We start from the raw sequence: 56355 nt of genomic DNA on the forward strand, positions 1-56355 counted from the left end.
TCAATATAACCTCCTTCCAGAGCCAGTTTTTCACGAGCAAAATAAGATAGTTGCTAAATCTTCGGCTAAGGATGCGACGACACTAACGGCTAAAAATGTTGATTATCTAGAAGCTGTAAATTTCTTCAGAACTTATAGTAATAACGAAAGTTTTCTGGATAAACAGTTCAAACAACGTGTTATAGCGCTCTATCTTGATGAATTTACCATGGGTTCTCAAATTCACGTCAATTGCCTGGCTTTACACCACATTGGCTTGCCAATCATAAAGTTGGATTTAATGTTCCGTTGCGTGTGCAGCATGAATGACATTATCAAGCTTAGAGATCAACTTGATGAATCACAGCAAGAAGAATTCATGACTTTAATCTTAGCTCGCCTGTGTGGTGATAAGTTCCTTGTCGGTTTAAACCGTCTGGCATACCAATTTGGAATTTTGTAATGTCAAATAAGCAAAAATCGGTCGGGTGGGATGATTTCACCTCTGCATTGAAAAGTTTCCATGTTGTGAAAGTAATGGGTGGTCAGGACATCCGCATGCGTTATAAAAGATCCAAAATGGGACCATTCTGGATTACTATTAGTATGGCGGTGATGATTACCACTATGGGGTTAGTATTCGGTAACCTATTTAAAACAAACGTCAAAGAATTTTTACCTTATTTGACGTTAGGTCTGATTACATGGACATTTATTCTTAGCTCTATCTCTGAAGGATGTGATGCCTTAATCTCGTCTGAAGGTATAATTAAGCAGTTACCAGTACCCTTACATGTGCATGTAATGCGAGTGATTTGGAAAAATTTCTTAATATTTCTTCACAACATTGTTATCTTCCCATTTGTACTACTTGCTGTGCAAAAAAGCTTGAGCTGGACTGTGCTGTTATCGATCCCGGGATTTATTTTGCTTGTAATAAATTTAACGTGGATGCTTATGGTACTTTCAATGATTTGTGCTCGCTTTCGTGATATGACTCAAATTGTAATGAGTATCATGCAAGTTATTTTCTATCTGACGCCTGTTATCTGGATGCCAAAATTGCTATCTCATAGTTCTGCTGCTGTTTTGCTGAATTTTAATCCGCTTTACCACCTCATCGATTTAGTGCGCAGCCCTCTGTTAGGTGAGGTGCCTATGACAAGCAGTTATATTATCGCAGCTGTAATGGCAATAGTTGGTTTAGCTTTTTCTATTTCAATGACTAGTAAATTTAAATATCGTGTTCCTTATTGGGTTTAATTCAATGGCAACTATCAAATTCGAAAACGTCGGCATTGATTTCCCTATTTTCGATGCGCGGGCAAGATCTATAAAAAAGAACTTCATTAATTTTGCTACAGGTGGAAAAGTTGGTCAGCATGACGGTAAAGTAGTTGTTTCCGCCTTAAATAATCTTAATTTTGAGATTAAGGATGGAGAAAGAGTCGGCTTAATTGGGCATAACGGTGCTGGTAAAACTACGTTGCTGCGTATGTTTAGTAAGGTCTATCACCCGACAAGCGGACGGGCCACGATTGTTGGAGACATCGGTTCGTTAATTTCAATTTCTCTCGGTATTAATCAGGAGTTTACAGGAAGAGAAAACATCTACATTCGTGGTGCACTGCTAGGCCTCAGAAAGAAAGAAATTGATGCGCGAATTGAAGAAATAATTAATTTTACTGATCTTGGCGATTTTATCGACATGCCCGTCAGAACATACTCATCTGGTATGCAAATGCGCCTTGGATTTAGTGTTAGTACAATTTTTACTCCAGAAATTTTGTTAATGGATGAGTGGCTATCTGTTGGTGATGAAGGCTTTAAAGAAAAAGCTGAAACAAGATTAACTAATATTATCAATTCGACCAAGATTTTAATTCTTGCCAGTCATAGTAATGAGTTGTTAAGGAAAACCTGTACCCGAATTCTGTGGCTTGAGCATGGCACCGTTAAAATGGATGGCTCGCCAGAAGAAGTGCTACCACTCTATTTCAAATCGAATATTCAAAGAGGTGATTTATTAACCAATTCCTAAACCTGCACAATTTTTGAGTGTTTGATAAGCGCACCATTCACTACCTCAAAAGCAGATAGATGGGTTAACATATTTGCCACTTCAATCACAAATCTGAGTTTGTGATGGTAACTTCAGACAGGAGTAAAAAATGTCCAAGCAACAGATCGGCGTTGTAGGTATGGCAGTGATGGGCCGCAACCTGGCCCTTAACATTGAAAGCCGCGGTTACACTGTTTCAATCTTCAACCGTTCACGCGAAAAGACTGATGAAGTCATCGCCGAGAACAAGGGCAAGAAGCTTGCTCCCTTCTACACCGTTGAAGAGTTTGTCGAATCGCTTGAAAAACCTCGTCGCATCCTGCTGATGGTTCAGGCGGGTGAAGCGACCGATAAAACTATCGCCTCGCTGACACCACATCTGGATAAAGGCGACATTCTGATCGATGGCGGTAACACCTTCTACAAAGACACCATTCGTCGTAACAAAGAGCTTTCCGAGCAGGGCTTCAATTTCATCGGTACCGGTGTTTCCGGTGGTGAAGAGGGTGCCCTGAAAGGTCCATCTATCATGCCTGGAGGGCAGAAAGAAGCTTACGAACTTGTTGCGCCAATCCTGGATAAAATTGCGGCACGTGCTGAAGATGGGGAAGCCTGTGTGGCCTACATTGGTCCAAATGGTGCAGGTCACTATGTGAAGATGGTTCACAATGGCATCGAATATGGCGACATGCAGCTGATTGCTGAAGCTTACTCCTTGCTGAAAGGCGCGCTGGGTCTTAACAACGAAGAGCTTGCTGCAACCTTCACCGACTGGAACAACGGTGAGCTAAGCAGCTACCTGATCGACATCACTAAAGATATCTTCACTAAAAAAGATGAAGAGGGAAAATACCTGGTTGATGTGATTCTGGATGAAGCGGCTAACAAAGGCACCGGTAAATGGACTAGCCAGAGTTCACTGGATCTCGGCGAACCTCTGTCACTGATCACCGAGTCTGTCTTTGCCCGTTACCTCTCCTCTCTGAAAAACCAGCGCGTGGCAGCCTCTAAAGTATTGAGCGGCCCGCAGGCTAAGGTATTTACCGGTGACAAAGCAGAGTTCATCGAAAAAGTTCGTCGTGCTCTCTACCTGGGAAAAATCGTCTCTTATGCGCAGGGTTTCTCTCAGCTGCGTGCAGCCTCAGAAGAGAACAACTGGACTCTGCACTACGGTGAAATCGCGAAGATCTTCCGTGCTGGCTGCATCATCCGCGCCCAGTTCCTGCAGAAAATCACTGATGCTTATGAAGTAGATGCGGGCATCGCTAACCTGCTGCTGGCTCCGTACTTCAAAGATATCGCCGATAAGTATCAGCAGGCGCTGCGTGATGTGGTTTCTTACGCTATTCAGAACGGCATCCCGACACCGACCTTCTCTGCAGCGATTGCTTACTACGACAGCTATCGTTCAGAAGTGCTGCCTGCTAACCTGATTCAGGCGCAGCGTGACTACTTCGGTGCGCATACCTACAAGCGCATTGATAAAGAAGGTGTATTCCATACCGAATGGCTTGATTAACATACTTAATTTTTAAGGCTTCTTTATGAAGCCTTATTTTTATTATTTAACTTTATGTTAATAATTAGTTTTCGCGAATTACAAATATTATTTTTCACTACCTTTCAATTCTCACACTTGTGAATCACAATTCATTCATGCGAAAACTAAACGTGGCTTTTAACTTCTTGATTTTATAGGCTAGCTTTGGGATTTATGGAAAAAATGAACTCATTAGAAAAAAATATTGATTCATCAATTGATGTATGCAGTGATTTGCAAATACCTACTGAAGATATAAATAAATATCCTAACTATTCACTGAATACTATATTATTCATGAATCCAGTCGAGCTCCCCCTTTCTGCTTGGCTAGAGCATATTCCATTTGCATTCTGGTTGATTAACGCTCACAGACCACGTGTGTTAGTTGAACTTGGTACACATTATGGCTCGTCGTACTTTGCTTTTTGTCAGGCGATAGACCAATTAAATCTATCGACGAAAACTTATGCAGTGGATATGTGGAAAGGGGATGAGCATGCGGGATTTTATGGGGAGAATGTTTATAGTGCGGTAGAGTCTCATAATAAACATTTGTATTCTCGTTTTTCTACGCTTATGCGTACATCTTTTGATGAAGCATCAGAGCATTTTTCTGAGGGTGAAATTGATCTACTCCATATTGATGGGTATCATTCTTATGAAGCAGTGAAGAATGATTTTGATGTCTGGCTTCCTAAATTATCTAATCGTGGCGTTGTGGTATTTCACGATAGTAATGTGCGTAAAGACAATTTTGGCGTTTACAAATTTGTATCTGAATTACGAAAAAAATATCCTTGTTTTGAATTTTCACATGGCCATGGTTTAACAATCGTAGGGGTAGGTTCAGATCAAACTGATACGATGATTCAACTTTTTTCAGCTGATAATAATGCTAATAAAGTCAGGCATATTCAAGCAATCTTCTCAAGATTGGGCAAAGCTTGTGCTGATGAGTACGAAGTAAAAAAAATTAAAGCTGAATTTGATCGTCAAAAATCAGAACTTAAAGATGCATCTGGTAAGATGAAAGATGCGCTGGATAAGATAAATCATTTAAATAAAAAAAATAGTGATTTAGAATCAAGCTTAGCAGATATCCGTCAAAGTCTGGACATCCGTCTAGATGAAAATGATTATTTAAGATTAGATCTACTCAAGTTACAAGAAAGTAACGTTAAAATACAAGAAAGGAACATTGAACTGCAAGAAATTAACGCTTTGAAGGATGGCAAACTCACCCTCAGAGAAGAAGAAATACAAGCAATATTAAGCTCTACCTCATGGCGCGTGACCAAACCGCTAAGATTTCTTAGGCGCGCCATAAATTATTTTATCAGGATAATGCGTTTTTATATTTCACAGCGTCAACATAAAATAAGTGCTAATCCACAAGCTACCAACGAGGAGGTTGTGGATTTCGACAGGAAATGGTATCTCTCTCATTATTCTGACATAACCGATTCCGGCGTTGACCCTTACACACATTATTTGGAATATGGCCGAGGTGAAGGACGTTATCCTTCCGAGCAAGCATTGAAAAAAGCCTTAGCACCTGATTTAGATGAAGAATGGTATCTCAGTACTTATGCTGATGTCAAAAGCGCAGGTCTTAGCGCATTAAATCATTATATTAAGTACGGTCGAATTGAAGGTCGATTCTCATCTTTGGCTCGGCTTTATGCGCAAGACTTTGACGAGAAATGGTATGTTGAACAGTATCCTGACGTAGCAGCTGTTGACATTGATCCATTAGAACATTTCCTTTCATATGGCTGTACTGAGGGTCGCAAACCTTGCGCCAGGCCACGCATGCTGGAGGCGCCATATTTTCGCTATGGACCTTCTGAATATGGAGCAAAAGACGCTCCGCTATTGATGGACGCTGATGTTCGTTTAAATGACAAATTCTCTAAAAGAATAGGCGTACATTTACATCTTTATTACATTGATCTTGCCGAAGAGTTTATTAAGTATCTTAATAATATCCCTGTAGAATTTGATCTTTTTATTTCAATTCCTGAAGGTAAATACGACGTCGATGACTGTGAAGGTATTTTCACTTCATCTTTGCAATTCCTCAATAATATAACTGTTAAAGAAACAAAAAATGTTGGCAGAGACATTTATCCATTTATTGTTGTGTTTGGGCAGGAACTCCTTAATTACGATCTTATTCTTCATATACATTCAAAAAAATCTCCGCAGTCTAAAACAAGAGGATGGCGTAGATTCCTCCTTCACTATACTCTTGGAAATAGAGCTTTAGTGACACAAATTCTAAATGCTTTTGATGATGATCAGCGCCTGGGTGCTTTTTTTCCAGCGTATTTTCATGCAGTGACCAGGCAACCACAGTGGGGAGGAAATGGCGCAATAGTTGAAAAGCAATTACAAAATCTTGGGTTTGAATATAATATGACTTATTGCCCAGATTATCCGGCTGGCTCATTCTTTTGGGCCAGACCAGAAGCTTATAGACCAATATTAGATGGAAAATATGACATTAATGATTTTGACGAGGAGCAAGGCCAGTTTGATGGCACCCTGGCACATGGATTTGAAAGATTGTTTGGGGTGTTACCTCTTCTGCAAAATTATACTACAAGAATAAGTTTTGTTGATAGAGACTATCGACTTTTAAACTACTTTGATAAAGAAAGATTTGCGACTTTTGAAAATAATACTCTACCTCATTTCGAAAAAGATCGCAGTGATGATATCTTAACCTATCAAAAAGAAAGAAGTGCACGATTACAAAAGAAAGCCAAAGTCGCTTTTGTTACTGCTATTATCGGCGATTTTGATGCGCTATTTTTACCAAAATATCTAGAGGGCGATGTCGATTACTATTGTTTCTCTGACACGCTATCAGATGGATATGGTGTTTTCCAAATTTATAAGCCTCCTTATATCGACGCCGATCCTCGTCGTACTGCCCGTTACATAAAAACTAATTTGCTGAAATACATTAAAGGCTATGATTATGTTGTATGGGTTGATGCAAATATTGAAGTTAACGTAATGGTTACTGAACTTGTTCAGAGAGTATCAAACTCATCACATACATTAGGAGCCATTCAACACCCAGTCAGAAATAATTTATTTGAAGAGGCTGCGGAGATTATTTCCTGGAAACTCGACGATGTAGATGTAGTAAAAGAGCAAATAGCCCGATATGAGTACATTCACAATCTTCGCTTTGAACCGCTTATAGAGAGCAATGTTTTGGTTATGGATGCCCGTGACGAAAAAATCCATAATTTCATGCGTATCTGGTGGAATGAGATCAATAATTTCAGTCGACGTGATCAACTCAGTATCGGTTATGCTTTGAAAGAAGCAAAGGTTACATGGCAACCTTTGCTGGATGAACAGCAGTCAACGCGTGATTCGCATGAATTTGCATTATTTCTCCATGGTATTAATGAATGGGGGCCTAAGCCACACATTTATTCTTCATGGTATCAATCGTCTCCAAAAAAGACTCATGATATAAATGTCATAAATTCAACCAGTGTGAATGGCGAACAACTTAATCTGGATATCGTAGTCTGTATCCATAATGCTTTAGAGGATGTTCGTGCTTGCCTTAACTCGCTCGCTGAGTTTTTATCAACGGCACATATTATTTTAGTGGACGACGCTTCTGATAACGAAACCAGACTATATTTAGAGGAGTATGCGAAGAACAATTCTGTCACTTTATTGCGACAGAATGAACGTCTCGGTTACACTAAAACATCAAATAATGGTATTCGATCAGGGAATAATCAGAACGTTCTGCTGCTCAATAGCGATACTATTGTTCCTCCAGGATCATTAAATAAACTTTGTTCCGCATTAAATAACCAGCCTAACTTAGGTGTAGTGGGACCATTATCAAATGCAGCAAGTACTCAATCAGTACCCTCAATAACCGGGTCTGAAGGGCAGACTGCAATCAATGTTTTACCCGCAGAATTATCCCCTGCTGACATTGACCTTTACTTTGAAAAAAGCTGGGATCAGGAATTGGTAAGAGTTCCGTTAGTACACGGATTCTGTTTTATGGTTAAGCGTAATGTATTCGAGCAGGTGGGTTTATTCGATGAACAGAGTTTCCCACATGGTTATGGGGAAGAAAATGACTTCTGTTTCCGCGTTTCGGATGCTGGCTTCGATTTAGCCGTTTTAACAAGTACGTATATTTATCATGCTAAGTCGAAAAGCTATGCCAGCGATGAACGTGTCCGTTTGATGGATGAAGGTATGAAAGCTCTCGTTCGTAAATATTCTGTTCATCGGATTCAGCGCTCGGTTTCAACGATGCAAAATCATCCGAAGTTAGAAGCTGTTCGGGTGCTTGCACAAAAACTCTATAATCGCTATAGTAAATAATAGTCATTAAAATCAATCGCATAAAAGCGCCTGAGTAAAAAAACTCAGGCGCTTTAAAATTACCCCACCAGCAAGTCCCCGCTCCTGACCTCATCCTCTCCCGCCAGCCTCACCACCAGCATTCCCGCCGTTGCAAACTTCGCCCAGTGTCGTGCGTAAAGCACGCCGCCAGACTCCGCCACCAGCGGCGTGACAAAGTCCGTTACCGGATCCACGACTTCAGCGACCACTTCCCCTGGACGAATATGTGCGCCCAGCTTTTTGCGATGCAAAATCAGCCCCGAAACCGGTGAATGGATATATTCACAGCCAGCAAGCGGCGTCGCCGGATGCTTCAGCGCAGGGGAGACCGCGCCTGCGCCTTCCGTGTGGCGCTGTTTGATCACGCTTAGCTCTTCTGGCACATCCACCGCTTCCAGCGCGCTGGCCGCGGCGCTGCTCTCCGCCATGCCTGCGACATCGTCCGTATCTGCGGTCACCAGCGCCAGCTCGTCACCGCCAATCACCGGCGCAGCCACCGCCACGGAGAAGGCCGGTTTTTCTGCGGTGATGTAGCCGCCTTCGCGCAGCGCAGCAATAATCGCATCCGCGTCCTGCTCCGCCTGATCGGGATCGACGTCGCGCACGCCGCGCAGCTCCAGCGTTACCGGCAGCAGGCCGCGCGGCATCGGATGTTTATCGCCAAAACGCTCCGCCAGCGTCAGCCAGGGTTCGCAGCAGGCCTCATCGAAAGGTTCGCCGCCGGAAATTTGCGCCAGCAGCTGCACTTCGCTGCCCAGCCAGCGCGCCAGGGGTTCAATCTCCGGCCAGGCATGTGGGGTGGTGTAGAGATGCGTCACCGCTTCCCAGTCGCAGTGCAGATCGATCATCAGGTCCGCCTGGCTCGCCATGCGCATCAGGGTGTAGCGCTGCGCCTCCAGTTCGTTTTTGGCGATCACGTCGCGGTAGTGGCGATCGATGGCATCGCGGATCAGCCGCTTGTTATCGCCTTCATTCGGCGTCAGCGAGCCGGCCAGCTCCTGGGCCAGCTTTTCGCCCAGGGCAGGAAAGCGGCGGTTAAAATCCTGGCCGGACTCACAGTGAAAACGACCCAGATGCGTGCCGTGCCAGTGCTGGCTCAGCGCCAGCGGGTTCGCCACCGGCACCAGCGTGAAGCCGGCGTGCAGCTTGCCTGCGGACTCCAGCGCCATAAGCTTCTGCTTGAGAAACCAGGCGACGGCCATACCGGGGATCTCGTCGCCGTGCAGCGATGCCTGGATATAAACCTGTTTGTAATGTTTTTCGCCGAAGTGAAAACTGACGATTTCACGCTGCGTGCCGAGCGAGGCGCTGATAAGAGGATGATGTTGTTGATGCATGGGGCGCTGATTGTCCTGTCATCTGGAGAGGGCGCATATTGCGCCCTGTAAATGAAGAAAAGTATAGTGCCGGATCCCTTCAGGCGACCACTCGGGTCGCGCAGGGTTACTGCTGAATAGAGATGTCTGTGGCGAAATACTGCTTCTGGATCTTATCAAAGGTGCCGTTCTTTTTGATTTCGGCGAAGGCGTTATCCAGCGCGGTTTTCAGCTCGGCGTCGCCCTTGCGCAGGCCAATCGCCGTGCCGGGACCGATAATGGGATCCTGAACAATCGGACCTGCCAGCTCGAAGTCTTTGCCCTGCGGGTGTTTCAGGAAGCCGTTCGCCGCCTGCGCCGCGTCAGTGAACACCACATCCAGACGGCCGGAAATCAGATCGCTCTCCACCTGCGCCTGATCGCCATAAGGCACCACGGTCACGCCATGCGGCTGCCATTTGGCGCGCGCATAGCGCTCCTGCACCGTGCCTTGCTCCACGCCGACGGTTTTCCCTTTCAGCGATTCGGCGGTGGGCAGCAGGCCAGAGCCTTTGCGCGCAATCAGCTGGGTGTGCGTATCATAAAGCGGCACGGTAAAGTCGATCTGTTTCAGTCGCTCTTCGGTAATGCCCATATCGGAAAGAATCGCATCAAACTTACGGGCTTTAAGCGCCGGGATCATGCCGTCAAACTGACTTTCTACCCAGACGCACTTCGCCTGCATCTGCTGGCACAGCGCATTGCCAAGGTCGATGTCAAAGCCGACCAGCTTGCCCTGCGGGGTTTTGGATTCGAAAGGAGGATAGGTCGGATCGACGGCGAAGCGAACCTGCTCGATTTTTGCCTGGGCGCCAAAAGCGCAGCTTGCCACTACGGCGGTAATCAGCGCGGTGCGCAGACGAGAGAGTGTGTGAGTTGCCATATAATCTTCTTTTATCGTGATGTTGAATAAGGCAGAGTACCTGCCTGCCACCATGATGACAATTACTGGATTATTTTCACTACGTTAGCATCGCACATCTGACGATAATCTTCGGTGTTGACGATGACCGACCTGTCGAGCAGACCCGCATTAAAGGCGATTTCCGCGTAGCGCTCGAACAGCAGCGGGTCGACCACCAGCTTCAGCTCAGGGTGAAACGAGAAGGGCGGAATCGCGCCAAATACGCAGCCGGTCAGCATAGCGACTTCTGCCGGGCTGGCGAGTGAGGCGCGTCGACCGCCAACGGCCTCGGCGACTTTCGCTAAATCCGCCTGCTGGTCGGCGGGCAGCACCGCCAGTACATGCTGTTTGATGCCGTTGCCTTTGACGTGGCACACCAGGGCCTTCGCGCCCTGGCCGATGGCCGTGCCGCGAATGGCCGCTACCGCTTCGCATTTACCGGTGGCTTCATGCGTCATCAGACGATAGCGCGCCTGATGCTAATCCAGAAGGGCAATCACTTTTTCATGGGTGGTCATAGCCGTAACCTGACGCTAAAAGAGAGGATGCCGCTCAACATCCATTTCGCATCCCGATGTTGAGCAGCACCGCGCGCCGCTATTTATGCCGTGCGCGCAGGTTATTGATCACCGTGCTGAGGTCCAGATCCTGATCCTGCAACAGCACCAGCAGGTGATAGAGCAGGTCAGAAGCTTCGTTGGTCAGTTCATGACGATCGTTGACGGTTGCCGCCAGCGCGGTTTCGACGCCTTCTTCTCCCACTTTCTGCGCGATGCGCTTGGTGCCGCTGGCGTAAAGCTTCGCAGTATAGGAGCTGGCCGGATCGGCGCTTTTACGCGAAGCCAGCAGCTGCTCCAGCTGATACAGAAAGGTCCAGTCCGGCGCGGCAGGCGAAAAGCAGCTTGAGGTGCCGCGGTGGCAGGTCGGGCCAATGGGATTAGCCAGCACCAGCAGCGTATCCTTGTCGCAGTCGGGCGTAATAGTGACGACCTGAAGAAAATGGCCGGAGGTCTCGCCTTTGGTCCAGAGACGGTTTTTTGTGCGCGAGAAGAAGGTGACGTTGCCGTCTGCCAGGGTTTTCGCCAGCGCCTCCTGATTCATATAGCCGTGCATCAACACTTCGCCAGAAACGCTGTGCTGGATGATTGCGGGCATCATGCCCTCTGTTTTGGTCCAGTCGAGGCTGGCCAGTTGCTCTTCAGTTAACACGCGCGAATCTCCACTCCATGTTCTTTCAGAAAGCCTTTCAGCTCGCCAATATTGATAATCTGCTTGTGGAACACCGAGGCGGCCAGCGCGCCGTCGACGTTCGCCTGTTCAAAGGCGTCCAGGAAGTGCTGCATGGTGCCTGCGCCGCCGGAGGCGATCAGCGGCACGTGACAAAGCTCGCGCACCTTTTTCAGCTGCGCCAGATCGTAGCCGTTGCGCACGCCATCCTGGTTCATCATGTTCAGCACGATTTCGCCTGCGCCGCGCCGCTGGACTTCCTGCACCCAGTCCAGCGTTTCCCACTGGGTCACGCGGGTGCGCGCTTCGTCGCCGGTATACTGGTTAACGTGATATTTGCCGGTTGACTCGTCGAACCAGGTATCAATCCCGACCACGATGCACTGTACGCCAAAGCGGTCCGCCAGGCGCGTAATCAGTTCGGGGTCGGCCAGCGCGGGAGAGTTGATGGAAATCTTGTCGGCGCCGAACTCCAGAATGCGCGCCGCATCTTCTTCGCTTTTAATCCCGCCCGCCACGCAGAAGGGAATATCAATCACCTCTGCCACGCGCGACACCCAGCTTTTATCGACCACCCGGCCATCGCTGGAGGCGGTAATATCGTAGAACACCAGCTCGTCCGCGCCTTCCTGCGCGTAGCGCTGCGCCAGCGGCACGATGTCGCCGATAACTTCATGATTGCGGAACTGGACGCCTTTGACGACCTGGCCGTCGCGCACGTCAAGACAGGGAATTATGCGTTTTGCCAGCATGCTATGGCCTCCGAAACCGTGAATTTACCTTCCAGCAGCGCGCGTCCAACGATCACGCCTTTAACGCCGCTGTCGCGCAGCGCCGCAATATCCTCAATGTTGCCGATGCCGCCTGAGGACTGAAACGCAATGTCGGGATAGCGGGCAGTGACTTCCCGATAGAGAGCGACGTTGGAGCCGCTCAGCGTGCCGTCGCGGGAAATATCGGTGCAGAGCACATGCTTCAGCCCCACCGGCGCAAACCAGGCGATCACCTCTTCCAGCGTGACGCCTGCCGCTTCCTGCCAGCCGCTGATAGCGACCTCTTTCCGGTTCGCCGCGTCGATACGCACGTCCAGCGCCAGCACAATCGCTTCGGCCCCGAACTCGCTAAACCACTTCTTCACCTCTTCCGGCTCCTTAACCGCCGTCGAGCCGACCACCACGCGGCTGGCTCCGGCCTCCAGCAGCGCCTTGACGTCGTCGCGCGTGCGGATGCCGCCGCCGACCTGCACAATGGCGTCGACGCCGTTAAGCAGCGTTTGCAGCAGCGGGATCTGCCGGGCGGCGGGATTTTTCGCGCCGGTCAGGTCCACCAGATGGAGCACCGTTGCGCCCTGGCTGGCATAGTCTTGCAGGCGCGGCAGCGGATCGCTGCCGTAGTCGCGCTGCTGGCCGTAATCGCCCTGATGCAGACGCACCACTTTGCCGTCAATCAAATCTAACGCGGGGATAATCATCACATCTCCAGGAAATTTTTCAGCAGCTGCGCGCCCGCTTTACCGGAACGCTCAGGGTGGAACTGTACGCCGAAGAAGTTATCTTTCTGGACGGCGGCGGTAAACGGCTGACCGTAATCGCACTGGGCGATGGTGCTGGCATTCACCGGCATCGCGTAGCTGTGCACGAAGTAGAAATAGCTCTCTTCGTCAATGCCGCGGAACAGGTGGTTGCCCGCCTGAGCGATAATCTGGTTCCAGCCCATATGCGGCAGGGGCAGCCCCTGAGTATCCATCAGTCCGCAGGCCGCGTCGATAATGCCCAGCGTGTTGACGCCGCCGTTCTCTTCGCTACTGCTGCCCAGCAGCTGCATGCCGAGGCAGATGCCCAGCACCGGCTGGGTGCAGGCTTTAATCAGCTCGATCAGGTCGCGCGCTTCCAGCTGGCTCATCGCCGCCTGCGCGGTGCCGACGCCGGGCAGAAAAAGTTTATCGGCGCGCAGCACCACGTCAGGATCGCGGCTGACCTCAGGCGTATAGCCGAGACGTTCCACCGCCCACTTCACTGAGGAGAGGTTGGCGCAGCCGGTATCAAGGATCACCACGTTCATTACAGCACTCCTTTCGAGCTGGGCAGGGTATTGCCGTCGACGCGGATCGCCTGGCGCAGCGTGCGGCCAAAGGCTTTAAACAGGCTCTCGACGCGATGATGATCGTTTTTGCCTTTGGTTTTCAGGTGCAGGGTGCTCATCATGGCGTAGGAGAGCGAGCGGAAGAAGTGCTCGACCATCTCGGTACTCATGTCTCCGACGCGTTGATAGCTGAACTCCGCCTTGAATTCGAGGTGCGGACGACCGGAAATATCCAGCGCGCAGCGCGCCAGGCACTCATCCATCGGCAGCACAAAGCCGAAGCGACCGATGCCGCGCTTGTCGCCGAGCGCCTTCAGCAGCGCCTCGCCGAGCGCCAGTCCGGTGTCTTCGATGGTGTGGTGATCGTCGATATAGAGATCGCCTTTGACGTCGATATTCATCCGGAAGCCGCCGTGCACCGCAATCTGGTCCAGCATATGATCGAAGAAGCCGACGCCGGTGTTGATTTTGCTGCCGCCTTCGCGGTCCAGCCACACCTCGACCTGGATCTGCGTCTCTTTAGTGTTGCGATTGACCAGCGCGTGACGATCGCGCTGAGTCAGACGCGCCTGAATCGCATTCCAGTCTTCGCCTTCGCGGCCAAAGCGGATGCCCTCAATGCCCATATTCTGCGCCAGCTGAATATCGGTCAGGCGGTCGCCGATCACATAGCTGTTCGCCACGTCGATGGCGCCTTCCGCCAGCCAGGCCTCGACCATTTTGGTTTTCGGCTTGCGGCAGTCGCAGTTATCTTCCGGCTTGTGCGGGCAGATCAGCACGTCGTCGAAGCGAATGCCCTGCGAGGTCAGGACCTGCATCATCAGATTGTGCGGTCCGTCGAAATCGGCCTGCGGAAAGCTGCTGGTGCCCAGTCCGTCCTGATTGGTGATCATCACCAGCCGATAACCCGCGTTTTGCAGCGCCAGCAGCGCCGGAATGACGTTGGCTTCAAACGCCAGCTTCTCCAGGCGATCGACCTGAAAATCTTCCGGTGGCTCGGCGATGATGGTGCCGTCGCGATCGATAAAAAGGGTCTTCTGACTCATGCTTTCTCCACAGATAAAGCCTGTAACGCGGCGATCAGGCGCTCGCACTCTTCACGCGTGCCGATGGAGATGCGCAGGCATCCCGCAAGGCCCGGATTTTTGTTCTGGTCGCGCAGGATAATGCCCTGATCCCACAGGCTTTTAAATACCGCGGGCGAATCGGCGAAGCGCGCCAGAATATAGTTGGTTTCGCTGGGGAAGACCTGCTGCACCACGCTGAGCTGCGGCAGCTGTTCCAGTAGCCAGGCGCGGCTGGCATTCAGCTCGGCCACGTGCTGGCGCATCAGCGCGATACCCTGTTCGCTCAACGCCTGGCCGGCCACGTCCGCCACCGGCGTGGCCAGCGGGTAGGGCGCGATCACTTTCATCAGCAGATCGATCACCGGCTTGTTGGCCAGCGTAAAGCCGCAGCGCAGACCGGCCAGCGCAAAGGCTTTCGACAGGGTGCGCAGGATCACCAGGTGCGGGTACGCTTTCAGCCAGCCGCTCAGCGTCGCCTGCGGGCAAAATTCAATATAGGCCTCATCGGCCACCACCAGCGCCTTTCCAGCGGTCATCTCCAGCAGCGCGCGAATGTCGTCCGGGTTGATCAGGTTGCCGGTCGGGTTGTTCGGGCTGCACATATAGACCACTTTCACGCCGTCGAGCCGATCGGCGATCGCGGGCAGGTTCAGCTGCCAGTTCTCCAGCGCGGGCACGGTGCGGTACTCAATGCCGATGGTTTCGGCACTGACGCTGTACATGCCGTAGGTCGGCGGACAAAACAGAATCGCGTCTTTGCCCGGCTCGCAGAAGGCGCGCATCACCAGCTCGATGCCTTCATCCGCGCCGCGGCTCACCAGCACCTGCTCCGGCTGAAGCCCGGCGTAGGCGGCGTAGCGCTCAATGACGATCTTTGGCTGGCATTCCGGGTAGCGGTTCAGCGTCTGCTGCGACAGCTCAAACGGGACCGGCAGCGGGAATTCATTGGCGTTGAGCCAGACGTCGCCGTTGCCGCCGAGGCGGCGCGCAGACTGATAAGGCGTCAGGGCGCGCACGTTGTCGCGCGCCAGCTCTTCAATATTTCGGCTCATGCCTGCTCCTGATTCAGCGCGGCGACGCGCAGGGTAACGGCGTTTTTGTGGGCATCCAGCTGCTCGGCGGCAGCCAGGGTTTCGATAGTGGCGGCAAGATTCAGGAAGCCCTGCGGCGTCAGTTCCTGCACCGTCATGCGCTTCTGGAAATCGGCCAGGCCGAGGCTGGAGCTGGTGGCCGTATAGCCGTAGGTCGGCAGCACATGATTGGTGCCGGAGGCGTAATCTCCGGCTGATTCCGGCGACCAGTCGCCCAGAAACACCGAACCGGCGCTGGTGATGGCGTCCACCAGATCGCGCGGCTGGCGCGTCTGGATAATCAGGTGCTCCGGGCCGTACTGGTTGGAGATGGCCACGCACTCCGCCAGATCGCGCGTGACGATCAGACGGCTGCTGGCCAGCGCCTGGCGCGCGGTAGCCGCGCGCGGCAGGGCTTGCAGCTGGGCTTCCACAGCTTCGGCAACGCCCTGCGCCAGCGTCAGCGACGGCGTGAGCAGGATGACCTGTGAATCAGGACCGTGTTCCGCCTGCGACAGCAGATCGGAGGCGACAAAGGCAGGGGTCGCGCCCTCGTCAGCGATCACCAGCACCTCCGACGGACCAGCAGGCATATCGATCGCCGCGCCGTCGAGACGCTGGCTGACCTGACGCTTCGCCTCGGTTACCCAGGCGTTGCCGGGTCCGAAAATTTTGTCCACTTTGGGCACGCTCTCAGTACCGAAGGCGAGCGCGGCAATCGCCTGCGCGCCTCCTACCTGAAACACCTCTTCAACGCCGCACAGCTGCGCCGCATAGAGGATCTCATCGGCAATCGGCGGCGGCGAGCAGAGCACGACGCGGCCGCAGCCCGCGAGGCGCGCCGGGGTCGCCAGCATCAGCACGGTAGAGAACAGCGGCGCGGAGCCGCCGGGGATATAGAGACCGACCGACTGCACCGGACGGGTAATCTGCTGGCAGCGCACGCCTGGCTGAGTCTCTACATCGACCGTCGCCAGCCGCTGCGCGCGGTGGAAGGTTTCGATATTGCCGACGGCGACGGCCATCGCCTGCTTCAGCGCGTCGCTCAGGCGCGCGCTGGCGGCGGCGATCTGATCGGGCGTCACGCGCAGCGCGTCAACCTGCGCTTTATCGAAGCGCGCGCTGAACGCGCGCAGCGCCGCATCGCCGTTAGTTTTAACCTGATCCAGCACCTCGCGCACCGTAGCGCTGATCGACTCGGAAGCGGCGATTGCCGGACGTTGCAGCAGGGCCTGCTGCTGCGCTGTGCTGCACTGCTGCCAGCTGACGGGGGTCATCAGAGACATGGTTTACTCCATCATCTTTTCAATTGGCAATACCAGGATCGAGCTGGCGCCCAGCGCTTTCAGCTTTTCCATGGTTTCCCAGAACAGGGTTTCGCTGCTGACCATATGCATCGCCACGCGGCTCTGGTCGCCTGCCAGCGGCAGCACGGTCGGACGCTCAGCGCCGGGCAGGAGTTCGATCACCTCTTCCAGACGATCGCTCGGCGCGTGCATCATGATGTATTTGGATTCGCGCGCTTTGATAACGCCCTGAATGCGCGTCATCAGCTTATCGATCAGCTCCTGCTTCGCCGCAGGCATTTCGCCGTCGCGCTGGATCAGCACCGCTTTTGAACGATAGATCACCTCGACCTCGCGCAGACCATTGGCTTCCAGCGTCGCGCCCGTCGAGACCAAATCGCAGATCGCATCGGCCAGACCGGCGCGCGGGGCGACTTCCACCGAACCGTTAAGCATGCAGGGTTTGAAGTTAAGACCTTTTTTGTCGAGATACTGTTTCAGCAGGTGAGGATAGGAGGTGGCGATGCGCGCGTTGTTCAGGCACTGCGGGCCGCTGTACTCTTCGTCGACCGGCATCGCCAGCGACAGGCGGCAGCCGCCGAAATCCAGGCGGCGCAGGGTAAAGTAGCGCGGATCTTCGCCCTGCGCGCGGCGCGTCAGCAGCTCTTCTTCCAGCACGTTTTCACCGATAATGCCGAGATCGACCACGCCATCCATTACCAGGCCAGGAATATCGTCATCGCGCACGCGCAGAATATCGATCGGCATGTTCTCTGCGAAGGCGATCAGACGCTGCTGTTGCAGATTGATTTTAATGCCGCAGCGCGCCAGCAGTTCGCGTGAGTCATCGCTTAAACGGCCAGATTTCTGCATAGCTATGCGGATTCGCTTGTTATCTAACATCGGTCCTGTCCTCTTTTTTCATTCCTGTCTGAAACGGTCGGTACGCCAGTCCATAAAAAAACCCCCGGAAGACGATCTTCCGGGGGTTCTCTTTGCGTTCGCACCACTGGAAGATCTGAATGTCTCCCAGCACACATCGCCTGAAAGACTAGTCAGGGTGATGGTGATGATGATGGTTGAACTGAACGCGTGTCATAGTAAATTCCGTGGCTGAATGAGTATTCATTTGCGTGCTGATTAACCTAGCGAAGATAACGGCGATGCGCAACCCTTTTTTAACCTTTGCGATTCTCAGGCGGCGCGCACTAAGATGAACGGCAATGACGCAAGCGCAGGAGGGGATATGAAAAAGGTCGCAATAATCGGTCTCGGGTGGCTGGGAATGCCGCTGGGGCTGGCGTTAACCGCGCGGGGCTGGCAGGTGACGGGCAGCAAGACCACGCCAGACGGCGTTGAGGCGGCGCGACGCTGCGGTATCGACGCGGTGCAGTTGCAGCTGACGCCAGAGATGGAAGGTGAGGCTGAGGATCTGGACAGGCTGTTTCAGGTCGATGCGCTGGTGGTGACCTTGCCCGCCAGCCGCACGGCGGAAGGCGGCGAAAATTACCGGCAGGCGGTGCAGAACGTGGTGGACAGCGCGCTGGCCAACCGGGTGCCGCGCATTATCTTTACCAGTTCGACCTCGGTTTACGGCGGCGGCAGCGGCGTGGTCAAAGAAAGCAGCGCGCTACAGCCGGAAACCGTGGCGGGGAAAACCCTGCAAGCGCTGGAGAGCTGGCTGCACGATCTTCCCGGCACCCAGGTCGATATTCTGCGTCTGGCGGGGCTGGTCGGGCCGAGCCGCCATCCGGGCCGTTTTCTGGCGGGCAAAACCGGGCTGGCCAACGGATCGCACGGCGTCAATCTGGTCCATCTGGATGATGTGGTCAGCGCGATTACGCTGCTGCTGCAAACGCCGAAGGGCGGGCGCACCTACAACCTGTGCGCGCCAGCGCATCCGTCGCGCGCCGCGTTTTATCCCACCGTGTCGCGCCAGCTCGGCCTGACGCCGCCGACCTTTCTGCCGTCAGCAACCGGCGATACCGGCAAACTGGTAGACGGCTCGCGCATTTGCCACGAGCTGGGATTTGAATACAGCTACGACGATCCGGCAAAGATGCCGCTGGAGTAGCGCGCCGGTCAGACGCCGAGCCGGTCGCGCAGCGCGTACCAGGCTGCGCCCATGGCGGTCAGCGGCACCTTGAAGCGCCGGCCGCCAGGAAAAGGCAGATGCGGCAGCTTTGCAAAGGCGTCGAAACGCTCGGCGTCGCCGCGCAGCGCCTCGCAGATCAGCTTGCCGGCGAGATGGGTACAGGTGACGCCGTGGCCGCTGTCTCCCTGCATAAAGTAGACGTTGTGCTCCAGTCGGCCAAACTGCGGCAGGCGGGAGAGCGTCAGCAGGAAGTTGCCGCTCCAGCGATAGCTGAAGGCGATGTCGCGTAGCTGGGGAAAGGTCCGCAGCAGTTTGGGGCGGATCAGGGCGTCAATATCCTGAGGTTCGCGCGCGCCGTAGACCACGCCGCCGCCGTACAGCAGGCGGTTATCCGCCGTCAGCCGAAAGTAGTCGAGCAGGTAGTTGCAGTCCTCGACGCAGTGGTTATTCGGCAGTAGCGCCAGCGCCTGGTCGCGGCTGAGCGGTTCGCTGGTGACGATTTGCGAGCCGCACGCCATGCTTTTGCGCCCCAGGCGCGGTTCCAGCTGCAAGGGCAGGTAGGCGTTGCCGGCAAAGATCACAAAGGTGGCGCTGACCTCGCCCTGTGCGGTGCTCACCCGATTGGGCGCGCCGTATTTGACCGCCGTGGCGGCAGAGCGCTCATAGATGCGGCCGCCATGCCGCCGGATCGCCTCGGCTTCGCCCAGCGCCAGATTCAGCGGGTGCAGATGCCCGCCGCGCCGATCCAGCAGGCCGCCGACATAGCGATCGGTGGCCACTTCCCGCCGGATGCCGCGCTCGTCCAACAGCTCCAGATCCTGATTGCCGTATTTTTCCCACAGCCGCTGCTGATGACGCAGGTGGTTCATCTGGCGCGGATTGAGCGCGGCAAAAATGCCGCCGGGGCGGTAGTCGCAGGCGATGGCATAGCGGTCGATGCGGTCGCGAATAATCTCCGCCCCTTCGAACATCATACTGCCGAGCATGCGCGCGCTCTCTTTGCCGTAGCGCTGCTCAATCACGTCCACGTCGCGACTGTAAGAGTTCACTACCTGGCCGCCGTTGCGACCGCTGGCGCCGAAACCGACGCGCGCCGCTTCCAGCACCACGACGTCATAGCCCGCTTCGGTGAGATAGAGCGCGGCGGAAAGGCCGGTGAAGCCAGCGCCGATAATACAGACGTCGCACTGGATGCTCTCTTCCAGCGTCGGCCAGGGCGCATGGGCGTTGGCCGTCGCCGCGTAGTAGCTTTCAACGTGTTTCATCACAACCTCCTGCATGCCTGTCCGTCAGAAATTAGCGGGCGTATGGGCGCTGATGATGCGGCAGGGCTGCGCCGACATATTGGTAAAGCTGTGCGGCAGCCCGGTGTCGATCACATAGCTCTCTCCCGCGTTAAGGTGATAACTCTGTCCGTTTACCACCAGGGTAATTTCGCCCTCCAGCAGCGTGCCGGTCTCCTCACCCGGATGGCGTAGCTTTTCACCGGTGCTGGCGCCGGGCTGATAGGTCTCCAGCAGCATACCAAGCGATCGCTTCGCCTGACCGTTATCCACCAGCTTCAGCGACACGCCCTGGCTGCCGATCTCCACCAGATCCTCCGGGCGAACGATCACTTTTGGCGCGTCGTGGTGTTTCGGCTCGGAAAAAAATTCCGACAGCGACAGGCCATAAACCTTTAACAGCTTTTGCAGCGTGCTGACCGCCGGGCTGACCTTATCCTGTTCAATGGTGCTGATTGCGCTATGGGTTAAACCTGACAGTTCAGCGACGCGGCGCTGAGACAATCCCAGCTCTTGCCGGATTTGCGATAAGCGTCGTCCGGGGGCCAGAGCGGCATCGTTCATGGTGTTTTTTCCTTGTGATAGTGCTGTGCGGCGTGAATAAACCCCGCGAAAAGCGCGCGCGAGGCGTCGTTGTGTTCGGGCTGCCACTCAGGATGCCACTGCACCGCGAGAGCAAACGGATGATGGCGCAGGCTGACCGCCTCGATCAGACCATCCGGCGCGCGCGCCTCAATGCGCAGCTGCGGGCCTGGGGCGCGGATGCCCTGGTGATGCAGCGAATTCACCGCCAGCGGCGCATCGCTGCCCAGCAGCGTCGCCAGCAGCCCTTCCGCCTCTGGAAAAACATCGTGCGCCGGAGCGTACTGCTGGCTCAGCGGCAGCGACGCCTCTTCCTGATGGGGCAGCAGGCCTTTTTGCTGACTGAGATCGCGCCACAGCGCGCCGCCGTTGACCACCACCAGCTCCTGCATGCCGCGACAGATGCCTAACAGCGGCATTTTACGGCTGGTGGCCCAGGTAATAATGGCGAACGCCAGCCGGTCGCGGCCGGGATCGGCATGAGATTCCTGGCCTGCTTCGCCATACTGCCAGGGTTCAATATTGCTTGGGCTGCCCGTCAGTAAAATACCGTCGAGTACCGCCAGCGCGTTTTCCAGCAGATGAGGCGTCGCGCAAAGCTGATGGGGCAGGGCAAGCGGCACGCCGCCGGCCTGCGCAATCGCCGCCAGATATTTGTTATGCACCGACTGCGTAGGATGGCCGCCGTTGTCGATCTGGCACATCACTACGCCAATCAAAGGGTTGTCAAAAATATTGCCCATCGTCTGCCTCGACTCGCTGTTCAAAAAATTCACCGATCGGCCACGTAAAGGGTAAAACTGTGCAATATTTTTTCAATCTAGCAATGCGCTGTTTGTTTCTCAAACAGATTTGTTACATTTGCACACTTTTTGTGTTGGCGCTATGTTAGAGGAGTGGCTGTTATTTTGAGCATTGCGCAAACCAACTAACGGTAGAAGGCGGGTGGGATATGACGAACCTCGTGGAAGTGGAAGACTTCACGCGTCACAGTGAAGAGAGACGAACCAGCGCGTTCCAGCTAGAAGTGAAAAACTGGCTGGAACGCCACCCTGAAACGCAGTATGTCGATATTTTATTAAACGATCTGAATGGTGTTTTTCGCGGTAAGCGCATCCCGGTCACCGCGCTGGCGAAGCTGGAAAAAGGGTGTTATTTCCCGGCCTCGGTTTTCGCTATGGATATTCTCGGTAACACCGTCGAAGAAGCCGGACTCGGACAATCTCTCGGCGAACCTGACAACCTCTGTATGCCGGTTCCTGGCACCTTAGTTCCCTCTGCTTCCGATCCTCAACGCATCGCGCAACTCCTGTTGACCATGTGTAACCAAGATGGCACTCCCTTTGACGTTGAACCCCGAAATGTCCTGAACCGGCTGTGGCAGCAACTGCGCAATCGCGGGCTGTTTCCGGTGGTAGCGGTAGAGCTGGAGTTCTATCTGGTAGACAAAATGCGCGACGCTGAAGGCTATATTCAACCGCCGTGCGCGCCGGGCAGCAGCGAACGCAATATGCAGAGCCAGGTCTATTCAGTCGATAACCTCGATCATTTCGGCAATGTGCTGCGCGATATAGACGCGCTGGCGCGTCAGCAGCATATTCCCGCCGATGGCGCGCTGGCTGAGGCCTCGCCGGGCCAGTTCGAGATCAACCTGCATCATACCCGCGACGTCCTGAGCGCCTGCGACCATGCGGTACAGCTCAAACGGCTGATCCGACAGGTGGCAGAAAATCACGGCATGACCGCGACCTTTATGGCGAAGCCTTATGAAGAGTACGCCGGCAGCGGTATGCACGTGCATATCAGTATGCTGGACGCCGCCGACCATAACGCCTTTGCCACCGATGACGGCAGCGATTCGCCGCTGCTGAAGCGCGCGCTGGCAGGCATGCTCGACCTGATGCCCGCCTCAATGGCGCTGCTCGCCCCCAACGTCAACGCCTACCGCCGTTTTGTGCCGGAAGCCTATGTGCCCATGCGGGCATCCTGGGGACACAATAACCGCACCGTGGCGCTGCGTATTCCCTGCGGCGACGTGGAAAACCATCGCGTGGAGTATCGCGTGGCGGGCGCCGACGCCAACCCCTATCTGGTGATGGCGGCTATTCTGGCGGGCATACTGCACGGTCTGGATACCGCGCTGCCGCTGCCGCAGCCGGTTCAGGGCAACGGCCACGAGGCGGAAGGCATTCCGCTGCCGGTGCGTCAGAGCGATGCGCTGTACGAATTTGAAAACAGCTATCCGCTGCAAAAATTGCTGGGTGAGCAATTCGGCGCGGTATGGCACAGCTGCAAGCGTCACGAACTGATGCAGTTTGAGCGGCTGGTGACCGCCACGGAGATCGACTGGATGCTCAAAAACGCATGAAAAAAAATGGCTGGCTTTGGTAGCAGGCCTTGTATTTCTGCCCGCTTTTGGGGCAAAATACGCGGCCTGCAAAAATACGAATATAACCGATGCTTAACAGAGCCTCGGTTATTTTTTTTGCATGTACTTAACCGATTCGCATGAGGCCGGGCGCGCCCGGATAGATACACGTTAAAAAACGCGTAAGCGTAAGAACTGAGGATTCAAAGATGGGGATGTTATTCATTCAGCCAGCCCATGCTGGCACTCGTTTCCGTGATGACTACGGCGCAGCGCTGGCTCTTAACGCCACCTTCCTCACTCCCGTGATGCAATCCAGTCAGGTTGCAGCGCAGGGAGGTCTGAAACATGTCGCTTAATACCTCAGCACCGCAGCGTGCACACCTGAAAAAAACACTGACCCTGCTTCCGGTCGTCATGATTGGCCTGGCCTACATGCAGCCGATGACCCTGTTTGATACTTTCGGTATCGTGTCGGGTCTGACCAGCGGTCACGTTGCAACCGCCTACGCCTTTGCGCTGATTGCGATTCTGTTTACCGCTGTGAGCTACGGTAAGCTGGTACGCCGCTTCCCATCTGCGGGCTCCGCTTACACTTACGCACAGAAGGCGATCAGTCCGCACGTCGGCTTTATGGTCGGCTGGTCATCGCTGCTGGACTACCTGTTCATGCCGATGATCAACATTCTGCTGGCGAAAAACTACTTTGAAGCGCTGGTCCCCGGCATTCCGTCATGGATTTTCGTGGTGCTGCTGGTGGCGTTTATGACGCTGTCGAACCTGCGCGGCATTAAAACGGTAGCAAACTTCAACAGCGTGATCGTGGTGTTGCAGATTGTGGTGATGATCGGTATTACCGGCATGGTGATCTATGGCGTTTCGCACGGCGAAGGCGCGGGTACGCTCACCAGCACCCAGCCGTTCTGGTCTGCTGACGCGCATGTGGTGCCGATGATTACCGGCGCGACCATATTGTGCTTTTCGTTCCTGGGATTTGACGGCATCAGCTCGCTTTCCGAGGAAACCAAAGACGCAGAGCGCACCATTCCGCGCGCGATTTTCCTGACGGCGCTGATAGGCGGCCTGATCTTTATCGTGTCGTCGTACTTCCTGCAACTCTACTTCCCGGATATTTCGCGCTTTAAAGATCCGGATTCGTCACAGCCTGAAATCATGCTGTACGTGGCAGGTCATGTATTGCAGTTCGGTATCCTGATCTTCTCTGTGGTCACCGTACTGGCGTCAGGCATGGCGGCGCACGCAGGCGTTTCGCGACTGATGTACGTAATGGGCCGCGACGGGGTGTTCCCGGAGCGTTTCTTCGGCTATATCCATCCGAAATGGCGCACGCCGGCGCTGAACGTGCTGCTGGTCGGCGCCGTGGCGCTGATGGCGATCCATTTCGACCTGGTGACGGCGACCGCGCTGGTCAACTTCGGCGCGCTGGTGGCGTTTACCTTCGTTAACCTGTCGGTGATTGCTCAGTTCTGGATCCGCGAAAAGCGTAACCGCACGCTGCGCGACCATATCAACTATCTGGTGCTGCCGGTGCTTGGCGCGCTGACGGTTGGCGCGCTGTGGATTAACCTGGAAGAAAGCTCGATGGTGCTGGGCCTGATTTGGGCCGCCGTGGGGATCATCTACCTCGCGTTTGTTACCCGCAGCTTCCGTAATCCGGTGCCGCAGTACAGCGAAGAAGTGTGATTCGCTGGCAATGAAAAAAGGGTGGGGCGCAAGCCTCACCCTTTTTTTATGCCTGATGCGCGGCCGTTACTCCGCCAGCACCAGCTCCCAGCTGCCTTCGCCCAGCGCGCTGCGTCCGGCGGCGCTGAGCTGTGAATCGGTGATAATGCTGTCAAAACAGCGCAGCGGCAGCGCCAGGAAGGTCGCGATCTTGTTGTATTTAGAGCTGTCGCTAAGCAGTACGCGCTTGCTGCTGACGTCGCTGACCGTTTGCTTCACCGTGACTTTATCCTCATCGGGCGTAAACAGCCCGCGGGGTCCCCAGCAGGAGGCGGAGATAAAGGCGATGTCGATAGCCAGATGGCGCAGACTGCGCGCGGCGCTTTCCCCCACGCAGGAGCGGTTTTCGCGGCAGACTGTGCCGCCGGTATGGATAACCCGACAGTCGCTGGCTTCCATCAGCAAATTCGCCACCATAAAGTCATTGGTCACCACCAGCAGATCTTCGCGGTTCAGCAGCTCGCGCGCCAGCGCCAGGGTGGTGGTCCCCGCATCGAGATAGATACAGCTGTTGCGCGGAATATGCTGGGCGGCATAGCGGCCAATGGCATTTTTTTCTTCGTTAAACAGCGCCGTTTTGGTCTGATGGGACGGCTCCGCCGCCAGCCGATCGGCGGAACGCACGCCGCCGGATACCGACAGAACCGCGCCTTGCTCCTCCAGCTTCTGCACGTCGCGCCGAATGGTCATATGCGAGACGCCCAGCCGCTCCGTCAGCTCAGCAATACTCACCACGCCGCGCTCGCTTACCAGCGCCAGAATCTGTTGATGTCGTTCAACCGGGATCATGTTCTGCTCTCCGTGCTTATCAATTTTTCACATTCTAACCAATTTATTCCGCCAGTCTAATAAAAAAATTTGCGGCTAATTAGCGGGGTATTTTTTATAAATTAATTAAAAATCATTTGGATACACGTCATGTTAAGAAATGTTCTCTGTTAATCCGGTTAGTGAAAATATGTGAGATACAGCACGTTTATCCGTCAGCGTTCCTGCCAGAATTAACAACAATCAACAAATAATCACTTAAATTAACAGCGGAGGCTTACAGTGCCACTCTCAAATGTCTGTGTCATCGGTCTGGGTTCAATGGGGATGGGCGCGGCGATGTCCTGTATTCGCGCCGGACTAAACACCTGGGGCGTGGATCTCAATCCCGCCGCGCTGGAGACGCTGCGCCAGGCCGGCGCGCGCGATGCGCAAACCTCCGCGGATAGCTTTGTCGACCAGCTGGAAGCGGTGCTGCTGCTGGTGGTTAACGCCGCGCAGGTCAAAGGCATTCTGTTTGGCGACAACGGGCTGGCCCCAAAGCTGAAGCCGGGCACCGTGGTGATGGTCTCATCGACCATCTCCGCGCAGGACGCGCAGCAGATTGAGCAGCAGCTGGCGCAGCACCAGCTGCTGATGCTGGACGCGCCGGTTTCCGGCGGCGCGGCGAAAGCGGCGACCGGCGAGATGACAGTGATGGCGTCCGGCGGCGAGGCGGCGTTTGCACGCTTACAGCCGGTGCTGGATGCGGTCGCGGCCAAAGTCTACCGCGTAGGCAGCGAGATCGGCCTTGGCTCTACCGTGAAAATCATTCATCAGCTGCTGGCGGGCGTGCACATTGCCGTAGGGGCGGAAGCGATGGCGCTGGCGGCGCGTGCGGGTATACCGCTCGACACCATGTATGACGTGGTCACCAACGCGGCGGGTAACTCGTGGATGTTTGAAAACCGTATGCGTCACGTCGTAGACGGCGATTACAGTCCCAAATCCGCCGTCGATATTTTCGTCAAGGATCTCACGCTGGTGGCGGACACCGCGAAATCGCTGCGCTTTCCGCTGCCGCTCGCCTCTACGGCACTCAATATGTTCACCGAAGCCAGCAACGCCGGTTATGGCCGCGAAGACGACAGCGCGGTGATCAAAATCTTCAGCGGCATCGAGCTGCCGCAGGGTAAGGAGTGAACATGACGCGTTTGGGCATTATCGCCGACGATTTTACCGGCGCGACCGACATCGCCAGTTTTCTGGTGCAGAACGGGCTGCCGACCATTCAGTTTAACGGCGTGCCGCAGCAGCATGAAACGCTCTCTGCGCAGGCGATCGTGATCAGTCTTAAGTCGCGCTCCTGCCCGGCAGAGCAGGCGGTGGCTCAGTCGCTGGCCGCGCTGCGCTGGCTTCAGGAGCAGGGCTGCGATCGCTTCTACTTCAAATACTGCTCTACCTTTGACAGCACCGAACAGGGCAACATCGGCCCGGTGACGGACGCGCTGCTGGCCGCGCTGGGCGAAACCCAGACGGTAATTTGTCCGGCGCTGCCGGTTAACGGGCGCACCGTCTATCTGGGGCACTTGTTTGTGGGTGAACAGCTGCTGAGCGACTCCGGCATGCGTCACCATCCTGTGACGCCGATGACCGACAGCAACCTGCTGCGCCTGATGGAACGCCAGTCGGCCGGCAAAGCCGGACTGATTGCCGCGCCGCTGCTGGACCAGGGCGCGCAGGCGGTAGAGAGCAGACTGAACGCGCTGAAAGCGCAGGGCATTAACTATGTCGTGCTGGATACGCTGAACGAACAGCACTTGCTGACGCTGGGCGAAGCGCTGCGCGACAGGCGTCTGGTCACGGGCGGATCGGGGCTGGCGATTGGCCTGGCGCGCCAGTGGGCGACAGGCGGCAGCGAGCGCGCCGAAGCGGAGTCCGCAGGTCGTCCGCAGGGCCAGCGCGCCGTGGTGATGTCCGGCTCCTGCTCGCAGATGACTAACCGGCAAGTCAGCGCCTATCGCCAGCAGGCGCCTTCCCATGAGGTGGAGGTGACGCGCTGTCTCGACAACGCCGAGGCCTATGCGCAGGAACTGTGCGACTGGGTGGCCGCGCACAGCGGGCAGTCTCTCGCGCCGCTGCTGTACGCCACCGCCGACGCGCAACAGCTGAGCGCCATTCAGCAGCAGTATGGCGCGCAGCGCAGCAGCGAGGCGGTCGAGCAGCTTTTCGCCGCGGTCACCCGTGAGCTGAAGGCGCGCGGCTGGCAGCGGTTTATCGTGGCAGGCGGCGAAACCTCCGGCGTGGTGGCGCAGAGCCTTGGCGTGACGGCGTTCCATATCGGACCCGCCATCTCGCCAGGCGTCCCCTGGGTACGCGACATCCATCAGCCGCTGTCGCTGGCGCTGAAGTCCGGCAACTTTGGCGACGAACACTTTTTCCGCCGCGCACAAACGGAGTTTGCATATGACTGAACAACAGGCCCGTGAAGAGATGGTGAAGCTGGGCGCCTCGTTCTTTGCCCGTGGCTACGCCACCGGCTCCGCAGGCAACCTGTCGCTGCTGCTGGAGGATGGCAATCTGCTGGCAACGCCGACCGGATCCTGCCTTGGCGAGCTGGATGCGGATCGTCTGTCAAAGGTGACGCTGGAAGGAGAGTGGCTCTCTGGCGACAAACCGTCGAAAGAGATCGCCTTTCACCGCGCGCTTTACGCGAACGATCCCGACTGCAAAGCGGTGGTGCATCTGCACAGCCACTATCTGACGGCGCTCTCCTGTCTGGAAGGGCTGGATACGCAGAACTGCATCCGTCCCTTCACGCCTTATGTGGTGATGCGCGTTGGCGATGTGCCAGTGGTGCCTTACTACAAGCCGGGCGACGCGCGTTTAGCCGAGGATCTGTCCCGGCTGGCGGGGCAGTACCGCGCCTTCCTGCTGGCGAACCACGGCCCGGTGGTGGTGGGAAAATCGCTGCGCGAAGCCGCAGACAATACGGAAGAGCTGGAAGAGACGGCTCGCCTGATGTTTACCCTGGGCGACCGCGCCATTCGCTATCTCAGCGACAGCGAAGTCGCGGAGTTAAGGAGCCGATAATGCCAAAGTTTGCAGCCAATTTATCTACCCTGTTCAACGAGGTGCCCTTTACCGAGCGCTTCGCTGCGGCGGCGCAGGCCGGTTTTACGGCGGTCGAGTTCCTTTTCCCCTATGACTACCCGGCGGCGCAGCTGAAGCAGTTGCTCGATGAGAACAACCTGAAGCTGGTGCTGTTCAACACCGCGCCGGGCAACGTAGCGGCGGGCGAGTGGGGCGTGTCGGCCATTCCGGGCCGTGAAGCAGAGGCGCGCGCCGACATCGATCGCGCGCTGGAGTACGCGCTGGCGCTGGAGGTGCCGCAGGTGCATATCATGGCCGCCACGGTGCCGCCAGCCGCCGATCATCAGGCGTATGTCGATACCTTCGTGCGCAATATGCGCTATGCGTCAGAGCGCTTCGCGCCGCACGGCATCAACCTGCTGCTGGAGGCGCTCAATCCGGTGACCAAACCAGACTATCTCTACGCCAGCCAGTATCAGACGCTGGAGATGGCGGCGCGTATCGATCGGCCCAACGTCTTTACCCAGCTCGATCTGTTCCATGCGCAGCTGGTCGACGGCAATCTCAGCCGCCTGATCCGCGAGAACGCTGGCCGCTACCGCCATATCCAGATCGCCTCCGCGCCGGATCGCCATGAGCCGGACGAAGGCGAGATCAACTATCCGTGGATCTTTGCTCTGCTGGATGACGTGGGCTATGACGGCTGGATCGGCTGCGAATATCTTCCGCGCGGCAATACCCTGGACGGCCTCGGCTGGTTCGCGCCCTGGGCAAAAAAATCCTGAAAATACCCTGAACACCACCGGCGCTGCGACGCCGGTACGGCTTCGGCCGTTTTACATCCTGCACCTGGGCCAGGCATCACTGTACTCATTATTCATATAAAGATAACGCTACCTGAGGTTTACCATGTCCACCGCACTGCTGTTAGCCATTGCGACCGCCAGCATCGTTATACTGCTGCTGCTGGTCATTAAAGCCAAAGTTCATCCCTTTGTTGCCCTGCTGATTGTCAGCCTGCTGGTCGCCATCGCGACGGGCATTCCGGCTGAAAAAATTATGGAAACCATCATGAGCGGCATGGGCGGGCTGCTCGGCCATATCGCGATTATCATCGTGCTTGGCGCGATGCTGGGCGCAGTTATCGAAGCGTCGGGCGGCGCCGAGTCGCTGGCTCAGCGCTTCAGTAAAAGCCTCGGCGTCAAACGCACCGTAGCCGCGTTGACTATGGCCGCCTTTATCCTCGGCATTCCGGTGTTCTTTGAGGTGGGCTTTATCATCGTTATTCCGCTGATTTACGGCTTCACCAAGGTGGCGCGCGTCTCTCCGCTGAAGTTTGGCCTGCCAATGGCGGGCGTGATGCTTACCGTTCACGTTGCGCTGCCGACCCATCCCGGCGCGGCCGCGGCGGCGGGGATTCTGCACACCGATATGGGCTGGCTGATGATGCTCGGCATTGCCATCTCAATTCCGGTAGGCATGGTGGGCTATTACGTCGCTAAATCGATGAATCGTCGCCACTACCATCTGTCGCTGGAGGTGCTGGAGCAGCTGCAAATGGCGAAACCGGAAGGGGCGGAGAAGAAAAATGAACCGGCGCCGCCGGGCGCGCTGACCATTGCGGGCCTGATCGTGGTGCCGATTCTGCTGATCGTGCTGGGCACGCTCTCTCACTCGCTGCTGGCGGCGGAGAGCCTGGCGGGTAAAGTGATGACGGTCATCGGCACGCCGCCGATTGCGCTGCTGATTGCGCTGGCGCTGGCGGCCTGGCTGCTCGGCGTGCGTCGCGGCTGGAGCAAGGACAAGCTGGAAGATCTGACCGGCCGCGCCATTCCGGGATCGGCAAGCGTGATCCTGGTGGCGGGAGCCGGCGGCGCATTTGGCAAAGTGCTGGTGGAGTCCGGCGTGGGCAAAGCGCTGGCGCTGACGCTGGAGACGCTGCATCTGCCGCTGGTGCCGGCGGCCTTTATTCTGTCGCTGGCGCTGCGCGCGTCGCAGGGATCGGCCACGGTGGCTATCCTGACCACCAGCGGCCTGCTGACCTCAGCGGTCAGCGGCGTAAACGATATGGAGCGCGTACTGGTGACGCTGGCGGCCTGTTTCGGCGGTCTGGGCCTGTCGCACGTCAATGATGCGGGCTTCTGGGTGGTGACCCGCTATCTCGGCCTGTCGGTGGCCGATGGACTGAAAACCTGGACGGTGCTGACTACCCTGATGGGGCTGACCGGCTTTGCGCTGACCTGGCTGGTGTGGGCGCTGGTGTAACCGCGTCATTTTCACCTCTCCCATGAGGCTCAGGGGAGAGGTGGCTCGTCTGACTCGCCATCCTTGCGTGCTGTTTTTTCTTCCGAATGACTGTTCCGATCCCCGCAGACAAGGCGATAGAGCATCAGCAGAAACTCACGCGCGCCAAAGATTGTCAGTAAATAAACGGCAGCGTTTGCCGGAGAGGTGTGAACACATCGTAGCGGAAGCGAAGAGTGGTTTAACAGGTAAATAGCGAGAAGGGGCGTTAAGAAGCTAATGATGTATTTTGCACGGTTTGAAATAGTATCGGGCCACATAGCGATCTCCTTTCTTTGCGGCAGGTCAGGCATCCTTGCCCGATTTTAGCGCCTGTTTCAGGCGCAAGGGAAGCGCAAAAAAGCATCAGACTGCGCGTTACGACACCAGCTCCTGCGCATAGAGATAGAGCGCTTTTAGCTGCGCCATCTTCTCCGCATTATCCTCGTGCAGGCTCGCCAGCGACTCCAGCTCCAGCAAAAACGCCTGCACGCGCTCCTGATTCAGCGCTTCGCGGCGGTGCTGTAGCCAGCGCTGCTGCTCCGCATCATCCAGCGTGCCGGGGAAGTTGCGCGCGCGGTAGCGAAACAGCAGCTTCTGTACGCGCGCATCCTGAAAAGAGAGATCCATAGCGGGAAGATTAGCGGGCGCGGTCTGACGCAGAATATTCATGCCCGCGCGATCGGCGTCGCTAAAGAAACCGTCGTAAAGCTGCGCATCAACATCCTCTGATGGCGTAAATGGCTCCGCCTCGGCAAACAGCGTAACGACCTTCTCCCGCACCTCGGTATGCTGACGCAGCAGCGTCAGATTAGCCAGGCAGGCGTCGCGATCGATGCCCAGCCGCGCCGCATCTTCAGGACGCAGCGTGTTGGCTGGCGCCAGCACCGGGCACTTATTGATATGCACCAGCTTGATCGGCACGGATGATTCATCGCCCAGCTCGCTTTTGCGCGTGTAGAGGCGCTCGCGCAGCGCATCGGCATCCAGCGCCAGCAGCGGCGCCATATCACCGGCCAGATCCGCGACGATCAGCGCGTTGCGGTTGTCCGGATGCCAGGCCAGCGGCACCACCCAGCTGGTATTGCCTCGCGCGGCGCCAAACATGCCGGAAACGTGCACCAGCGGTTTCATCTGCGGGATATCGATAAGCGTCATCAGCTTATTTTTGTTGCGATGAGTAAACAGGAACTCAAACAGCTTCGGCTGCTTCTCTTTGACCAGCTTCGCCATAGCCAGCGTGGCATAAACGTCAGACATCGCGTCGTGGGCGTTCTCGTGCGCCACCCCGTTGGCTTTGGTCAGCTGTTCCAGCTTAAAGCTGGGGAAGCCGTCTTCATTTTCCGGCCAGACGATGCCATCGGGACGCAGCGCGTAGCAGGCGCGCATTACGTCCAGCAGATCCCAGCGCGAATTGCCGTTTTGCCAGCTCCAGCCATAGGGATCGTAAAAGTTGCGGTAAAAGATGTTGCGCGTGACTTCGTCATCAAAGCGCACATTGTTGTAGCCCACTACGCAGGTCTGTTCTTCGGTAAACAGCGCGTAAATGCGGGCGGCAAACTCTGCTTCGGACACGCCGCGCGCGCGCGCCACCTGCGGTGTAATACCGGTGATCATCACCGCTTCCGGCTGTGGCAGGTAATCATCGGCGGGGCGGCAGTAAAAAATCTGCGGATCGCCGACCGGGTTAAAGTCGCTGTCGGTGCGCAGCGCGGCAAACTGCGCCGGACGATCCAGCGACGGGCTTTTACCGAAGGTTTCATAATCGTGAAACAGAAAGGTGCGTTCAGAGGCGGGCACGAGCATATCCTGTACTGGGAAAACAATGCACAGCATAGTCGCTTGCGACGTCAGCCACAACCGCGCCGGACGGGCCGCAATAGTGAAAGCCGCGCCGCGCGAGACGGCTCAGGCCTTCGCCAGTTCACGACGCGCCAGTTCGGCTAAAAAGCCACTTCTGGAACCAAACTCGTTATGCGATTCCACAAAGCGGTCAATACGCGTGAGCAGGTGCTGCGGCAGCGTAATGTTCAGCTTTACCGCCTTGCCGTCATATTTGCTGACATCAATGTCAACAAAGGCCCAGATACCTCCCTGGCACTCCGGGTGCTGAAGATAAAACTCAATGCCTTTTGTTTCCGGCACAGCCATATCGCGCTCTGCCAGAGCTTCAAAATGCACATGCATGGCCTGCGCCGCATCCAGCAGGGTGTCATCGACCGTTGTTCCGGCAAAGAAGCAGCCGTCTATATCAGGCGCAAAGCCCGAATAGCTTTCAGAATCAGTTTTATGCAGATAAACGGGGAATCTCATTGTCATCTCCTTGTTGCCATTCAGACAGCGAGTCCGGGGCTAAAAAGCCGCTCGCCTGCCTGAGCTATTCCATCATTTTGATGATTTTTTTTAGCGTGCCGGCAGCTAAATCCTTCTCCGGGTGAGGCAGCGTAATGTGCCAGGGCTTACCCGGCTTTACGAATACGTGATGGCTACCGCGCACGCGAACCAGCATCCAGCCATGTTCCCTCAGAAGCCTCATCATTTCTTTGCTACTCAAAAGCACCTCCTGTGCCATTGCTGGCTTATTTTATACCCACTATAACCACGATTTCAATTTGTATGAGCCTGGCCCGTTGAGATGAACCGACAGATTGCCTGGTCAGAGTGTGCTGTCTGGAGAGGTAAGGGAAAGCAAAGCGAAAGCATTCTGCGAGTCGCACCACAGGCGATCACACTTATTTTCAATTTTATCAAACCTGTTTATGCCTTTTGCCGTAAAACGAGCCGCCTGTTTTCCCGTAACCCTGAGGATGAAGTGTTGAAAAGGCGTCTGTTGATTACTCTGACTGGAACTTTACTTTTGGCTTCGCTGGCTCATGCCGACGATATGCCGTTTTCCCTGACGCCGCCGACGATTGACGCCGCTTCATGGGTGCTGATGGATGCCACCACAGGGCAGGTGCTGACGGCGGGCAATCCAGACGAACGCCGCAATCCGGCCAGCCTGACCAAGCTGATGACCGGCTACGTGGTAGACCGCGCCATCGACGCCAAAAAGATTACCCGCGACGATGTGGTGCCGGTCGGCAAAGACGCCTGGGCCGCGGGCAATCCGGTGTTTAAAGGCTCCTCGCTGATGTTTATTAAGCCTGGCGATAAGATCACAGTGCGCGATCTCAGCCGCGGCGTGATTATCGATTCCGGCAACGACGCCTGCGTGGCGCTGGCCGATTACGTGGCGGGCAGCCAGCAGAACTTCGTCAATATGATGAACCAGTACGTGCAGAAGCTGGGGCTGACCAACACCCATTTTGAAACCGTGCACGGTCTCGACGCGCCAGGCCAGTTCTCTTCCGCGCTGGATATGGCGAAGCTGTCGCGCGCCATCATCAGCGGCGAACCTGACTTCTACGCCATGTACAGCGAGAAAACCCTCACCTGGAACGGCATTACCCAGAACAACCGTAACGGCCTGCTGTGGGATAACAGCCTGCACGTCGATGGCCTGAAAACCGGCCATACCGAAACGGCGGGCTTTAATATCATCGCGTCGAACGTCGTCGGCCAGCACCGGCTGATCGCCGTGGTGATGGGCGGCAAAAGCCCGAAAGGGCGCGAAGAGCAGGCGCGCAAGCTGCTGGTGTGGGGTCAGAATACCTTTGATACCGTGCAGCTGTTCCACGCCGGAAAAGCGATCGGCAGCGAAACTGTCTGGTACGGCAATCCGCACAGCGTGGCGGTCGGCACCGCAAACGACGTCTACCTGTCGCTGCCGCGCAGCGAGATCCAGAGCGTGAAGGCCAAATATGTGATCAACCGAAAGGATCTTGAGGCGCCGTTGAAAGCCAACGAAACCATCGGGGAAATTCAGGTCTTCGACAAAGAGAAACAGCTGGCAAGCTATCCGCTGGTGGCGTTGAAAGCGGTGGAAAAAGCGGGCGTCATTACGCGTATTCAGGACTATCTGAAACAGACGTTTTGACTCACAGCAGGCGGCCTCCCTGCCGCCTGCTGCGTGCCTTCAGCTCCTCTTTGACCTGTTTAACTTCGCTGGCTGAAACCGGCGCGGCGGCATTGCCCCAGCTGTTACGCACACAGGCGAGCACGGCGGCGATCTGCGCGTTATCAGGACTCCGGCAAACAACGGCATGGCGGGGGGCCGTGGGGCGCGCGGCGCTCCTTTCAGAGAGACGGCGGCGGTGACGCCGAGCGTCTACCTGCTCAACGGCTGTCGTCGCGTGACGCCCGGCAGCGTTTTGGCTTTTTTTTCATGGCGCTCTCTTAATTCTGTTATCAAATAAACGAATATGGAAGAAACAGTTATAGGGCTGTTTTAATAAATTTATGCGGGCGTAGATCTAATGTTGATAATTGTAAGGATGTGTCAAAACTGCCTTGAAATGTAGAAGCGTCATTAAGCCTTAGCAACGTCATGGGATACTATAACGCACTTTATAATCCTTAGCCGGAAAGCCACTTTGCGCCCAGATAAGCCCATATCGAACATAGAATTTTGGTTCTATCGCCACTACCGCAGCGTGCATGGCGTGCGCATTGCCATTGCCTTTTTACTCACCTTTTTACTGGTACGATTTACCGGTATTCCAGAGGGCACCTGGCCGCTGATTACGCTGGTGGTGGTGATGGGGCCGATCTCCACATGGGGGAATGTTTTCCCGCGCGCCATTCAGCGCATCTGCGGCACCTTCGCCGGTTCCATATCGGGTCTGATCGCCCTGAAGCTGGAGCTGATGTCGCTGCCGGTGATGCTCGCCTGGTGCGGCGTCGTCATGATGGTGTGCGGCTATCTGACGCTGGGGAAACATCCCTATATGGCGCTGCTGATCGGCATCACGCTCAGCGTGGTGGTGGGCGCGCCCGCAGGCGACTTCACCGTGGCGTTGTGGCGCGGCGGCGATGTGATCCTCGGCTCGCTGCTGGCGCTGCTGTTCAGCGCAATCTGGGCGCAGCGCGCCTACACCCACTGGCGCATCCAGCTGTCCGACTCGCTGGCGGAAATCGCCAAAATTTACCACGCCGGTTTCTCGCCGAACCTGATTGACAAGCCGCGCCTGAAGAAGCCGCTGGGCAAGCTGCTCACCAGCGTAGTGAAAATGCGCGCGCTGCTGGTGCCGGCCAGTAAAGAGACGCGTATTCCCAAATCGGTGTTTGAGGCGATTCAGACCATCAACCGGAATATGGTGAATACCGTAGAGATGCAGATCGAAGCCTGGTGGGCCTCGCGCGAAAGTCATCTGATCATGCTCAACGCGCCGACGCTGCGCCGCACCCAGCAGATGACGGAAAAAACGATGCGCGCGCTGTCTGTGCTGGCGCTGCGCGGTGAAACCGAGGAGGTCGTCGCCAACAGCCATGAACTGACGGAGATTACGCGCGAGCTGAAGCAGCTTATCGCCGAAGCCGGCAGCGAGCGGCTGGAAGAGACGCCGATTTACGGCTATGTCTGGCTAAGCCTGGAGCTGGCGAAGCAGCTGGAGCGTATGACCGATCTGCTGCGTCTCGCGCTGCGCAAATAATCACCAGGGACAATGACTTAATGCGAAAGGCGTATTCTTTGCGCTAAGATAAGCGCCAGTCCGATTTTAGCGGCGACAATTGTCGCCCCGGCTGGCGAACCGCTAAGCTGAAGGTTATGACTCTACTCCCTGCGTAAGCAGGCCCAATAAAAGGTGCCACCATGGAAAATGCCAAGCAATCATTTCAGGACGTACTGGAGTTTGTGCGTATGTTCCGTCGTAAAAACAAACTGCAACGTGAAATCACTGATAATGAAAAGAAAATCCGTGATAACCAGAAGCGTGTCCTGTTGCTGGACAACCTGAGCGAGTACATCAAGCCCGGCATGAGCATTGAAGCGATTCAGGAAATTATCGCCTCTATGCGTTCTGACTACGAAGATCGCGTAGATGAGTACATCATCAAAAATGCCGATCTGTCGAAAGAGCGCCGCGACCTGTCGAAAAAGCTGAAATCGCTGGGCGAACCGAAAGCGCAGTAAATGCGCGTCAGAGTGCCGAAACCCACGCCGGAGCGTGGGTTTTTTTTGCCTGCAATAACCTCAGCGGTTTTGCAGCTGGCGCGCAATCTGCTGAAGCTGCTGCGCCAGCGCGTCTAAATCCAGCGCCTCGCCGCCCGGCGCGGCGGTGGTTTCGCGCAGCACCAGTTCCGGCTCCAGCGATCGCGTCGGCGGCGCGCGGCCATCCAGCTGCGCCAGCAACATCTCAACGCTCTGTTCGCCCAGCGCGTGCAGGTCCTGACGCACCGTAGTCAGCGGCGGCTGATACCAGGCGCTTTCCGCGGTATCGTCGTAACCCGTGACGGAAATCTGCGCCGGAATCGCCACGCCATGCTGATGCAGCGCGCGCATCGCCCCCAGCGCCATCTGATCGTTGGCCACCAGCAGCGCCTGCGGCAGGCGGTCCGGCAGCTGTCGCAGCAGCGCCTGGTAGCCAGACTGCGCGCTCCAGTCGCCCTGCAACACGCAAAACGGCGTTAGCTGATGCGCCGCCAGCGCCTCGCGCCATGCGGCCTCGCGGCGCTGTGCGGAGATGGCCTGCGGCGGCCCGTTCAGCAGGCCAATCTGGCGATGCCCCAGCGCAACCAGATGCTCAACCGCCGCTCGCGCGCCGCACGCATTGGAATACTGGCACTGCGCTACCTTCGCCTCAGGCTCAACGTCCATAAAAATAACCGGCTTGCTGCCGCACAGCGTCTGGATCTGCTCCGCTTCGCTGGCGGCGAGCGGCAGGTTGATCATCAGCGCATCCACGCGCTGCGCCAGCAGTTCATTCACGGTATCGGCGACGCTGTGATGGCTGCGCATCGCAATTACCAGATGGTAACCGGCGCGGCTGGCGCGCTGCTGCACCGCCGAGGCGATCTGCGCCGGCGCCATCAGCGCCAGATCGCTGGTCGCCAGCCCAAGGGTGCGCGTCGTCTTGCCCGCCAGTTGCTGCGCCACGCGGTTTGGCACATAGTTGAGCTGCTGCATGGCCGCTTCCACTTTCGCGCGCGTGCGCGGCGACACCTGCGGCGAATGATTCAGCACGCGGGAAACAGTCTGATAGGAGACGCCGGCAAGGCGGGCGACGTCGTCAAGCGTAATGGCGCGGGAAGTCATTGATTTCTCCACAGGACAGAGGCGGGCAGTGTAGCAAAATTTTCGTCGCGACAGGACGTTCCGCAACGCCTGCGCGCCAACCGACCGGAGGAGACATGCAGCTTACCCAACAGGCTATTCAGGATCTCAATCTTATCGCCGCCTGGCTGGCGCTGGACGATATGCCTGTCGCAGGCGACATGGAAGCCGATATGGCGATACTGGCCGGGCATGCGGTGCTGCCGAATATTGAAGGCGCGGTGGCGCTGGCAAAACGGTTTTCGCTTCCTTTGCTGCTCAGCGGCGGTATTGGTCATGCCACCGGCGCGCTGGCGCAGGCGATGGCGCTGCATCCGCTCTACCGTGACATCGACACGCGCGGCAAAAGCGAGGCGCAGATGCTGGCCGACATCGCTCGCCTGTTTGGCGGCATCGCCGACGATCTGCTGCTGCTGGAAGGGGAGTCGCGCAATTCCGGCGAGAACGCCGCCTTTAGTCAGCGTCTGCTGGACGCGCAGGGGATTAGACCGCAGCGGGTGGTGCTGATTCAGGACCCGCTGCTCCAGCGGCGGACGGATGCCACCTTTCGCTGGCAGTGGCGCGACCGCGACGATGCGCCGGTGTTTATCAACTGGCCGGTCTTTACGCCCGTGCTGGCGCTGGACTCCGGCATGGTGCGTATTACCGGCGCGCCGCCGCAGGGGTTATGGTCAATGGAGCGCTTTGTCCAGCTGTTGATGGGTGAGGTGCAGCGCCTGCGCAACGATGAAAAAGGCTACGGGCCGCGCGGCGCAGGTTTCTTTGATGAGGTTGAGATGCCTGGCGAGATTGACGTTGCCTGGCATCGTCTGGCGGCGCTGCCCGCCGTCCAGGCGCGGCTGGCAGCGAAGCGATAGTTAACGCGTCTTCAGATAGACCTGCAAATTCACATTCACCGCATTTAGCAGCGGTACGCTGACGCCGTTTTGCGCGGCGCGCTGCACCAGGTCGCCGATGATCTGAGCGGCCTCGATGTCATAACCCTGGGTCAAATCGCGGTACATCGACGAGGTCATCGGCGTCGCGGGGTTGCTCAGCAGCTCGAAGATTTTCGCCGTTACCGCCGGACGCGGCTGATAGCCGTCGGCGGTAATGGTCGCCAGCACTTCGCTGAAAATCGCGCGCAGCAGCGCTTCGCCGCCGTCAGCGGTAAGAACCTGCTGCGTATCGCCGCGCGCCAGACAGCAGACTGCGCCCAGCGTGCTGAGCAGCAGCCACTTCTCCCAGAGTTCGCCGATGATGTTATCGGTGAAAAAGGTCTCCACGCTGGCGGCGCGCAGCGCCTCATCCACGCGCTGCAAACGCGCATCGTTATGGCCGTCGAGCGCGCCGTAATAGATCTGATGCAGCGCGGTCATCTGCACCACTTCGCCTTGCTCTCCCAGTGTGGCGTTAATCTTTACCAGCCCGCCAATAACCTTATCGCCGAAGCGATCGCGCAGCGTATCGAAATGGCGCATGCCGTTGAGGATCGGCATGATCAGCGTCTGCTCGCCAACGGCAGGCGCAATATCCTCTATCGCCTGCGCCAGACCAAAGCTCTTCACCGTCAGGATGATGAGATCGTAAACGCCGCTCAGCGATCCTGCCTGCGCCAGCTGAGGCTGTAGCTTTTCCACGCCCTGTGGGGTTCGCAGCACCAGCCCGGTCTTCTGGAGCTGCTGGAAACGGCGCTCGCGCACCAGGAATGTGACGTCACGCCCGGCCTGCGCCAGGCGCGCGCCGAAATAGCCGCCGGTCGCGCCGGCACCTACGATAAGAATGCGCATAATCGATTTTTCCGTTATCAGTTGAGAGTCTTACCTTAAAACCTGGCGGCGGCGGTTGCCAGCGCTGCGTTGTTCAGCCGCGCGCCAGCGCAGCCAGCAGCGCAGCCAGCAGGCCGGGAAAGCGCTGTTCCAGACAGTCGCGGCGTAGCGAAATCAGATTTTCCCGCCCGACGGGACGCTGCCAGATAATGCCGCTGTCGCGCAGTACGCGCCAGTGATGCGTCATGGTCGATTTCGCGATGTCGCCGCGTAGCGCATTGCAGCTCTGTTCGCCGTGCTGCGCCAGTGACTGCAACACCGCAAGGCGAACGGGATTGCCCAGCGCAAACAGCACCTGTTCCAGTTGGATGTCGTGCGGCTGCGGATGATTTTCCAGCATGAAATTCCTGTTCTACGATCTAAGGATTGCGCAATTATAGCTCAAACTGTTCGCATTTACTCGTACAGTTGGCCTAAGCTGCTTAGCGATGGCGCGCAATCCTGCGCGCCGCACCGACAGTCAACCGACTAAGGACGCATCATGCCCCGAACACTTCCCGTTGAGCGTTACCGCAACATCGGCATCTCCGCGCACATTGATGCCGGTAAAACGACCACAACCGAGCGCATCCTGTTTTATACCGGAATGAGCCATAAGCTGGGAGAAGTGCACGATGGCGCTGCAACGACCGACTGGATGGCGCAGGAGCAGGAGCGCGGCATCACTATTACGTCAGCCGCGGTCAGCTGTTTCTGGCCCGGCATGGACAACGCCTTCTCACCGCACCGCATCAATATTATCGACACCCCCGGTCACGTCGATTTTACCATTGAAGTTGAGCGCTCCATGCGCGTGCTGGACGGCGCGGTGATGGTGTATGACGCCGTTGGCGGCGTGCAGCCCCAGTCGGAAACGGTGTGGCGTCAGGCGAATAAATACCATGTTCCGCGCCTGGCGTTCGTGAACAAAATGGACCGTCAGGGCGCGGACTTCTTCCGCGTGGTGCAGATGATGAAAGACCGGCTTGGCGCCAGTCCGGTGCCGATCGTCATTCCTGTTGGCGCGGAAGAGCGCTTTAGCGGCGTAGTGGACCTGCTGAAAATGCAGGCGATCTACTGGGACGAGGCGTCGCAGGGCATGACTTTCAGCTACGCGCCGATTCCGGCCGAGCTGCTGGAGGAGGCGGCGGTCTGGCGCGAAAAAATGGTGTCGGCGGCGGCCGAGGCGAACGATGAGCTGATGGAAGCCTGGCTGGAGAGCGGCGATCTGGACCATGACCAGATTATCGCCGGGCTGCGCCAGCGCACGCTGCGCAACGAGATCCAGCCGATGCTGTGCGGCAGCGCCTTCAAGAATAAAGGGGTACAGCGCATGCTGGATGCGGTGATTGAGCTGATGCCGTCGCCCGCCGATATTCCGGCGATCAAAGGCGTGGATGAAGAGGGGAACGAGGCGGAGCGCCATCCGGGCGATGACGAACCCTTCTCGGCGCTGGCGTTTAAGCTGATGAGCGATCCCTTTGTCGGCCAGCTGACCTTTGTTCGCGTCTATTCCGGCGTGCTGCGTAAAGGCGACAGCGTCTGGAATGCGGTGAAGGGCAAGAAAGAGCGCATCGGCCGCATCGTGCAGATGCACGCTAACGCGCGTCATGAGATCGAGGAGATCCGCGCCGGCGACATTGCCGCCTGCGTCGGACTGAAAGAGGTTACTACGGGCGAAACGCTGTGCGATCCCAATGCCATCATTACCCTTGAGCGTATGGAGTTTCCGGAGCCGGTGATCTCGCTGTCGATTGAACCGAAAACCAAAGGCGATCAGGAGAAGATGAGTCTGGCATTGCAACGGCTGGCGGCAGAGGATCCCTCGTTCCGCCTGCACACCGACGAAGAGTCCGGGCAGGCGATCATTTCAGGTATGGGTGAACTGCACCTGGAGATCATCGTCGATCGCCTGAAACGGGAGTTCGGCGTTGAGGCTAATATTGGCCGACCGCAGGTGACCTATCGCGAAACGCTGCGCAAAGCGGCGCGCGACGTGGAAGGAAAATTTGTGCGCCAGTCGGGCGGTAAAGGTCAGTACGGCCATGTGGTGCTGACGCTGGAGCCGCAGGAGCCAGGCAGCGGCTTTCGCTTCGAGGACGCCACCAAAGGCGGCGTGGTGCCGCGCGAATATATCCCGTCGGTGGAGAAGGGGATTCGCGAAGCGCTCAATACCGGCGTGATTGCCGGCTACCCGATAGTGGACGTGAAAGCGACGCTGACTTTCGGCTCGTATCACGATGTGGACTCATCGGAAATGGCGTTCCGCATGGCGGCCATTCTCGGCTTTCGCGCCGCCGCGAAGCAGGCCGATCCGGTGCTGCTGGAGCCGGTGATGAAGGTGGAAGTGGAGACGCCGGAAGAGTACGCGGGAGGCATTATGGGCGATCTCTCGTCACGACGCGGGCATGTGCAGGGGATGGATGAGCGCTTTGGCGGTCGCATTATCCGCGCCGAAGTGCCGCTGGCGGAGATGTTCGGCTACTCGACGGCGCTGCGCTCGCTGACGCAGGGACGCGCCACCTACAGCATGGAGTTTGACCATTACGCGCAGGCGCCGCGTCAGGTAGCCGATGCGGTGGTCGCCGCGCGTCGCTGAGTGTTACGCTAACTGATGGCATGGACGCCATCCTGCTCTAATCCCGCCTCACGTCAAACCATTGTCACTATTCTCGTTTTACTTCGCCTGACGCAGCTTTTAATAATTTTGCGGCATCTCTTTTTGCGCCCGCCGCTGGCGCGCGCCTTTATTCTCTGAGAACAAGGACATTATGAAAGCGAATTCAATAAGCGTTGCGCTGGGCATGTTCTACCTGCTGGGAAACAGCGCTGCTCTCTCTGCTGCTGAACAGCCGCGCGCTGGCGGCAGCTTTACCGTCGGCGTCGAAACTGAACCCAACACCTTCAATCCGCAGCTCAACGGCCAGGCAAAGGCGGACGTGACGCTGCGCAACGTCTGGGAGTCGCTGCTGGCGCGCCGCCCTGACGGCAGCTTTGCGCCCTGGCTGGCGGAAAGCTATCAGGCCAGTCCGGACGGCAGCCGCTACCGTTTTACGCTGCGCCGCGACGTGACCTTTTCCAATGGCGAAAAGCTGGATGCGCAGGCGGTAGCGGAAAATTTCCGCCATACGCAGGATGCGAAATATTGCGCCGGGAGCAGTCTGTGCATGATGGGCGCGCGCATCAGCCGCATCGAGACGCCAGACGACTTCACGGTGGTGATTAACCTGAAGCAGGGCTATACGCCGTTTCTGTCATTTGCCGCCGCGCTGGAAATCCTTGCGCCCGCCAGCTGGCGGTCGGCGCAGCTGAAATCGGGCGGCAAGGAGATTGCCGGAACCGGTCCCTTTATTCTCGACAGCTACGAAAAAGGCCAGCAGGTCACCTTTGTCAGGAATCCGAATTATCACTGGGCGCCCGCAACCGCGAAACACCAGGGACCGGCGTATCTCGATCGCGTTACCTACCGCTTCCTGCCGGAATCCTCGGTGCGCACCGGCGCGCTGCTCTCCGGCCAGGTCGATGCTATTGAAGGCATCTCCGGCAACGACGCGGGCGAATTTAAACAGACCGACGACTTTACTTATCAGCACGCGCTCAATACCGGCACGCCGTACTCTCTCTACCTCAATGTGGAATATGGCCCGACGCAGGATGCGCGCGTGCGCCAGGCGATAGTCAGCGGTCTGGATATCGATCCGCTGCTCAGGTCGGTCTATCGCGGCGAACGCACCCGCGGCTGGGGCATTACCTCGCCGGTGGAGCCGCTCTATGACAACAGGCTGGAAGGCAAATACGGCAACCAGCCGGACGCGGCCAACAGGCTGCTGGACGAGGCGGGCTGGACGGCGCGCGACAGTGAGGGCTTTCGCAGCAAAAACGGTCAGCGGCTGAGCATTGAGGTGATCCAGGCGCAGGCCACGGTGCGCGACCAGCGCGACGTGCTGCTTCAGGCGATTCAGGCGCAGGCTCGCCAGAGGCTTGGCGTCGACTTTAGGCTGCGCTACGTCGATTCCGGCACCTATGCCGAGGTGCGCAACAGCGGCAAATTCGGCGCCATTGCCAACTCCAATACCGAAACCGACGGTATCGATATTGAAAACCACTACCGGCCCATCAGCCAGGGCGGGGCGATTAACTACAGCCGGGTCAACGATGCGCAGATCAATGCGCTGCTGGATAAAGCCGCCAGCACGCTGGACGTCGCGCAGCGTCGTCAGGACTACAGCGAACTGCAAAACCGCGCGCTGCTTCAGCTGGCGCTGGCGGTGCCGCTCTATCAGCCGGAAGATCAGATCGCTGCCGCTCGCTATGTCCACGGCTACGGCTTTCGCAGCTTTAAGCAGATGCCGGAAAATGCCTATGACGTATGGCTGAGCGATCGTTAATTAACGGCGCTCTTCGATCAATTTGTTATTTCATTATGCGCAGGGCGCAATATTTTTGTGCCCTGCTGCGGGGGATTCCCGTATTCAACAAAAGGATTGTCATTATTGTCGGTTTACATTTGTCACGCTGAATTTTAATAATTTCCCGGTAATTAACCGAGAGAGAAATAATATGAGCCAGTCTGTTCAGGTGGCAAAGCCTGAGGATGCGGAAGAGATCTTTGCCCTGCTGCAACGCGCCTACGCCACCTTGCTGGCGCAAGATATTCATTTCACCATTACGCAGGGCAACGTCAGTCAGGTGCGCCAGACCATCGAGCGTGAAACCGTGCTGGTGCTGCGTAAGTGGCAGCGGGCCGTCGCTACAGTGACGGTGCGCTTTCCCTGGACGCAGGAGGCGAATGCGCCGTCGCAGCTGCCGTTTATCCACTGGTTCGCCGTCGATCCGGATTTTAAAGGCCAGGGCTATGGCCGTGAAATAATTAGCTGGGCTGAGGATCGCTTATTAAAAGAGACGTTAAAAGCGCCTGGCGTTTATCTGGCAACGGCGGTTAAACATCCGTGGCTAAGCGAGTTATATCAGCGCCGTGGCTATCAGCCTTTTTATCATCGTACTAATCCTCTCGGCGAAGCGTTGGTTTTTCTGAAAAAAGAATTTCACTCTGACGCCTCGTCCGATATGGCTCGCTCGGCCTGATTTTTATAATAAAACACACCTGCATTTAATAAGGATAATATGAACAAAACTTTTACCCTGGCGCTGGGTTTCACCTCTCTGTTGGGAAGCGCATCCCCTCTGCTGGCCGCTGAGGCTCCGCGCAGCGGCGGCCATCTTACGGTTGGCGTCGAGACCGAACCGACCACCTTTAACCCGCAGCTTAACGGCCAGGACAAAGCGGAAATCACCCTGCGCAACTTCTGGGAATCGCTGCTGGCGCGCCGCCCCGACGGCAGCTTTGTGCCCTGGCTGGCGGAAAGCTATCAGGTCAGCCCGGACGGCAAAACGCTGCGCTTTACGCTGCGCCGCGACGTGGTTTTCTCTAACGGCGAAAAGCTGAACGCTCAGGCGGTGGCAGAGAATTTCCGCCATACCCAGGATGCGAAATACTGCGCAGGAACCAGCCTGTGCCTGATGGGCACCCATATCGCCAGCATCGAGACGCCGGACGACGCCACGGTAGTGATTAACCTCAACGCCACTTATTCGCCTTTCCTGTCGTTCGCCGCCGGTTTGCAAATCCTTGCGCCCGCCAGCTGGCAGTCGGCGCAGCTAAAATCGGGCGGCAAAGAGCTCGCCGGAACCGGTCCCTTTATTCTCGACAGCTACGAAAAGGGCCAGCAGGTCACCTTTGTCAGAAACCCGAACTACCGCTGGGCACCAGCGACCGCGAAACACCAGGGACCGGCGTATCTTGAGCGCGTTACCTACCGCTTCCTGCCGGAATCCTCGGTGCGTAGCGGCGCGCTGCTCTCCGGCCAGGTCGATGCTATTGAGGGCATCTCCGGCAACGATGCGGGCGAGTTTAAAGACAACAGCGATTTCACCTACCAGCATGCGCTGAATACCGGCACCCCCTATTCGCTGTTCCTTAACGTTGAATATGGCCCGACGCAGGACGTGCGCGTGCGTCAGGCGCTGCTTCAGGGGCTGGATATCGACCCGCTGCTTAAGTCGGTCTATCGCGGCGAGCGCACCCGCGCATGGGGTATTACCTCGCCGGTCGATCCGCTGTATGACAGAGGGCTGGAAGGCAAATACGGCAACCAGCCGGACGCGGCCAACAAACTGCTGGACGAGGCGGGCTGGACGGCGCGCGATAGCGAAGGCTTCCGCACCAGAGAGGGCCAGCGTTTGCGCATTGAGCTGATCCAGGCACAGGCCACGGTGCGCGATCAGCGCGACGTGCTGCTTCAGGCGATTCAGGCGCAGGCGCGCCAGCGGCTCGGCGTCGACCTCAAACTCAACTATGTCGATTCCGGCACCTACACCGAGGTGCGCGCCAGCGGCAAGTTCGGCACCATCGCTAACTCCAACACGCCAACCGACGGCGTCGATATTGAGAACCACTACCGACCCATTAAGCAGGGCGGGGCGATCAACTACAGCCGCGTCAACGACGCGCAGATCAACGCGCTGCTGGATAAGGCCGCCGGGTCGCTGGACATCGCCCAGCGCCGCCAGGCCTACAGCGATCTGCAAGCGCGGGCGCTGACCGATCTGGCGCTGGCGCTGCCGCTCTACGAGCCGGAAGACCAGCTTGCCACCGCCAGCTACGTACACGGCTACGGCTTTCGCAGCTACAAACAGATGCCGGAAAGCGTTTACGACGTCTGGCTCAGCGAACACTAACAGGAGGCGAGGATGAGTCTGGAAAGCATCGCAACCCGCGTGCCGCGTAAGCCCACGCCGCCGCTCTGGCGCAGCGCGCTGGCCCGGCGCATCGGCAGGCGTTTGCTCGGCGGCGTGCTGGTGCTGTGGGCCGCCGTCACGCTGGCCTTTCTCGGCGTGCATCTGGCCCCCGGCGATATTGTGAGCCTGCTGATTGGCGAACAGGTGCGCACGGCGGCCATCGAAGCGGCAATTCGCGCAGAATGGGGGCTGAACGAGCCATTATGGCTGCAATATCTGCACTATTTATGGCGCGTGCTGCACGGTGATTTCGGGCGTTCCTATATCCTCAATACCGAGGTCAGCCATCTGCTGGCGACGCAGCTGTGGCCGACCATCAGGCTGACGCTGGCCGCGCTATTAGTCAGCCTTGTTTTCGCCGTCGCGGTGGCGGTGACCACCGCGCATCGCCGCTGGGGCCGCCGTGTGGCCAACGCGGTAGAGCTGCTGCTCGCCTCTACGCCGTCGTTCTGGATGGGCATCGTGCTGCTGTTTGTTTTCAGCTTTACGCTGCGCTGGTTCCCGGTCGCGGGCGACCGCTCGCTCTCTTCGCTGGTGCTGCCCGCGCTGGCGCTGGGACTGGCGCAGGGCGCGGTGGTGGCGCAACTGCTGCGGCGCGAGCTGGAGCACGCGCTGGATGCTCCCTTTACGTTGACGCTGCGCGCCTGGGGCGTCGGCGACACCACCATTCGTTTGCGCCACGCGCTGCGCCATGCCGCCTTGCCCGCCGTAACCTTAACCGGCTGGCTGGTAGGCGGTCTGCTGAGCGGCGCGGTCATTACCGAGCAGGTGTTTGGCCGTCCTGGACTGGGCAAGCTGACGGTGGACGCCGTCCTAGCGAAAGATCTACCGGTAGTGCTGGCCGTAGCCATTTTATCTGCGCTGATCTACGTGGTGATGAGCACGCTGGTGGACATTCTGGCGCTGTGGATCGATCCGCGCCTGCGTGGGGAGAATCAATAATGCAAGCCATTCTGCAACGCGTTTCCTTTTCGCTCCCCGCCGCCGTATGGGCGGCGATCCTCTTTCTGTTTCTGGTGCTGCTGGCGGTGGTCGCTCCGCAGTGGCTGGCGCACGGCGATCCGCTGCTGGCCGATCCGCTCAACGCCCAGCTGCCGCCTTCGGCGCAGCACTGGCTCGGCACCGATCAGCTCGGACGCGATCTGCTGACGCGGGTCATTTACGGCAGCCGCTATTCGCTGCTGATCAGCGTCGCGGCGATGGCGCTGGCGGTGCTGTCTGGCACGCTGCTCGGGCTGGCCGCCGCGCTCTCCCGCGGCATTGTCGATGAGCTACTGAGTCGCGCGGTGGACGTGATCTCCGCCTTTCCCGATCTGCTGCTGGCGCTGATGCTGATCGCCTTTACCGGACCAGGCACCAGTAACCTCATTATCGCCCTTGGCGTGGCGTCGGTGCCGCGCTTCGCCCGCGTGGTGCGCGCGCAAACCTGGCGCGTCATGACCTCTGGCTACGTTGAGCAGGCGCGCACCTTCGGCCTGTCACGCGCCACGCTGATCCTGCGCCATATTCTGCCGCACGCCATTGCGCAGGTGCCTGCGCTGGCGACGCTGGGGCTGGGCACCGCCATTATCGGCACCGCCGGACTGAGCTTTCTCGGTATGGGGCCGCAGCCGCCGACCGCGGAGTGGGGGCTGATGCTGGCGGAAGGGCGCAACTACCTGCGCAACGCCTGGTGGATCGCCGTCTGGCCGGGCGTGTTTATCACGCTGACGGTGATTGCGGTTAACACGCTGGGGCGCTACTGGCAGGCGCGTTTTGAAGGAGGCGAAGCATGAATCCGGTGATTGATATTCAGAATCTTTGCATCCGTTTTGGCCCGCACTACGTGGTGAAAAATCTCGATTTGCAGGTGCAGCCGGGCGAGTCGGTGGCGCTGGTAGGGGAATCTGGCTCCGGCAAAACCCTGACGGCGCGCAGCCTGGTTGGGCTATTGCCTGAAGGCGCCACCTTTAGCGCCGATCGCTTTGTTATCGACGGCCGCGATATGCGCCGGGCCGGGCGCGACGCGTGGCGCGCGCTGCGCGGTCGACGCATCGGCTATGTGTTGCAGGATGCGCTGGTGTCGCTCGATCCGCTGCGGCGCATTGGCCAGCAGCTGACGGATGCGCTCAGCGCCGCCGGACAGCGCGGCGCGCTGGAAGCGCAAAGCATCAAACTCCTGCAGGCGGCGGGCATTGCTGACGCCGAAAGCCGCCTGGCGCGCTATCCACATCAGCTCTCGGGCGGGCAGCGCCAGCGCGCGCTGATCGCCGCCGCGCTGGCTGGCAGTCCGGCGCTGCTGATTGCCGATGAGCCAACGACCGCGCTGGATATGACGGTGCAGCGGCAGATTCTCCAGCTGCTGGCGCAGCGCCGCCGCGACGGCCACGCGCTGTTGCTGATTAGCCACGACCTGGCGGTGGTGTCCGAGCTGGCGGATCGCGTGCTGGTGATGCGTGACGGCGAAGTAGTCGAGCAGGGCGACTGTGGAGCGCTGCTGGCGCGGCCGCAGCATCCCTGGACGCAGCGCCTGCTGCGCGCGGTGCCGACGCCCGCCACGCGCGGCCTGCGCCTGAGCGCCACCGAGCCGACGCCGCTGCCGCCGCGTCCGCAGCCGGGCAACGCCCCCTTGCTGGAGGCGATCGGGCTGAACAAGTCATACGGCGACCGCCAGGTCTTGAACAATATTCATTTCCGACTCCATCCGGGGGAAACCCTCGGCGTCGTGGGCGAGTCGGGATCGGGCAAGACCTCGCTGGTCAAAGTGGTGATGGGCCTGACCGAACCGGACAGCGGCACGCTGCTGCTGGAGGGCAGCCGCTGGGATCGGCTCAAGGAAAACGCGCGCCGCGCACGGCGGGCGCGGTTGCAGCTGATCGCCCAGGATCCTTTCAGCTCTTTCGATCCGCGTTACACCGTAGAAAAGATTATCGGCGAAAGCCTCGACAGCGCGGGCATCTTTGGTGATGCGCGGCGACGGCGCGTGCGTCAGCTTCTGGACGAGGTGCAGCTCGGCGACCGTTTTCTCGATCGTTACCCGCGGCAGCTTTCCGGCGGTCAGCGTCAGCGCGTGGCTATCGCCCGCGCCTTTGCGCCCAGTCCGGCGCTGCTGGTGGCGGACGAACCGGTCAGCGCGCTTGACGTCTCGGTGCAGGCCCAGGTGCTGGATCTGCTGGCCGATATGCAGGCCGAACACGGCACCGCTCTGCTGTTTATTTCTCACGATCTTGGCGTCATCCAGCATCTGGCCGATCGCGTGCTGGTGATGCAAAACGGGCAGGTAGTGGAAAGCGGCGATCTGCGTCAGGTGTTCGACGCGCCGCAGCATCCCTGGACGCAAAAACTGTTGCAGGCTTTGCCGGTGCTTCCCGCCTGGCGGCCCGCTGTCGCCTAAAGGAGAACAACATGAGTCAGACACAACGCCAGCTGCGGCTGGGAGCCATTATTCAGGGCGCATCCGGCAATATGTCCGCCTGGCGTCATCCCGATGCGGTGGCCGACGCCAGCATTAACATTGATTACGTGCTGGATCTGGCGCGCAAGGCGGAGCAGGCGAAAATCGACTTCCTGTTTGTTGCCGATGGTCTCTACATTACGCCTCAGTCGATTCCCCATTTTCTTAACCGCTTCGAGCCGATTACGCTGCTGTCGGCGCTGTCGCTGGTGACGAAACAGATCGGACTGGTCGCCACGCTCTCGACCTCTTACAGCGAGCCATTTACCGTGGCGCGTCAGTTCGCCAGTCTCGATCACCTCAGCGGCGGCCGCGTCGGCTGGAACGTGGTGACCTCGCCGCTGGAAGGCTCAGCGAAAAATTTCTCGCGCGCCAGCCATCCTGCCCATGACGAGCGCTATCGCATCGCCAGCGAATATCTTGAAGTGGTGAAAGGGCTGTGGGATTCGTGGGAGGCGGATGCTTTTGTGCGCGACAAGGCCAGCGGCCAGTTCTTTAACCCTGACAAACTGCATACGCTGAACCACAACGGGAAATACTTCTCGGTGCAGGGACCGCTTAATGTGGGGCGCTCGCCGCAGGGGCGTCCGGTGGTATTCCAGGCGGGCGCGTCAGAGGCGGGGAAAGCCTTCGCCGCCGAAGCCGCCGATGCCATTTATACCCGGCAGGAGACGCCGGAGCTGGCGCGCGAGTTTCGCGAAGACGTGCGCCGTCGGCTGGTGGCGCGCGGCCGCAACGCGGATGACATCCGCGTGTTCCAGGGCATCAGCGTGATTATCGGCGACACGGAAGCCGACGCGGAGCGCCGCTATCAGCAGACCGCGGAACTGGTCACGCTCGACCAGGCGCTGGCCTATCTGGGCCGCTACTTCGAACACCACGACTTCAGCCAGTACGATGCCGATGCGCCATTCCCGGATATCGGCGACCTTGGCGAAAACAGCTTTCGCAGCACCACCGACGCCATTAAGCGCAATGCGCGCGCGCGCGGCCTGACGCTACGCCAGACGGCACTGGAAGAGGCGACGCCGCGTCCTACCTTCCTCGGCACGGCGCAGCAGGTGGCCGACGGGTTAGCCGAGTGGTTCCTCAGCGGCGCGGCAGACGGTTTTGTGGTGCGCGGCGGCACGCCGACGGCGTTCGACGACTTTGTGACCCAGGTTATCCCGCTGTTGCAGGCGCGCGGCATCTATCGGCAGGCGTATGAAGGCAGCACGCTGCGCGAAAATCTCGGACTGGCCGAGCCGGAAAACCAGTTCGCCGGGCGTCGCCAGCAGGTTGCCTGACTTACAGGGTCGTCACGCCGAGCGCGGCGGCCTCTTCCTCCCAGCGCGTGATCTCACGATAAGCCTCGCGGTCCGGCACGGTGAAACCGCTGATAAAGCTGGCGCGCGCGGCCTTTGCTTTCACCAGCCGGGTTAATATCCGCCGCAGCGTTGCCAGCGTCTGCTGATCCGTCCGCACGGAGGTAATCAGCGGCGGCGCGGGGCAGAGCGGGGTTTCGCCGACGATCGCCAGTCCAGCCAGTTCATGCGCGGCATGACACCGCAGCAGCGCCCAGGTCAGACAGTCAATGGCCGCTATATCCGCTTTCCCGGCACGCAGATCCGCCAGCGACTGGCGATGGCTGCCGCTCAGATGGGTGACGCGAAAGAAGCGGCCATTTTGCGCCAGCGGCGCAACCAGATAGCGCAGCGCGTTATAGCCGGAGTGGGAGTCAATGCTGTTAGCCACCGCGCGGCGACCGCGAAAATCCGCCAGCGCGCACGCTTTGTCTGCTTCACGCGCCACCAGCCAGCTGCGGTAGCGCGCCCCGTCGCAGCCAGGCGCGCTAAGCTCAAAGGCGCCGACCAGCTGCGCATCCGGCAACTGCGTCATTAACGGATAGCCGCAGGTCTGGCTTAGCAGCAGGTCGCGGGCGCGCCAGTGCGTCAGCAGGTCGTCGGGCCATTCAACATCCGCCCGTAACCACTGCGCGAGTCTTCCGGTCAGCGCCTGCGTGGCCGGATGGTGAATGTCGTACATCGGTAACGAGAGCCGTTTCATGCTGTAAATCCTGTTGCCTGCCCGGATGGACGTTAACCGCGACCGGTTTCGTCGAAAAGCGCCTGATCCATTCGCCGTAGCCCGCTGCGCGAAACCCCTGGTTGCGCTGATAATAGTCGTCGCGCCACAGCAGATAGACTTTGCGCAGACCATACCACGGCAGGCCAGGCAGATCGTGGTGCACTGCGTGGTAGTTGAGATTAAGAAACAGCATTCGCCATACCCAGCCCGCCTCGTTATTCACCGAACGCGCCAGCGGATCGGCATCCGCCCGGTGTTCATAGAAAGAGCGCACTTTGGTCAGCGCCAGCGCGGGATAGCTCACCGCCAGCACAAACCACAGCGGTGAGAAATCCTGCTGCGCCATCAGAAGAAACAGGCCCGTCAGCAGCGCCAGGTGGATGGCCCACATTGCGATAGCGCGCCAATCACCCCGGCAGAACGCCAGCAGCAGTGACTGGAGCGTCGAAGAGATATCCAGCAGCGGACCCAGCAGCAGGCGCCCAAAAAAGGTATTGCGTAAGTGAACCGCCTGACGCTGCCAGGGGCGTAGCTGCGCCCAGCGCGCGGGTGACAGATACCAGGTTTCCGGATCCTCATCAGGATCGGTCAGGCTGTGGTTACGATGGTGCGCCAGATGCGAATTACGATAAAGCCCGTAGGGAAACCACACCGCCAGCGGCAGCGTGCCGAACAGCTGATTAACACGCGGAAAACGCGTCGGATGGCCGTGAATCAGCTCATGCTGTAATGACATGTACCAGCTGGTAAACAGGATCAGCAGCAGCGTGGCGGGCCACAGGCCCAGCGTCTGCCAGTTAGCCAGCGTGACGAACCAGCCGCCGTAGATAGCGATCATCAGCAGCCACGTTGGAAGTTCGCTGCGCCATAGCCAGCTTTTCTTCCACTGATGGATTTGCGCGCGCTGCTGCGCGCTAAGATACGCGGACGAACCTCTGGACATCGTGACCTGCCAGCCGTGATGGAATTTAGCCCAACATGCGTGAAGGCGGACAAAAAGAGAAAGATCCTGAATCTCTTACTTATGTCGAAAAACTTGATGATACGGTTGAAAACTATTGGCTATCAGTACGGACGCGGCTGACGTAACCTTTGCTTATCGAAACTTATCTCATACGCAGGGCGAAACCTGCCGCGAAAGGAACTGAATGATGAAAAAGATTGGCTTCTTATCCTTTGGTCACTGGACCCCGTCTTCCCAGTCCGCCACCCGTTCGGCGCAGGACGTGCTGTTACAGTCTATCGATCTGGCCGTCGCCGCCGAAGAACTGGGGGCTGACGGCGCCTATTTCCGCGTGCACCACTTTGCGCGCCAGCTCAGCTCGCCGTTCCCGCTGCTGGCGGCGGTCGGCGCGCGCACCAGCAAAATCGAAATCGGCACCGGCGTGATCGATATGCGCTATGAAAACCCGCTTTATATGGCCGAAGACGCCGGCGCGGCGGATCTGATCGCCAACGGTCGTCTTCAGCTCGGCATCAGCCGGGGTTCGCCTGAGCAGGTGGTAGAAGGCTTTCGCTACTTCGGCTATGCCCCGCAGGAGGGCGAGACCGATGCCGATATGGGGCGTCGTCATACCGAGGTCTTCTTAGACGTGCTGCGCGGCGAAGGCTTTGCCAAACCCAATCCGCAGCCGATGTTTCCAAACCCGCCGGGCCTGCTGCGCCTTGAACCCTTCTCCGAAGGCCTGCGCGAGCGTATCTGGTGGGGTTCCGGCTCCAACGCCACGGCGGAGTGGGCGGCGAAAATGGGCATGAACCTGCAAAGCTCCACGCTGAAAGACGATGAGACCGGCGAGCCGTTCCACGTTCAGCAGGCGAAGCAGATCCGCGCCTATCGTGAAGCCTGGAAAGCGGCGGGGCATACGCGGGAGCCGCGCGTGTCGGTCAGCCGCAGTATCTTTGCGCTGGTGAACGACATGGATCGCGCTTATTTTGGCCGCAGCGGTCAGGAACAGGATTCCGTCGGCTTCCTCGATGAGAAGACGCGCGCCATCTTCGGCCGCAGCTACGCGGCGGAGCCGGAGAAATTGATCAAACAGCTGGCGCAGGACGAAGCGATTGCGGAAGCGGACACCCTGCTGCTGACGGTGCCGAACCAGCTGGGCGTCGAGTACAACGCGCACGTGATTGAGGCGATTCTGAAATATGTCGCGCCAGAGCTTGGCTGGCGCTAAGGGTGAAAACGGCGGCTGAGGCCGCCGTTTTTCTGTGCGTTTTTAACCCGACTGCTCTGCCTTTTCCAGCCTGCGCCCGCCCGCTGCTCCAGCGCAAAACAGCGCCACCACCACCAGCGCCAGCACGGGCAGCATCGCCATACGCAGTCCGGCGTGTTCGCCAATAAAGCCCAGTCCCGGCGGTCCCACCAGAAATGCCAGATAGCCCAGCGTTGCCGCGATGGTGACGCGAATCGCGCTGTTGTCGCCATCGCCTGCCGCGGAAACCGTCAGCGGGAAACCGAGCGATGCGCCGATGCCCCAGAACAGCACGGCGGCGGCGGCCAGCCACTGATTGTCGGAGAAAATCACCAGCACCAGGCCAAGCGCGGCGGAAAACGCGCTGGCGCGCAGCATCCAGACGCGACCAATGCGATCCACCACATAGCCGCCGAGAAAACGTCCCAGCGTCATACCGGCGGTAAAGCCAGCGTAGACCAGCGTGCCCTGAGTATGATTCAGATTATGACCGTCGATCATCAGCAGCGGCAGCCAGTCGTTGGCGGAGCCTTCCGCCAGCGCCATCGCCAGAATCACCACGCCCAGCACCATGAGCTGTCGATCGCGCAGCTCGCGCCCGACCTGCGCCATAAAACTGCCGCTGTGCGCCTGCTCGCTGCGCTCGCTGTCGCTGGTGCGGGGCAAATGACGCAGCGCCACGGCGGTAATCAGCACATTGACCAGCAGTACGGCGGCAAAGTGCCAGCTGGTGCTGATGTCGGTTGCGGTCATTGCTAACCCCGCCAGCGCGCCCGCGAGCGTCCCCAGGCTAAAAAAGCCGTGAATGGTGGTCATAACAGAGCGGCCCAGCGCGCGTTCAAACGCCGCGCCTTCGACATTAATCACCACGTCAATCAGCGCGGTGCCGCCGCCCAGCAGCACTAGGCTGGCAAATACGCCGGAAGCCGTCGCCAGCGCCAGGCTGATGGACATCAGCACCAGTCCGAGCAGCAGTATTGCAATGCCGGCGCGCATCACGCGCTGGGTGCCGAACTGAGCAACCAGCTTACCGGCCAGCAGAACGCCCAGCATAGAGCCGCAGGAGAAACCAAACAGGATCATGCCCATCAGCTCGGTCGAGGCGCTGAGCGTGTCGCGCATAAAGGGGGTGCGGCTCACCCAGGAAGCCCAGGTAAAGCCGGGGATAAACATCAGGCCAAAAATCGCCCATTTGCCACGCAGCTGTTGTTGAGGATTCATTAAGGCTCACCGTTGTCGTACATTTGTACGAGAGCATAATACATAATGTCTCACTCGCTAACAGCGAGGCGAAAATTTATTCTGGCTGACCGGCGATATTGCGCACCGCGCGCAGGATTGCATCACGGCTGATGGGGGTGTCATTCAGCAGATTATGAATGGTAAAACCTTCGATCAGCGCATCCAGCGCGCAGGCGGTTTCCATGGGGAAAAACAGGTGCAGCGATTCGCGGCTGCGCGACATCCACTGTTGCAGCAGCTGGCGAAACGGCTCTTTGCGCGCGGCCAGCGAATACAGCTCAAAGCTTAAGATCAGGTGGCGCTGACTGGCCCAGACGTCGCCGCAGATCAAATCCACTACCGCTTCGCAGGCGGCGTCGCGATCGGCCGCGCGCTGCATGCGCTGGCGAAAAGCCTGCGCGATAGCGTCAACCATATGGCTGAAGGCGGCCATCAGCAGCAGATCGGTTTGCGGAAAATGGTAGGTGAGGGTGCCGGGCGACAGGCCCGCCCGATCGGCTACCCGTCGAT

The 56355-nt window shown here is 57.7% G+C and carries 53 protein-coding genes, 1 pseudogene and 1 other annotated feature (1 of these 55 only partly in view); of the genes and pseudogenes, 27 read left to right on the forward strand and 27 right to left on the reverse strand.

The annotated features are described in order from the left end of the window. The 5 genes and pseudogenes from BBB56_RS05080 to BBB56_RS05100 form a co-directional block, all read left to right on the forward strand. Positions 1-442, forward strand: a pseudogene (locus tag BBB56_RS05080) (rhamnan synthesis F family protein); the annotation flags it as partial. After that, positions 442-1242 carry an ABC transporter permease gene (locus BBB56_RS05085; protein WP_123799445.1) on the forward strand — a complete coding sequence of 267 codons (801 nt, stop codon included), beginning with the start codon at positions 442-444 and terminating at the stop codon, positions 1240-1242. The pseudogene BBB56_RS05080 and the gene BBB56_RS05085, both read left to right, overlap by 1 nt. A 4-nt stretch (positions 1243-1246) precedes the next feature. After that, positions 1247-2020, forward strand: a complete 774-nt coding sequence (locus tag BBB56_RS05090) for an ABC transporter ATP-binding protein (protein WP_123799446.1) — start codon at positions 1247-1249, stop codon at positions 2018-2020. Between the two features lie 130 nt (positions 2021-2150). Beyond that, complete coding sequence (gene gnd, locus BBB56_RS05095; protein ID WP_123799449.1) at positions 2151-3560, forward strand: NADP-dependent phosphogluconate dehydrogenase; 1410 nt, start codon at positions 2151-2153, stop codon at positions 3558-3560. 204 nt (positions 3561-3764) lie between these two features. Next, the gene (locus BBB56_RS05100) at positions 3765-7964 is read left to right on the forward strand and encodes a rhamnan synthesis F family protein (protein ID WP_123799451.1); all 4200 of its coding nucleotides are present in this window, start codon (positions 3765-3767) and stop codon (positions 7962-7964) included. Between the two features lie 59 nt (positions 7965-8023). On the opposite strand, the gene BBB56_RS05105 is transcribed toward BBB56_RS05100, so the two are convergent. The 12 genes from BBB56_RS05105 to hisL form a co-directional block, all read right to left on the reverse strand. Further along, entirely contained in the window at positions 8024-9322 is a 1299-nt protein-coding gene (locus BBB56_RS05105) for a succinylglutamate desuccinylase/aspartoacylase family protein (protein WP_123799453.1), read from the reverse strand. Between the two features lie 106 nt (positions 9323-9428). Further along, complete coding sequence (locus BBB56_RS05110; protein WP_123799455.1) at positions 9429-10223, reverse strand: ABC transporter substrate-binding protein; 795 nt, start codon at positions 10221-10223, stop codon at positions 9429-9431. Between the two features lie 62 nt (positions 10224-10285). Further along, positions 10286-10702, reverse strand: a complete 417-nt coding sequence (locus BBB56_RS05115) for a YbaK/EbsC family protein (RefSeq protein WP_233592989.1) — start codon at positions 10700-10702, stop codon at positions 10286-10288. A 139-nt stretch (positions 10703-10841) separates the two neighbouring features. Beyond that, the gene (hisIE, locus tag BBB56_RS05120; RefSeq protein ID WP_123799457.1) at positions 10842-11453 is read right to left on the reverse strand and encodes a bifunctional phosphoribosyl-AMP cyclohydrolase/phosphoribosyl-ATP diphosphatase HisIE; all 612 of its coding nucleotides are present in this window, start codon (positions 11451-11453) and stop codon (positions 10842-10844) included. Beyond that, on the reverse strand, positions 11447-12223 hold the full coding sequence (hisF, locus tag BBB56_RS05125) for an imidazole glycerol phosphate synthase subunit HisF (protein ID WP_123799459.1): 777 nt from the start codon (positions 12221-12223) through the stop codon (positions 11447-11449). The genes hisIE and hisF overlap by 7 nt, the downstream gene beginning before the upstream one ends. Further along, complete coding sequence (gene hisA / locus BBB56_RS05130) at positions 12205-12942, reverse strand: 1-(5-phosphoribosyl)-5-[(5-phosphoribosylamino)methylideneamino]imidazole-4-carboxamide isomerase (protein ID WP_123799461.1); 738 nt, start codon at positions 12940-12942, stop codon at positions 12205-12207. The genes hisF and hisA overlap by 19 nt, the downstream gene beginning before the upstream one ends. Beyond that, positions 12942-13532, reverse strand: a complete 591-nt coding sequence (gene hisH, locus BBB56_RS05135; RefSeq protein WP_123799463.1) for an imidazole glycerol phosphate synthase subunit HisH — start codon at positions 13530-13532, stop codon at positions 12942-12944. Before hisH ends, hisA begins: the two co-directional genes overlap by 1 nt. Continuing rightward, positions 13532-14599 (reverse strand): bifunctional histidinol-phosphatase/imidazoleglycerol-phosphate dehydratase HisB, encoded by a 1068-nt coding sequence (hisB, locus tag BBB56_RS05140; RefSeq protein ID WP_123799465.1) that lies wholly within the window; start codon positions 14597-14599, stop codon positions 13532-13534. Before hisB ends, hisH begins: the two co-directional genes overlap by 1 nt. Further along, positions 14596-15672 (reverse strand): histidinol-phosphate transaminase, encoded by a 1077-nt coding sequence (gene hisC / locus BBB56_RS05145; RefSeq protein ID WP_123799467.1) that lies wholly within the window; start codon positions 15670-15672, stop codon positions 14596-14598. Before hisC ends, hisB begins: the two co-directional genes overlap by 4 nt. Further along, positions 15669-16976 carry a histidinol dehydrogenase gene (gene hisD, locus BBB56_RS05150; protein ID WP_123799469.1) on the reverse strand — a complete coding sequence of 436 codons (1308 nt, stop codon included), beginning with the start codon at positions 16974-16976 and terminating at the stop codon, positions 15669-15671. Before hisD ends, hisC begins: the two co-directional genes overlap by 4 nt. A 3-nt stretch (positions 16977-16979) precedes the next feature. Next, the gene (gene hisG, locus BBB56_RS05155) at positions 16980-17879 is read right to left on the reverse strand and encodes an ATP phosphoribosyltransferase (RefSeq protein WP_123799471.1); all 900 of its coding nucleotides are present in this window, start codon (positions 17877-17879) and stop codon (positions 16980-16982) included. A 52-nt stretch (positions 17880-17931) separates the two neighbouring features. Next, positions 17932-18052, reverse strand: a sequence feature (His leader region). Continuing rightward, positions 18028-18075 (reverse strand): his operon leader peptide, encoded by a 48-nt coding sequence (gene hisL / locus BBB56_RS05160; protein WP_100396937.1) that lies wholly within the window; start codon positions 18073-18075, stop codon positions 18028-18030. (Overlaps the previous feature by 25 nt.) A gap of 147 nt (positions 18076-18222) precedes the next feature. Here hisL and BBB56_RS05165 point away from each other — a divergent pair, with 147 nt between their 5' ends. Next, positions 18223-19050 carry an SDR family oxidoreductase gene (locus BBB56_RS05165; RefSeq protein ID WP_123799473.1) on the forward strand — a complete coding sequence of 276 codons (828 nt, stop codon included), beginning with the start codon at positions 18223-18225 and terminating at the stop codon, positions 19048-19050. 8 nt (positions 19051-19058) lie between these two features. Here the strand turns inward: BBB56_RS05165 and BBB56_RS05170 are convergent, their stop codons facing one another. The 3 genes from BBB56_RS05170 to puuD are packed head-to-tail and all read right to left on the reverse strand — an operon-like array spanning position 19059 to position 21679. Further along, entirely contained in the window at positions 19059-20336 is a 1278-nt protein-coding gene (locus tag BBB56_RS05170) for an NAD(P)/FAD-dependent oxidoreductase (protein WP_123799475.1), read from the reverse strand. Positions 20337-20360: 24 nt separating this feature from the next. Continuing rightward, on the reverse strand, positions 20361-20918 hold the full coding sequence (gene puuR / locus BBB56_RS05175) for an HTH-type transcriptional regulator PuuR (protein ID WP_123799477.1): 558 nt from the start codon (positions 20916-20918) through the stop codon (positions 20361-20363). Next, entirely contained in the window at positions 20915-21679 is a 765-nt protein-coding gene (puuD, locus tag BBB56_RS05180; RefSeq protein WP_123799479.1) for a gamma-glutamyl-gamma-aminobutyrate hydrolase, read from the reverse strand. Before puuD ends, puuR begins: the two co-directional genes overlap by 4 nt. Positions 21680-21888: 209 nt before the next feature. On the opposite strand from puuD, the gene BBB56_RS05185 reads away from it, so the two are divergent. From BBB56_RS05185 to BBB56_RS05190, 3 genes are all read left to right on the forward strand, one after another. After that, positions 21889-23304, forward strand: coding sequence for a glutamine synthetase family protein (locus BBB56_RS05185; protein WP_123799481.1), 1416 nt, complete (start codon positions 21889-21891; stop codon positions 23302-23304). Between the two features lie 209 nt (positions 23305-23513). Next, a complete protein-coding gene (locus tag BBB56_RS23605) occupies positions 23514-23663 on the forward strand; it encodes a hypothetical protein (RefSeq protein WP_199756198.1) in 150 nt (49 codons plus the stop codon). After that, the gene (locus BBB56_RS05190) at positions 23653-25008 is read left to right on the forward strand and encodes an APC family permease (protein WP_123799483.1); all 1356 of its coding nucleotides are present in this window, start codon (positions 23653-23655) and stop codon (positions 25006-25008) included. The genes BBB56_RS23605 and BBB56_RS05190 overlap by 11 nt, the downstream gene beginning before the upstream one ends. A gap of 66 nt (positions 25009-25074) precedes the next feature. On the opposite strand, the gene ygbI is transcribed toward BBB56_RS05190, so the two are convergent. Further along, the gene (gene ygbI, locus BBB56_RS05195; RefSeq protein WP_123799485.1) at positions 25075-25836 is read right to left on the reverse strand and encodes a DNA-binding transcriptional repressor YgbI; all 762 of its coding nucleotides are present in this window, start codon (positions 25834-25836) and stop codon (positions 25075-25077) included. Between the two features lie 261 nt (positions 25837-26097). Here ygbI and ltnD point away from each other — a divergent pair, with 261 nt between their 5' ends. The 5 genes from ltnD (at position 26098) to BBB56_RS05220 (ending at position 31152) form a co-directional block, all read left to right on the forward strand. Further along, entirely contained in the window at positions 26098-26997 is a 900-nt protein-coding gene (ltnD, locus tag BBB56_RS05200) for an L-threonate dehydrogenase (RefSeq protein ID WP_123799487.1), read from the forward strand. A 2-nt stretch (positions 26998-26999) separates the two neighbouring features. Beyond that, a complete protein-coding gene (otnK, locus tag BBB56_RS05205) occupies positions 27000-28268 on the forward strand; it encodes a 3-oxo-tetronate kinase (RefSeq protein WP_123799489.1) in 1269 nt (422 codons plus the stop codon). Beyond that, positions 28261-28887 carry a 3-oxo-tetronate 4-phosphate decarboxylase gene (otnC, locus tag BBB56_RS05210; protein ID WP_123799491.1) on the forward strand — a complete coding sequence of 209 codons (627 nt, stop codon included), beginning with the start codon at positions 28261-28263 and terminating at the stop codon, positions 28885-28887. Before otnK ends, otnC begins: the two co-directional genes overlap by 8 nt. Further along, entirely contained in the window at positions 28887-29672 is a 786-nt protein-coding gene (locus BBB56_RS05215) for an HPr family phosphocarrier protein (protein WP_123799493.1), read from the forward strand. Before otnC ends, BBB56_RS05215 begins: the two co-directional genes overlap by 1 nt. A gap of 124 nt (positions 29673-29796) precedes the next feature. Continuing rightward, positions 29797-31152: a GntP family transporter gene (locus BBB56_RS05220; protein WP_123799495.1), complete on the forward strand. Its 1356-nt coding sequence runs from the start codon at positions 29797-29799 to the stop codon at positions 31150-31152. A gap of 29 nt (positions 31153-31181) precedes the next feature. On the opposite strand, the gene BBB56_RS05225 is transcribed toward BBB56_RS05220, so the two are convergent. The 4 genes from BBB56_RS05225 to BBB56_RS05240 all read right to left on the reverse strand — a co-directional run bounded on the left by BBB56_RS05225 (position 31182) and on the right by BBB56_RS05240 (position 33724). Further along, the gene (locus BBB56_RS05225) at positions 31182-31451 is read right to left on the reverse strand and encodes a hypothetical protein (RefSeq protein WP_123799497.1); all 270 of its coding nucleotides are present in this window, start codon (positions 31449-31451) and stop codon (positions 31182-31184) included. A 97-nt stretch (positions 31452-31548) separates the two neighbouring features. Beyond that, positions 31549-32970: an exodeoxyribonuclease I gene (gene sbcB, locus BBB56_RS05230; RefSeq protein ID WP_123799499.1), complete on the reverse strand. Its 1422-nt coding sequence runs from the start codon at positions 32968-32970 to the stop codon at positions 31549-31551. A 108-nt stretch (positions 32971-33078) separates the two neighbouring features. Next, a complete protein-coding gene (locus BBB56_RS05235) occupies positions 33079-33483 on the reverse strand; it encodes a type II toxin-antitoxin system HicB family antitoxin (RefSeq protein WP_123799501.1) in 405 nt (134 codons plus the stop codon). A 64-nt stretch (positions 33484-33547) separates the two neighbouring features. Further along, complete coding sequence (locus BBB56_RS05240) at positions 33548-33724, reverse strand: type II toxin-antitoxin system HicA family toxin (RefSeq protein ID WP_123799503.1); 177 nt, start codon at positions 33722-33724, stop codon at positions 33548-33550. A 261-nt stretch (positions 33725-33985) separates the two neighbouring features. Between BBB56_RS05240 and dacD the strand changes: the two genes are divergently transcribed. The 3 genes from dacD (at position 33986) to tmaR (ending at position 37186) form a co-directional block, all read left to right on the forward strand. Then, on the forward strand, positions 33986-35149 hold the full coding sequence (dacD, locus tag BBB56_RS05245) for a serine-type D-Ala-D-Ala carboxypeptidase DacD (protein WP_199756200.1): 1164 nt from the start codon (positions 33986-33988) through the stop codon (positions 35147-35149). Positions 35150-35645: 496 nt separating this feature from the next. Further along, a complete protein-coding gene (locus BBB56_RS05250) occupies positions 35646-36704 on the forward strand; it encodes an FUSC family protein (RefSeq protein ID WP_123799507.1) in 1059 nt (352 codons plus the stop codon). A 161-nt stretch (positions 36705-36865) separates the two neighbouring features. Beyond that, positions 36866-37186 (forward strand): PTS system regulator TmaR, encoded by a 321-nt coding sequence (gene tmaR, locus BBB56_RS05255; protein ID WP_123799510.1) that lies wholly within the window; start codon positions 36866-36868, stop codon positions 37184-37186. A gap of 60 nt (positions 37187-37246) precedes the next feature. On the opposite strand, the gene BBB56_RS05260 is transcribed toward tmaR, so the two are convergent. Beyond that, entirely contained in the window at positions 37247-38308 is a 1062-nt protein-coding gene (locus tag BBB56_RS05260) for a LacI family DNA-binding transcriptional regulator (RefSeq protein WP_123799512.1), read from the reverse strand. 95 nt (positions 38309-38403) lie between these two features. Between BBB56_RS05260 and BBB56_RS05265 the strand changes: the two genes are divergently transcribed. Next, positions 38404-39183, forward strand: coding sequence for a YdcF family protein (locus tag BBB56_RS05265; RefSeq protein ID WP_123799514.1), 780 nt, complete (start codon positions 38404-38406; stop codon positions 39181-39183). Here the strand turns inward: BBB56_RS05265 and BBB56_RS05270 are convergent, their stop codons facing one another. Both BBB56_RS05270 and BBB56_RS05275 read right to left on the reverse strand, forming a co-directional pair. Then, positions 39184-40095 (reverse strand): ketopantoate reductase family protein, encoded by a 912-nt coding sequence (locus tag BBB56_RS05270; protein ID WP_123799516.1) that lies wholly within the window; start codon positions 40093-40095, stop codon positions 39184-39186. Positions 40096-40168: 73 nt separating this feature from the next. Next, positions 40169-40474 carry an ArsR/SmtB family transcription factor gene (locus tag BBB56_RS05275; RefSeq protein WP_123799518.1) on the reverse strand — a complete coding sequence of 102 codons (306 nt, stop codon included), beginning with the start codon at positions 40472-40474 and terminating at the stop codon, positions 40169-40171. 141 nt (positions 40475-40615) lie between these two features. On the opposite strand from BBB56_RS05275, the gene fusA reads away from it, so the two are divergent. The 8 genes from fusA (at position 40616) to BBB56_RS05315 (ending at position 51630) form a co-directional block, all read left to right on the forward strand. Next, entirely contained in the window at positions 40616-42712 is a 2097-nt protein-coding gene (gene fusA / locus BBB56_RS05280; protein WP_123799520.1) for an elongation factor G, read from the forward strand. Positions 42713-42884: 172 nt separating this feature from the next. Next, positions 42885-44501, forward strand: a complete 1617-nt coding sequence (locus tag BBB56_RS05285) for an ABC transporter substrate-binding protein (RefSeq protein ID WP_123799521.1) — start codon at positions 42885-42887, stop codon at positions 44499-44501. 172 nt (positions 44502-44673) lie between these two features. Next, positions 44674-45198, forward strand: coding sequence for a GNAT family N-acetyltransferase (locus BBB56_RS05290; RefSeq protein ID WP_123799523.1), 525 nt, complete (start codon positions 44674-44676; stop codon positions 45196-45198). A gap of 39 nt (positions 45199-45237) precedes the next feature. Next, the gene (locus tag BBB56_RS05295; RefSeq protein ID WP_123799525.1) at positions 45238-46851 is read left to right on the forward strand and encodes an ABC transporter substrate-binding protein; all 1614 of its coding nucleotides are present in this window, start codon (positions 45238-45240) and stop codon (positions 46849-46851) included. Positions 46852-46863: 12 nt separating this feature from the next. Further along, a complete protein-coding gene (locus BBB56_RS05300) occupies positions 46864-47853 on the forward strand; it encodes an ABC transporter permease (protein WP_123799527.1) in 990 nt (329 codons plus the stop codon). Next, a complete protein-coding gene (locus BBB56_RS05305) occupies positions 47853-48686 on the forward strand; it encodes an ABC transporter permease (protein WP_123799529.1) in 834 nt (277 codons plus the stop codon). The genes BBB56_RS05300 and BBB56_RS05305 overlap by 1 nt, the downstream gene beginning before the upstream one ends. Further along, complete coding sequence (locus tag BBB56_RS05310) at positions 48683-50284, forward strand: dipeptide ABC transporter ATP-binding protein (protein WP_123799531.1); 1602 nt, start codon at positions 48683-48685, stop codon at positions 50282-50284. The genes BBB56_RS05305 and BBB56_RS05310 overlap by 4 nt, the downstream gene beginning before the upstream one ends. An 11-nt stretch (positions 50285-50295) precedes the next feature. Continuing rightward, positions 50296-51630, forward strand: coding sequence for an LLM class flavin-dependent oxidoreductase (locus BBB56_RS05315; RefSeq protein ID WP_123799533.1), 1335 nt, complete (start codon positions 50296-50298; stop codon positions 51628-51630). Between the two features lies 1 nt (position 51631). Here BBB56_RS05315 and BBB56_RS05320 read toward each other — a convergent pair whose 3' ends face one another. Both BBB56_RS05320 and BBB56_RS05325 read right to left on the reverse strand, forming a co-directional pair. Continuing rightward, on the reverse strand, positions 51632-52390 hold the full coding sequence (locus BBB56_RS05320; RefSeq protein ID WP_123799535.1) for a phosphate/phosphite/phosphonate ABC transporter substrate-binding protein: 759 nt from the start codon (positions 52388-52390) through the stop codon (positions 51632-51634). Continuing rightward, positions 52296-53354, reverse strand: a complete 1059-nt coding sequence (locus tag BBB56_RS05325; protein ID WP_123799537.1) for a fatty acid desaturase — start codon at positions 53352-53354, stop codon at positions 52296-52298. The genes BBB56_RS05320 and BBB56_RS05325 overlap by 95 nt, the downstream gene beginning before the upstream one ends. Positions 53355-53562: 208 nt before the next feature. Here BBB56_RS05325 and BBB56_RS05330 point away from each other — a divergent pair, with 208 nt between their 5' ends. Beyond that, entirely contained in the window at positions 53563-54585 is a 1023-nt protein-coding gene (locus tag BBB56_RS05330; protein WP_123800335.1) for an LLM class flavin-dependent oxidoreductase, read from the forward strand. Positions 54586-54627: 42 nt separating this feature from the next. On the opposite strand, the gene BBB56_RS05335 is transcribed toward BBB56_RS05330, so the two are convergent. Then, a complete protein-coding gene (locus BBB56_RS05335; protein ID WP_123799539.1) occupies positions 54628-55824 on the reverse strand; it encodes an MFS transporter in 1197 nt (398 codons plus the stop codon). Between the two features lie 76 nt (positions 55825-55900). Further along, positions 55901-56355 carry the 3' portion of a TetR/AcrR family transcriptional regulator gene (locus BBB56_RS05340; RefSeq protein ID WP_123799541.1) on the reverse strand. 85 nt of this gene lie beyond the right edge of the window, so 455 of the gene's 540 nt are visible here — the last part of the coding sequence; its start codon lies off the right edge, out of view; it ends in the stop codon at positions 55901-55903.

Source organism: Candidatus Pantoea deserta (assembly GCF_003813865.1).
Taxonomy (GTDB): domain Bacteria; phylum Pseudomonadota; class Gammaproteobacteria; order Enterobacterales; family Enterobacteriaceae; genus Pantoea; species Pantoea deserta.

Excerpts from the sequence above, each read along its gene's own strand:
- BBB56_RS05235 (WP_123799501.1), bottom strand. The coding sequence starts at position 33,483 with ATGAGATTCCCCGTTTATCTGCATAAAACTGATTCTGAAAGCTATTCG.
- BBB56_RS05100 (WP_123799451.1), top strand. The coding sequence starts at position 3,765 with ATGAACTCATTAGAAAAAAATATTGATTCATCAATTGATGTATGCAGT.
- BBB56_RS05115 (WP_233592989.1), bottom strand. The coding sequence starts at position 10,702 with ATGACGCATGAAGCCACCGGTAAATGCGAAGCGGTAGCGGCCATTCGC.
- otnK (WP_123799489.1), top strand. The coding sequence starts at position 27,000 with ATGACGCGTTTGGGCATTATCGCCGACGATTTTACCGGCGCGACCGAC.
- BBB56_RS05225 (WP_123799497.1), bottom strand. The coding sequence starts at position 31,451 with ATGTGGCCCGATACTATTTCAAACCGTGCAAAATACATCATTAGCTTC.
- BBB56_RS05265 (WP_123799514.1), top strand. The coding sequence starts at position 38,404 with ATGCAGCTTACCCAACAGGCTATTCAGGATCTCAATCTTATCGCCGCC.
- BBB56_RS05320 (WP_123799535.1), bottom strand. The coding sequence starts at position 52,390 with ATGAAACGGCTCTCGTTACCGATGTACGACATTCACCATCCGGCCACG.
- BBB56_RS05085 (WP_123799445.1), top strand. The coding sequence starts at position 442 with ATGTCAAATAAGCAAAAATCGGTCGGGTGGGATGATTTCACCTCTGCA.
- BBB56_RS05335 (WP_123799539.1), bottom strand. The coding sequence starts at position 55,824 with ATGAATCCTCAACAACAGCTGCGTGGCAAATGGGCGATTTTTGGCCTG.
- BBB56_RS05185 (WP_123799481.1), top strand. The coding sequence starts at position 21,889 with ATGACGAACCTCGTGGAAGTGGAAGACTTCACGCGTCACAGTGAAGAG.
- BBB56_RS05105 (WP_123799453.1), bottom strand. The coding sequence starts at position 9,322 with ATGCATCAACAACATCATCCTCTTATCAGCGCCTCGCTCGGCACGCAG.
- ygbI (WP_123799485.1), bottom strand. The coding sequence starts at position 25,836 with ATGATCCCGGTTGAACGACATCAACAGATTCTGGCGCTGGTAAGCGAG.
- BBB56_RS05170 (WP_123799475.1), bottom strand. The coding sequence starts at position 20,336 with ATGAAACACGTTGAAAGCTACTACGCGGCGACGGCCAACGCCCATGCG.
- BBB56_RS23605 (WP_199756198.1), top strand. The coding sequence starts at position 23,514 with ATGGGGATGTTATTCATTCAGCCAGCCCATGCTGGCACTCGTTTCCGT.
- BBB56_RS05275 (WP_123799518.1), bottom strand. The coding sequence starts at position 40,474 with ATGCTGGAAAATCATCCGCAGCCGCACGACATCCAACTGGAACAGGTG.
- BBB56_RS05325 (WP_123799537.1), bottom strand. The coding sequence starts at position 53,354 with ATGTCCAGAGGTTCGTCCGCGTATCTTAGCGCGCAGCAGCGCGCGCAA.
- BBB56_RS05300 (WP_123799527.1), top strand. The coding sequence starts at position 46,864 with ATGAGTCTGGAAAGCATCGCAACCCGCGTGCCGCGTAAGCCCACGCCG.
- tmaR (WP_123799510.1), top strand. The coding sequence starts at position 36,866 with ATGGAAAATGCCAAGCAATCATTTCAGGACGTACTGGAGTTTGTGCGT.
- BBB56_RS05260 (WP_123799512.1), bottom strand. The coding sequence starts at position 38,308 with ATGACTTCCCGCGCCATTACGCTTGACGACGTCGCCCGCCTTGCCGGC.
- BBB56_RS05290 (WP_123799523.1), top strand. The coding sequence starts at position 44,674 with ATGAGCCAGTCTGTTCAGGTGGCAAAGCCTGAGGATGCGGAAGAGATC.
- hisB (WP_123799465.1), bottom strand. The coding sequence starts at position 14,599 with ATGAGTCAGAAGACCCTTTTTATCGATCGCGACGGCACCATCATCGCC.
- fusA (WP_123799520.1), top strand. The coding sequence starts at position 40,616 with ATGCCCCGAACACTTCCCGTTGAGCGTTACCGCAACATCGGCATCTCC.
- gnd (WP_123799449.1), top strand. The coding sequence starts at position 2,151 with ATGTCCAAGCAACAGATCGGCGTTGTAGGTATGGCAGTGATGGGCCGC.
- BBB56_RS05310 (WP_123799531.1), top strand. The coding sequence starts at position 48,683 with ATGAATCCGGTGATTGATATTCAGAATCTTTGCATCCGTTTTGGCCCG.
- BBB56_RS05270 (WP_123799516.1), bottom strand. The coding sequence starts at position 40,095 with ATGCGCATTCTTATCGTAGGTGCCGGCGCGACCGGCGGCTATTTCGGC.
- hisA (WP_123799461.1), bottom strand. The coding sequence starts at position 12,942 with ATGATTATCCCCGCGTTAGATTTGATTGACGGCAAAGTGGTGCGTCTG.
- puuR (WP_123799477.1), bottom strand. The coding sequence starts at position 20,918 with ATGAACGATGCCGCTCTGGCCCCCGGACGACGCTTATCGCAAATCCGG.
- BBB56_RS05165 (WP_123799473.1), top strand. The coding sequence starts at position 18,223 with ATGAAAAAGGTCGCAATAATCGGTCTCGGGTGGCTGGGAATGCCGCTG.
- hisC (WP_123799467.1), bottom strand. The coding sequence starts at position 15,672 with ATGAGCCGAAATATTGAAGAGCTGGCGCGCGACAACGTGCGCGCCCTG.
- hisG (WP_123799471.1), bottom strand. The coding sequence starts at position 17,879 with ATGTTAGATAACAAGCGAATCCGCATAGCTATGCAGAAATCTGGCCGT.
- BBB56_RS05215 (WP_123799493.1), top strand. The coding sequence starts at position 28,887 with ATGCCAAAGTTTGCAGCCAATTTATCTACCCTGTTCAACGAGGTGCCC.
- BBB56_RS05190 (WP_123799483.1), top strand. The coding sequence starts at position 23,653 with ATGTCGCTTAATACCTCAGCACCGCAGCGTGCACACCTGAAAAAAACA.
- BBB56_RS05090 (WP_123799446.1), top strand. The coding sequence starts at position 1,247 with ATGGCAACTATCAAATTCGAAAACGTCGGCATTGATTTCCCTATTTTC.
- BBB56_RS05305 (WP_123799529.1), top strand. The coding sequence starts at position 47,853 with ATGCAAGCCATTCTGCAACGCGTTTCCTTTTCGCTCCCCGCCGCCGTA.
- BBB56_RS05315 (WP_123799533.1), top strand. The coding sequence starts at position 50,296 with ATGAGTCAGACACAACGCCAGCTGCGGCTGGGAGCCATTATTCAGGGC.
- BBB56_RS05285 (WP_123799521.1), top strand. The coding sequence starts at position 42,885 with ATGAAAGCGAATTCAATAAGCGTTGCGCTGGGCATGTTCTACCTGCTG.
- otnC (WP_123799491.1), top strand. The coding sequence starts at position 28,261 with ATGACTGAACAACAGGCCCGTGAAGAGATGGTGAAGCTGGGCGCCTCG.
- hisH (WP_123799463.1), bottom strand. The coding sequence starts at position 13,532 with ATGAACGTGGTGATCCTTGATACCGGCTGCGCCAACCTCTCCTCAGTG.
- BBB56_RS05295 (WP_123799525.1), top strand. The coding sequence starts at position 45,238 with ATGAACAAAACTTTTACCCTGGCGCTGGGTTTCACCTCTCTGTTGGGA.
- puuD (WP_123799479.1), bottom strand. The coding sequence starts at position 21,679 with ATGGGCAATATTTTTGACAACCCTTTGATTGGCGTAGTGATGTGCCAG.
- hisD (WP_123799469.1), bottom strand. The coding sequence starts at position 16,976 with ATGTCTCTGATGACCCCCGTCAGCTGGCAGCAGTGCAGCACAGCGCAG.
- BBB56_RS05220 (WP_123799495.1), top strand. The coding sequence starts at position 29,797 with ATGTCCACCGCACTGCTGTTAGCCATTGCGACCGCCAGCATCGTTATA.
- BBB56_RS05330 (WP_123800335.1), top strand. The coding sequence starts at position 53,563 with ATGAAAAAGATTGGCTTCTTATCCTTTGGTCACTGGACCCCGTCTTCC.
- hisF (WP_123799459.1), bottom strand. The coding sequence starts at position 12,223 with ATGCTGGCAAAACGCATAATTCCCTGTCTTGACGTGCGCGACGGCCAG.
- BBB56_RS05110 (WP_123799455.1), bottom strand. The coding sequence starts at position 10,223 with ATGGCAACTCACACACTCTCTCGTCTGCGCACCGCGCTGATTACCGCC.